The organism is Luteococcus sp. H91, assembly GCF_038433135.1.
Classification (GTDB): domain Bacteria; phylum Actinomycetota; class Actinomycetes; order Propionibacteriales; family Propionibacteriaceae; genus Luteococcus.
In genome coordinates this window covers 56,899-111,956 of record NZ_JBCDMV010000004.1, presented here as the reverse complement: position 1 = coordinate 111,956, position 55,058 = coordinate 56,899, and the positions used below count along the sequence as shown (strand labels likewise).

Genomic DNA, 55,058 nt, shown 5'->3' with positions numbered 1-55,058 from the left:
TCGTGGTCTGGGACGAGGCCTGGGGCAAGCAGGCGGGCATCGCCGATCCGCTGGGCGGCGGGATCTGGCTCGACGAGGTGCAGACCGATCTCTACGGCTACGTCGCGCACCACGGGACACCGCACGACGGGCTGGTGGTCGATGCGATCCGCTTCAGCACCGACTTCGCCGCGGACCAGGCCTTCTTCGCCCACTTCGGGCTGGTCCCGGTCGGCCATCACGACGAGTACTGGACGCCGCTGCAGGCCAGCAGCAGCTCCGGCACGCTCGCGCTGCACCGCAATACCGGCGAGGCCGTGACCCGGCCCGCCCCCGGCAACCCGGTTGGGGATCACAGTCTGTGCATCCTCGGTTTCGAGACCACCGAGGCGCTGGAGGACGTGTGTGACCGGCTGGTGGCTGCCGGCCACCCCGCCGAACTCATCGAGGGCGAGCGGCGCGCCGTGCACGTCGTGGACCCGGACGGCCAGGAGATCCAGATCCACGAGCTCGGCGGATGCTGATCGCCACGCACCTGCTGGTGCTGCTGGTGCTGGCCGCCTTCGTTGCCGGCTGGGTGGATGCCGTCGTCGGCGGGGGAGGGCTGATCCAGCTGCCGGCCCTGCTGATCGGGCTGCCGTCGGATACTCCCGTCGCCACCATCGCCGGCACCAACAAGGTGCCCGCCGCGGCGGGGACGCTGATGGCCACCGCCACCTACCTGCGCAATGTCCGGGTGGACTGGCGAAGTGCCCTGCCTCTGATGGCCACCGCCTGGCTGGGCTCCACGGCGGGCGCCAACCTGGCCCACCACATGCCGCGCGAATGGTTCACCCCGCTGGTGCTGGTGGTGATCCTGGTGGTGGGCGGCTACACAGTGCGCCGCCCGCAGCTGGGTCTGCAGCAGAAACTGCGTCACGACGGCCGCTCGCACCTGGGGCGGCTGCTGGGGATCGGCGGGGGAGTCGGGCTCTACGACGGGCTGGTCGGGCCCGGCACCGGCACCTTCTTCGTGATCGCCCTGGTCTCGGTGATGGGCTACGGCTTCCTGGAGGCCTCCGCGCTGACCAAGCTGGCCAACCTGACCACCAATCTGGCCGCGATCAGCGTCTTCGTGCTGCACGGCAGCATCCTGTGGCGGGTGGCCCTGTGCATGGCCGTGGCCAACCTGACCGGCGGTCTGCTCGGCGCCCGGACGGCGGTTCGCCGCGGCAATGCCTTTGTCCGCAAGGTCTTCCTGGTGGTGATCTTCGCCCTGGCCGTGAAACTGGCCTGGGACACCCTGCAGTTGGTGCTCTGACTCAAACCCAGCCCGGCCAGTGGCTGACCGGCGATCCCGCGGGATGGGCGACGACGGCCTGCGCGGCCATCGCATCCAGTGCTGCGGCGCGCTCCTTGCCCGTCGAGGCGGCAGTCAGCCGAGCCCACGCGGCGAAGACCGCCGATTCCAGGGCGCGCCAGGTGGTGGCGATCTGCGCCGGTGAGCCAAAGCCCCCCGGCATCTGGTAGTTCAGCTCCGCCGGCGGCACCTCGCCCTTGGCCGCGCGCAAGGCCTGCTCGGTCTGGTCCCGCTGGGTCCACACCGCCGCCAGCCGCAGCTTGCCCGGGGCAATCGCCTTGTCCTGATTGGGCAGCTGGCCGATCCCGATCTCCAAACCCTCCGCCAGGGCGCGCAGTCGGCTGAGCAGCACCTGCAGTGCCTCGGGCCGGCTGCCCACCTCCACCCGGGCGGGGGTGGTCTTCCCGGCGGAGATTGCCCTGCCCGGGGTGGTGTTCAGCCCGGCAAAGGTGGCCAGCGACGCGTAGAGCAGGGCCATCGGGCCATCGGTGGCGGCCAGGGCGGCGGCGCGATGGTGCTGCTGGGCGGTTTTCTCCAGCGCAGCGATCTGGGCGGCCAGCGCCGCCCAGTCAGCGGATTTCGCCGTGGCCGGGGAGGTTGCGGCCGTGGGCTCCGGGGTGGCGCCGGCCTGCAGAGGGTCGGTGCGGCCCAGAACCACCAGGTGCGCGGTGTGGGCGGCCAGCAGTTGCTTCACGGTGGTGACCTGGGCCGGTGTCAGTGTGCCCGTTGCGGCGACTGCAGCGCCCAGCAGCGCCACCAGGCCGCCCTCATCGGTCCGGGCCTGCACCAGCGCGGTATCCGGGGTGGGGGGCGCCACCGGGGTTGCGCCGTCATGCGGGCCCCGCACCGTCGGTGAGGTACAGCTCACCAGGGCCAGACTTCCAACCGAGCCCAGCAGCAGTCCGCGTCGAGTCAGGGCAGAGGAAGGCATGCAGCGATTCTAGGGAATCGTGGATCGGCCGAGCCCGGAGAGGGCGTGTCGCGGCGAGCAACCGCGCGTGGTGCCACCACCATCGGGAGTTCGGTAGGCTTGTCCGGATCTCGACGCCCACCGGCGTCGGGTGGACAATTGATCACACAACTGGATCACAACTGAAAGGGGGCAGCGATCATGCAGGAACGCATCGTGAAGCCCATCATCATGCCGATCCTCGAGGCGCACGGCCTCGAACTGGACAAGCTGGACATCATTCCCGCCGGCAAGCGCAAGGTGCTGCGGATCACCGTGGACGGTGACGGCCCCAAGGGGCGCGGCCCGCTGCTGGACGACATCGCCTCCGCCACCCGTGACATCTCCGACGCCCTGGACGAGGCCCCTGAGCTGGGCCAGGCCCCCTTCACCCTTGAAGTGAGTTCCCGCGGCGTCGGCAAGCCGTTGGAGGAGCCCAAGCACTTCCGGCGCAATACCGGCCGGCTGGTGCTGGCCATCCTGCTGGATGGCGGCCAGCTGCGCGGCCGGATCACCGAGGCCAACGACCAGAGCGTCACCATCACCGTCGAGCCCGAGCCGGGCAAGAAGCTGCCCAAGGGCACCGATCCGGTGCACGTGCTGGGCTACGACGAGATCACCAAGGCCACCATCCAGGTGGAGATGAACCGCAAGCACGATCCGGAACTCGACGAGATCGGTGACGACTCCGAGGACGAGGACGACGACTTCGAGGCCGACGACGAGTCGGGCCATGGGAATGAGGAGAACTGATGGACATCGACATGGCTGCACTGCGGGCAATCGAGCGGGAGAAGGAAATTCCGCTGGACTACCTGATCGAGTCGCTCGAGGTGGCGATGCTGAACGCCTACGACAAGACCGAGCACCCCATCCGCGGTGCCCGGGTTGAGCTGGATCGCAAGACCGGCAAGTTCGCCGTGATGGTGCCCGAGCGCGACGAGGAGAACCAGGTTGTCGGCTGGTACGACGACACCCCCGCGGACTTCGGCCGGGTTGCCGCCTCCACCGCCCGCCAGGTGATCTTCCAGCGGCTGCGGGAGGCCGAGGACGAGCAGAAGTTCGGCCACTTCGCCGCCAGCGAGGGCGACATCATCCTGGGCACCGTGCAGCAGGATCGCGATTCACGAACCATCCGGCTGGACATCGGCAACAAGATGGAAGCCATCATGCCGCTGGCCGAGCAGGCCCCCGGTGAGCAGTACACCCACGGCAAGCGGCTGCGGGTCTTCGTCGTCAGCGTCCGCAAGGAGGCCAAGGGCCCGCAGGTGATCGTCTCCCGCACCCACCCCGGTCTGGTGAAGAAGATGTTCGCACTTGAGGTGCCGGAGATCGAGCAGGGCATTGTGGAGATCAAGGAGATCGCCCGCGAGGCCGGCCACCGCACCAAGATCGCCATCGTCAGCCACAATCCCGACGTCTCCGCCAAGGGCGCCTGCATCGGCCCGATGGGGCAGCGGGTGCGCGCCGTGATGCGCGAGCTGAATGAGGAGAAGATCGACATCATCGACTGGTCCGAGGATCCGGCCGAATTCGTCGCCCAGGCCCTCAGCCCGGCCAAGGTCAGCAAGGTCACCGTCGTCGACGCCGCGGCCCGCGCCGCCCGCGTCGTGGTGCCCGACTACCAGCTAAGCCTGGCGATCGGCCGCGAGGGCCAGAATGCTCGGCTGGCGGCCCGGCTCACCGGTTGGCGGATCGACATCCGTTCCGACGCGGCGGAATAGGCAGCTCGCGCGCTTCGCTCCTCGCAGGCTCGGAGCTGCGCTCGTGTCAGGAAGTAGGTGGCAGTGAGTTCTCCCTTGAGGACGTGTCAGGGGTGCCGCCTGGTTGATGACCAGGCGGCGCTGCTGCGCTACGTGCTGGTGGCCGGCGTGGTCACCGCCGATCCCGCGCGACGGCTGCCCGGCCGGGGCGTCTGGGTGCATCCCGACGCCGACTGCCAACAGTTGGTGCTGCGCCGCGGTGGCTTCGCCCGCGGATTCCGTCGCTCCGTGAAGGTGCCCGACGGGGTCTTCGGGGCGGCCTCCTCGACTCGTCGGTTCGACCACAACGGGGCTTAACCGTTAAGGTAGAACTTGCGCGTCCGTCCGGAATCCCCGCGACGGATCTACCAACCGGCCCTGCCAGCTCTGGCGGGGCGAACCAGAAAGTGGGCTAACGCTCATGACCACTCGATGAGTAATCACCAATGAGCATCAACACCAACTAACTGGTCCGGTAGCCGCGAATAGGCCCGGACCTGAAGGAGAGTAGTGGCCAAGGTCCGTGTCTACGAGCTCGCAAAAGAGCTTGGACTCGAAAGCAAAGACGTCCTCAAGACGCTGAACGACATGGGCGAATTCGTTCGCTCCGCGTCGTCCACCATCGAAGCGCCGGTCGTTCGCCGACTGCGCGACAAGCTGAGCAGTGATGCCGGCGGCAGCAAGCCCGCCGCCAAGCCGTCCGCGGCCCCGCGTCCCGCCAGCCCCAGCCCGCGCCCCGCCGGCAACGGGCCCAAGCCCGGTGCCCCGCGCCCGGCCAGCCCCGCCCCCCGCCCAGCCGCGGCCCCGGCGCCCGCCGCGCCCGTTTCCGAGGCCCCTGCGGCTCCGAAGACTCCGGAAGCGCCCAAGGCTCCCGCGGCCCCGGCCGCCAGCCAGCAGGCGCCCGCCGCGCCGAGCGCGCCGGCCGTGCCCAGCCAGCCGACCGCGCCGTCCGCGACGCCCGGCCAGAAGCCCGGTCCGCAGGCCACCCCCGGCGCCCGTCCCGGCGCGCCCCGGCCCGGCCAGCAGGCCCGTCCGGGCGCCCCGCGCCCGAACACGCCGAACACCCCGGCCTCGTCGGGGCCGATCACCAGCAGCACCCCGCCCGCCCGCGGCCCGCGCCCCGGTGGCGCCCCGCGTCCGGGTGGCGCGCCGCGCCCCGGTGGTACCGGTGGTCTGCCCAGCAGCACACCCGGCGGTGCCCCCGGCCAGCGTCGCCCCGGCGGCGCCCCGCGGCCCAGCAACAACCCCTACGGCCCGCAGGGCATGGGCGCGCGTCGCCCGCGCCCCGAGGGCCAGGGTGGCGGTGCGCCGCGTCCCGGTGCTCCCGCCGGCGCGCGTCCCGGTGCGCCCCGTCCGGGTGCCCCGGCCGGTGGCGACAGCCGGATGCCGCGTCCGGGTGGCACGGGCGGACTGCCCGGCATGCCGCGCCCGAACCCGGCGATGATGCCCAAGCAGCAGAATGCCGCCGTCGGCAGCGCCCCCGCTCGTGGCGGACGCCCCGGTGGTCCCGGTCGGGGACGCCCCGGTGGCGGCCCCGGTGCCGGTGGCGGCCGTCCCGGAATGGGTGGCGGCCCCGGCGGCCCGCCCACCGGTGGCGGTCGCGGCGGCCGTGGTGGTCGCGGTGGCTCCGGCACCCAGGGTGCCTTCGGTCGCGGCGGTCAGTCGCGTCGTGGACGCAAGAGCAAGAAGCAGCGCAGGCAAGAGTTCAATGAGATGGAGGCGCCGTCGATTGGTGGCGTGCGCATCCGTCAGGGCGACGGCCAGACCGTTCGCCTGCGTCGCGGTGCGTCGCTGACCGACCTGGCCGAGAAGATCAATGTCGAGCCGGCACAGTTGGTGCAGGTGCTGTTCAACCTCGGTGAGATGGTCACCGCCACCCAGTCTGTGGCGGACGACACCCTCGAGGTGCTGGGCGCCGAGCTGAACTACAAGATCGAGGTTGTCTCCCCGGAGGACGAGGACCGCGAGCTGCTGGCCGGCTTCGACCTGGAGTTCGGTGAGGACGATGGCGACGACGAGGACCTGTTCCCGCGTTCCCCGGCCGTCACCGTGATGGGTCACGTCGACCACGGCAAGACCAAGCTGCTGGATGCGCTGCGCCACGCCAATGTGCAGGGCGGCGAGGCCGGTGGCATCACCCAGGCGATCGGTGCCTACCAGGTGGAGACCACCGTCGACGAGGAGGATCGCAAGATCACCTTCATCGACACCCCGGGTCACGAGGCCTTCACGGCCATGCGTGCCCGTGGCGCCAAGGCCACCGACATCGCGGTGCTCGTCGTGGCCGCCGATGACGGTGTGATGCCGCAGACCATCGAGGCGCTCAACCACGCCAAGGCGGCCGAGCTGCCTGTCGTGGTGGCGGTCAACAAGGTGGACAAGCCGGATGCGGACCCGACCAAGGTTCGCGGCCAGCTCACCGAGTACGGCCTGGTGCCGGAGGAGTACGGCGGCGACACGATGTTCGTCGACGTCTCCGCCACCGCCAAGACCGGCCTGGACGACCTGCTGGAGGCGATCGTGCTGACCGCCGACGCCGAGCTGGACCTGCGCGCCAATCCGGACATGCCCGCTCAGGGCGTGGCCATCGAGGCGCACCTCGACCAGGGCCGCGGCCCCGTCGCCACCGTGCTGATCCAGCGCGGCACCCTGAAGAAGGGCGACTCGATCGTCGCCGGATCGGCCCACGGCCGCGTCCGCGCCATGATCAATGACAAGGGCGAGAACGTCACCGAGGCACCGCCCTCGATGCCGGTCCAGGTGCTCGGTCTGACCTCGGTGCCCGGCGCCGGTGACAACTTCCTGGTCGTCGAGGACGACCGGATGGCTCGCCAGATCGCCGACAAGCGCGAGGCCCGGATGCGTGCCGCCGCCCAGGCCAAGGGTTCACGTCGCAAGACGCTGGATCAGCTCTTCGAGCAGTTGGAGAAGGGCGAGACCCAGGAGCTGCTGCTCATCCTCAAGGGCGACGGTGCTGGTTCCGTCGAGGCCCTCGAGGATGCCCTGTCCAAGATCGACGTGGGCGACGAAGTGGATCTGCGCGTCATCGACCGCGGTGTCGGTGCCATCACCGAGACCAATGTCTCGCTGGCCGCCGCCTCGAAGGCTGTCATCATCGGCTTCAATGTGCGGCCCACACCGCACGCCGCCAAGATGGCCGACAACGAGAACGTCGACCTGCGCTACTACTCGGTCATCTACGACGCAATCGACGAGATCGAGGCCGCGCTCAAGGGCATGCTCAAGCCGATCTACGAGGAGAAGGCGATGGGTTCCGCGGAGATCCGCGAGATCTTCCGCAGCTCCAAGTTCGGCAACATCGCAGGCTGCATGGTCATGTCCGGCACCATGAAGCGCAATGCCAAGGCGCGCCTGGTGCGCGACGGTGTCGTGATTCGGGAGACCTCCATCGCCTCGCTGCGACGGGAGAAGGACGACGCCACCGAGGTGCGTGAGGGTTACGAGTGCGGTATGACGCTCGCCAACTACAACGACATCCAGGTGGGCGACATGGTTGAGACCTTCGAGATGGTCGAAAAGCCGCGCGACTGATCAAACGCAACGCAGTACCGTGGGCGGTGACCCCCTGCAGAGGGGGTGCCGCCCACGGCGCTGTTCCAACACAACTGAAGGGAGCCACCATGACCAACCCTCGTGTGGCAAAACTGGCCGACCAGATCAAGATGATCACGGCCGAAATGCTGGAACGCCGAATCAAGGATCCCCGCCTGGGCTTCGTCACCGTCACCGACGTGCGGCTCACCGGTGACTCGCGGGAGGCGACGGTCTTCTACACCGTGCTCAGCGAGGAGGAGACCGGTGGCACCGCCGCGGCGCTGGAATCCGCCAAGGGGCTGATCCGCTCCACCATCGGCAAGAAGCTGGGCCTGCGCTTCGCCCCCAGCATCGCCTTCATCCCCGACGCCACGCCGGAGGCCGCTGCCGCCATCGACGACCTGCTGGCCCGGGCCCAGGCCGCCGACGCCGAGGTGGCCAAGCAGCGCGAGGGCAAGACCTTCGCCGGCGAGGCCGACCCGTACAAGCACGACGACGAGGACCAGACCGACGAGGACTGACCCTCCCACACGGACCGTGCCCGGTCATCGGATATCTCCGATGGCCGGGCACGTGCTTTTGGGGGCCAGGTTTGGGTGGGTGGGTCAGCTCCACAGGCCGCCGGGGGCGAAGGTTTCCTCGACGATCTCGTCGAACCAGCCAGCCTCGCGGGCGACGTCCAGCACGGTGTAGCGGGAGCGGTAGTACATCGCCTTGGGGAAGGTCGCCTTGACCTCGGCCGCGGTCAGGCCGATGTCCTCGGGCTTCGACGGGGCGCCGGCGCGGGCCAGCATCTCCTGCAGCGAGGCCGCGGGAACCAGCTGCTCCTCCAACCGACGCCGGGTGGTGGGCCAGCTGTCGACCAGCCGCTGCAGCCGCTGGCGCAGGCCGTCGGCGTCGACATACTTCTCCTTGGTCTGCTCGATTCCGCGCTGCACCAAGGCGCCGGTCGAGACCCGTTCGATGTCGGCCACCACCTCATCCCAACTGGGCCAGGCGGCGACAGCGGCGTCGATGTCCAGGCTGCCGAGGTCCCGGGCCATGAAGCGCTCGTAGAAGCCCAGCATCGCCAGGGTGCCGATCGCCACCTTGGCCCCGTGGGAGAGCGGCGGCTGCAGGTCGGCGCCCAGATGGGCCAGCTCCCACAGGTGGCTGAAGTAGTGCTCGGCGCCCGACGCGGGCCGGGTTCCCCCGTTGACCTGCATCGCCAGACCGGAGAGCACCAGCCCGTCCACCAGGCCCTGGTACGCGTCCGGCGAACCCGCGGCCAGTCGCTGCGGCTGGGACAGGGCATCGCGCACCCCGGTCTGGACCAGCCGCCAGGCCTCCTGGTCGATCGGGTCGACGCCCGCGGCATCGGCCAGGATCCAGTCCGCGCCGGCCGGGATCTTGGCCGAAAGATCGCCATAGCCGCTGGCGGTCATCGACGATGGTGCGCTGGCCGCCACCTCTAGGTCGAAGATCACCACGGCGGGTGCGGGGCAGGGCATGGTGATCTTGACCCCGTCGGTCTCCATCGGGGCGCCGAAACCGGTGTAGCCGTCCATGCTGGCAGCGGTTCCGACCACGGCATAGGGCTGCTCCAGCTCGCCGGAGGCCAACTTCACCAGGTCATTCAGGGTGCCCGAGCCGATGGCCACCCCCAAGGCCTCGTGTGCGGCCAGGGACTCGCGAATCTCCTGACAGTGGTCATAGGAGGCGTACAGGTAGGGCATGGCGGGGTAGACGAGCGGGCGGATCACGTCGGCACCGGCGGCGGAGAGTTGATCCTGCACCTGCTGACCTGCGACGGCCCAGGTGCGCTCGTCGGCGATCAGCTGGAAGGGCTGGTCCATGCCCAGGGCATCGGCGATGATCTGGCCGCTGTGCTGCAGCACGCCACGGCCCACCTCCACCACCCGGGTGTCGTGGGCCTGGGCCACCGCGTCGGTGATCATCTGCTGGCTGGTCTCGGTCATGGACCCGACGCTAACAGCCACCCGGGGCGGCGGGGAGGTGGCAAGGGGCCGTCGCTTTTCCGTGTCGGCGCAAACGTCAGCGACAATGGAGCCCATGACCTCTCCGAGCGACTCCGGCCTGCTGATCTGCGACAAGCCCCAGGGCTGGACCTCCCACCAGGTGGTGGGCCGGGTGCGACGGCTGATGGGCACCCGCAAGGTGGGGCACGCCGGCACCCTGGATCCGATGGCCACCGGGGTGCTGATCGTCGGGGTGAATCGGGCCACCCGCTTGCTGGGGCACCTGGCCCTGCACGACAAGCGCTATGAGGCCACCATCCGGCTGGGCCAGTCCACCACCACCGACGACGCCGAGGGCGAGCCCAGCGGCGGAGCGGACGCCTCGCAGCTCACTCGCGAGCTGGTGGAGGCCCAACTGCCCGCCTTCCGCGGCGTGATCCAGCAGGTACCGAGCTCCGTCAGCGCGATCAAGGTCAACGGGCAGCGGGCCTACAAGCTGGTCCGCGACGGTGAACAGGTGGAACTCGCGGCCCGTGAGGTGACCATCACCCGCTACCAGATCCTTGCCCTACGGCAGGTTGATCATGGCCCCGGCCAGCGCTTCTGCGATGTTGATGTGGAAGTGGAAAGCAGCTCGGGCACCTACATCCGCGCCCTCGCTCGTGATCTTGGAAAGGCCCTGGGGGTGGGTGGCCACCTGACGTCGCTGCGCCGCACCCGGATCGGCGGCTACAACCTGACCGACCTGCGCGTCGTTGATCTTGAATCCGACGACCGACCGGAACTGCTGGGCATGGCCGATGCCGCCCGGCTCAGCTTCCCCGTCGTCCAGCTGGACGAGGAGCAGACCAGCGACGTCGGTTACGGCCGCAGCCTCAAGGGCCTGACCGTCCCCGGCAATCCCACCGGCGTGCTCTCGCCCGACGGTGACCTGCTGGCGCTCTACCGCCCCGACGAGGACGACCCGGGCATCGCCCGGCCGATCGCCGTCCTGGCCTGAGTCTCAAGCCTCCGGACAGAGCACCGCGACCACCGCGGCGAGCGCCGCAACCTCGTCCCGGCCGTCGGTGACGACGGTCACCTCGCTGCCCTCGGTGAGCCCCAGCGCGAGCAGGTCGATGGTTCGCGCCAGACTGACGGCGCGGGGAGCGAGCAGAAAGACCGAACTGACATGCGCCGCAGCAATCCGGGCCAGCTGGGTCGCGATCCGGGCGTGCACCCCGCCCGGCACCGTCACCGTCACACGTCGCTGCTGCATCGCGGCGTCCCTTCGCTCGTCGAGGCCGACGTCCCATCGTGTCACGCCCGGGGCCACGGTGTCGGAGTGTTGCGCACGCTGCGCAGAGCAGTGGTCGATTCCGACAGGACGCGGCCCCAATGCCTGATCTACCGTTCCAGAGACCACCAACGAAGGGGGAATGATGCAGCGGCCCGCCGTCATCCTGCACCAGCTCGAGACCAGCCTGTCGGTTGCTCCCGAACAGCTGGCGCGGTTGTTGGGCGTCGGCCAGCGCACCGTCGCCAACGAGATCACCAGCCTGAACCAGCTGCTGGAGGGCGCCGCCCAGGTGCGGCTGGTCAACGGCCGCTATCGGCTGCGGGTGCTGGACACCCTCTCCTTCGAGGAGAGCCGGCGTCAGATCACCGGCATCCGGGATTCCTTCAATGACCCCGAACACCGGGTGGCGCACATCCTGGCCCAGCTGGTGCTGAGCCCCGTTCCGGTACGGATCGAGACCTTGGCCCGCGGGATGAATGTGGGCCGGACCACGGTGAACGCCGACGTGGCCGTGCTGCGTCGCCTGCTGGTGCCGCTGCAGGTGCAGGTGGAGGGTCGTCCACACGTCGGGCTGCGGCTGGTGGGCGAGGAACTCGCCATTCGGCTGGCGGTCCTGCGGCATGCCTACCGGCAGGCCTACGGCAGCTACCCGCTGGGTTCCGCCCTGCTGGACGTGCTGGACGAAACCTGCGTGCAGTACGACTTCGACGAGGCGGTGGCGATGGAGGTCTCCCGCTGGCTGACCGTCGCCCTGGACCGTCGGCTGGCCGGCAACGAACTGGTCGAGCTGACCGGAAATCTGGCCCAGTTGGAGGGCACCGAGGCGCACGTCTTCGCGCAGCGCCTGGCCGAGCGAGTGGAGGCGGTCACCGGTGAGCGGTTGGCGCCGGGGGAGGTCTGCTACCTGGCCATTCCCGCGTCGGGCCGGCGCACCCCGGTGAACCTGGGCCTGCCGAGTGCGCAGGGAGTGGGGGAGCAGACCCGGCTGCTGGTGGCCGCCATGTTCGCCCGGATCTCGGAGACGCTGGAGATCGAGGTGCAGCCGGGCGACCTGCTGCCGGAATTCAGCCAGCATGTCGGTTTCATGGTCAACCGAATCCGCTTTGGACTGGGCGTCGACACCGAGGCCGACATCCCCGAGTTGCGGGAGAGCTTCCCGCTGGCGGTGCGGATGGCCGAGGTGGCCGCCGACGTCGTGGCGGAACACACCGGGCTGCGGATGGATGACTCCGAACTGTCGTTGACCGCCACCTACTTCCAGGTCTTCCTGAACAACAGTGAACAGCTGCGGCGCCGCCCCTTCCGGATCGGCATCCACACCCGTCGCGGGCCGGCGGCCGCCAGCCTGCTCAAGGGCCAGCTGGACCGGGCCCTGTCCGTGCCCACCGAATACCTGCCGGTGTCCAGCGCCGCCGATGCCGTGGAGAAGAGGGTCGACCTGGTGGTGACCTCGCCGGGCAGCAGCCTGGAGAGCACCCTGCCCACCATCGAGCTCTCCCCGCTCTTCGACCGCGGCGAGCTGATCAACCGGCTCTCCCGGATGCACTTCCCGGATTTCGGCCCGCTGCTGGGCGACGCCAATGGTGGCTCCATGCTGGTGCTGCTGCTGGCCGCCGACCGCGTCGTGTCCCTGCCCGCCGGCTGCGGGCATGACGAGGCCGCCACCCGGCTGGCCTCGCACCTGGCCGATCTGGGTGAGGTGGACGCCGCCTTCGTCGAGACCATGCGGGAACGACTGGCGGTGACCGAACCCGTCCTGATCGGGGACCGGCTGGCCTTTCCGCACGCCAGTTCCCCGGGCATCCAGGCCGTCAGCTGTGCGCTGGGCCTGGTTCCCGCCGCCGGAGACCGGCCGTCGTCGGCCGTCTTCCTGATGGCCGTGCCGGAGAAGGACAACTACGACGACCAGATCCTCATCCGCACCTATGAGGAGCTCATTCGGGTGGGGACCACGCCCCACCTGATCAACCAGCTGTGCACCATCACGTCCTATGCCGATCTGCTCGGTCTGCTGGACGACCTTCGAGATCAGGGGAACTGACATGTTCTGGCCCATCATCATCGCCTTCGGCATCTTCTACGTCGTGCAGACCTTCCTGGCGCTGCGCCAGGCCAATGCCTACGCCCGCACCTTCGGCGCCCTGCGACGCCGTGGCCGGGTGGCCATCGGCAAGCAGAAGAACCTGGTGGTCAGCGGTGCCATCGTGATGTTCCTGTTGGACGACGACGACGTGATCGTCGAGGCCAGTCGGCTGAGCGGCGTCACCGTTTTCTCCCGCTTCCGCGCGCTGGAGGGCTTCACCGGGCAGCGGATGGCCGACGTCGATCCCGACGGCCACCGGGAGCTCAGCAAGAGCCTGCGCGCCGCCATCGGGAATGCCCGGGACAACTTCCTGCTGGTCTCCGAGGGCCGGATCCCGCCGGAACCGCCGGGCCCCATCACCAAACTCTTCTCCCGTCGCGCGGAGCAGGCAGTCGCCTGATTCCTGGCCCCACCAGGGCCTTGTCCGCACCACCCCGGTTCTTGACATTCACCAGAACCTTTCACGAAAGGAATCACCATGCAGTTCTTTGCCGATGCAGCCACCTGGTTCATCGGGCTGTTCCGGGCCGGAGGCGAGACCTTCATCAGCTGGATGACCGGCATTGTGCCGCTCGTGCTGATGCTGCTGATCGCCATGAACTCGCTGATCCAGATGATCGGCGAGGACCGGATCAATGCCGTCGCGCGTCGTACCGCCGGCAACCCCGTCAGCCGCTACCTGATCCTGCCCTTCCTGGGCTTCTTCATGCTCGCCAACCCGATGGGCTTCACCCTGGGGCGTTTCCTGCCCGAGAAGTACAAGCCCAGCTACTACGCCAGTGGCGCACAGTTCTGCCACACCTCCAGCGGCATCTTCCCGCACATCAACGCCGGGGAGCTGTTCATCTGGCTGGGCATCGCCAAGGGCATCGAGCAGCTGGGGCTGAACAGCGCCGAGCTGGCCGTGCGCTACCTGGTGCTGGGCGTCGTGCTCAACTTCATCGGTGGTTGGACCACCGACTTCATCACCCCCTGGGTCGCCAAGCAGCAGGGTGTCACCCTCAGCTCCGAAGTGAAGGTGTCGGCATGAGCGAGTACAAGAGTGTCGTCGTGGAGAAGGGACAGGGTGGCTGGGGCGGCCCGCTGACGATCACCCCGACGCCTGAGAAGAACAAGATCGTCTACATCGTCGGTGGTGGCAGCAAGCCAGACGTCGTCGACAAGCTGGTGGAGCTGACCGGCTGTGAGGCCGTCAACGGCTTCCAGACCTCGGTTCCGGACGACCAGATCGCCATGGTGGTCATCGACTGCGGCGGCACCCTGCGCTGCGGCATCTACCCCAAGAAGAACATCCCGACGATCAACATCATCAACACCGGCAAGACCGGCCCCTTGGCCCAGTTCATCCACGAGGGCATCTACGTCTCCGCCGTCAGCCCCGCCCAGGTGCGCCTGGCCGATGGCGCTGAGACCCAGGCCAAGGCCGTCGCCGTCGGAGCCGCCGCCGACGAGGCCGCCAAGGTGAAGTTCACCGCCGACAAGAAGGTCTCCGAGACCCTGGCGGCGCAGAAGAAGCAGACCCTGATGATGAAGATCGGTCTGGGCGCCGGCAAGGTGGTCGCCATCTTCTACCAGGCGGGTCGTGACGCCATCCAGACCATGATCAACACGATCCTGCCCTTCATGGCCTTCATCTCCATGCTGATCGGCATCATCAACGCCTCGGGCTTCGGCAAGTGGTTCACCCACTTCCTCACCCCGCTGGCCGGCTCCGGTTGGGGCCTGATGGTGCTGGGCTTCATCTGCTCCATCCCGTTCCTGTCGCCGTTGCTCGGCCCGGGAGCCGTGATCGGCCAGATCATCGGTACCCTGATCGGTGTCGAGATCGGCAAGGGCAATGTGGCTCCGCACCTCGCGCTGCCCGCGCTGTTCGCGATCAACACGCAGAATGCCTGTGACTTCATTCCCGTCGGTCTCGGTCTGGCCGAGGCGGATCCGGAGACCGTCGAGGTGGGCGTGCCGGCAGTGCTGTACTCCCGCTTCCTGAACGGCGTTCCCCGCGTGGCGATCGCCTGGCTGGCCAGCATTGGCCTCTATTCCTGATTGGAGCTGTCATGACCGAGATCTTCCGCACCACCGTCCGCGACGCCGGCAGCATGGCCGGAGCCTTCATCTCCGACGGACTGTTCGTGACCTTCGGGGAGAATGCGCCCGAAGCCCTGAAGGACTACTGCTTCATCATCGAGATGGGCCAGACCACCGCCGATCTGGCGGTGGGGCAGACCTTCCTCGTGGACGGCAAGCCCTTCCCGATCACCGCGGTGGGGGAGGCCGCCCAGAAGAACCTCAACGGGCTGGGGCACCTCACCGTGAATGTCGACGGCGGTTCGCAGGCGAGCCTGTCCGGCGCCATCCACATCCTCTGCGAGGACGGCTCCCCGCAGGTTGAGGTGGGCAGCGTCCTGACGATCGAGGCGTGAGCCCGGTCATGACCGACGTCGCAGCGGCCCGCGCATGGGCTCCGTACCTGCGCGGGCTGCTGGCCGACGACCGGGGGCTGCCGCGCCTCAGCCTGCTCTGCGACCAGGAGGAGGGCGCGGCCACCCACCGGCTGACGCTTGCCGTCAGCCCCGACGATGAACTGCCCCGGGCCCGCGATCAGCTGGCCCGGCTGGGGGACTGCCCCGACGGTGCGGTGCTGGAACTGTCCGGCATCGCCCGTTTTCGGGTCGAGCGGCCGGTTTCCAGCATCGGGGGCGGGCGACTGACCGGCCGGGTGGCGCTGGTCACCGGCGCCGCCCAGGGATTCGGCCGGGAGATCGCCCGGGAACTGGCGGAGCTGGGCTGTTGGGTGGTGCTGGCCGATCTGAACGACGACGGGGCGCGCGAGGCCGCCCGACAGATTGACGCGGCCCACGGTGCCGGACGCGCTCTGGCCGTGCGGCTGGACGTGGCCGATGTCGACTCCTTCGCCGACGCCGTCGGCCGGGTGCTGGATGGTTTCGGGGGCATCGACCTGCTGGTCAGCAATGCCGGGATCGCCCGCGCCGGTTCCCTGAGCAGTCTTGGCCCTGACGACTTCGACCTGGTCACCCGGGTCAACTACCGCGGCTACTACGTGGCGGTGCGCAGCGTCGCGCCGGTGATGGCCGCGCAGCACGCCGCCGCACCCGAGCACTGGTTCGACATCGTCGAGATCAACTCCAAGTCCGGCCTGGCCGGCTCCAAACGCAACTTTGCCTATGCCGGCAGCAAGTTCGGCGGGATCGGGCTCACCCAGAGCTTCGCGCTGGAACTGGTTGAGCAGGGCATCAAGGTGAACGCGGTCTGCCCGGGCAACTACCTGGACGGGCCGCTGTGGACCGATCCGGAGCGCGGCCTGCTGCGGCAGTACCTCGACGCGGGCAAGGTGCCCGGCGCCACCACCACCGACGATGTTCGCCGGCACTACGAGGCGCAGGTACCGATGGGCCGCGGCTGCCTGCCCGTCGACGTCATGCGCGCCGTCCGCTACTGCGTCGAGCAGGGCTACGAGACCGGTCAGGCCATCCCTGTGACCGGCGGCCAGACCATGCTGAACTGAACCTCACAGGAAGGAACCCACATGCCCAGCGACACCCTTGCGGGCCAGCCGGTGCCGATCCGGATCCTGGTGGATTCGGCCATCCGCGCCGAGGCCGAGCCATGGCTGGCCACGGGAATCGCCCACGGCGTCACCACCAACCCCACCCTGCTCAAGCGCGCCGGTCTTGGCCTGGCCGACCTGCCCGAGGTGGCCCGCTGGGCAGGCGGTGACGGTGAGCGTGAGGTCTGCTTCCAGACCTGGGGCGAGACCGTCGAGGAACAGTATGCGTCGGCCATGCGCCTTCGGGAACTGGCTCCGACGGCCACCATGAAGGTTCCGGTGACCCCGGTGGGGGCCACGGTGATCAGCAGGCTGCACGCCCAGGGTGTGCCCGTGCTGATGACCGCCGTGTATTCCGCCAAGCAGGTGAGCGTCGCCTCCGCCCTGGGAGTGCGCTACCTGGCGCCCTATTTCAACCGGATGAACCTGGCCGGTCGCGATGCGTTGGCCGAGATCCGGGCGATGACTCAGGCCGTGCCGCAGGACGGCGGCGGCCCGCTGGTGATGGCGGCCTCGGTGAAGAGCGCCGAGCAGGTGATGCAGCTGGTCGGGGTCGGGGTGCGGGTCTTCACGCTGCCGCCGTCGGTGATCGCCGAGCTGTTCGACGACGAGCTGACCTGTCGGGCCGTGCTGGACTTCGAGGCGGACATGGCCGAGGTGCGGCGGGCCTGACGACGGGTGGACACCCCACCCTGCGCGCCGAAGGTGCGGCCTGCGGCTCGAGCCGTCGCCTTGCGGGCCCAACCGTCGGCTTGCGAGGGAAATAACCATCGGAGGGCGACCGTCCATTGAGCAGGGCAACTGTCCAATAAGCAGGGCGACCGGCCGACGAGCAGGGCGACCGGCCGACGAGCAGGGTGGGTGGCTCAGGCCATGCCCGCCAGCCGGGCCAGGGCGGCGGCGACGGCACCCAACAGCACCACCACCAGGTAGGGAGCCCCACGCCACAGCGCGGCGGCGGCCACCGCCAGGGCCACCAGCCGGGCGTCGAGCACCAGCTGCTGCCCGGAACCCACCGCGTTCAGCATCACCAGCGAGCTCAGCAGGCCGATGGTCATCGCGGACGTGAGCTGCATCACCCGCGGCCGCTCCACCCACTCGGTGGGCAGCAGGTAGCCCACCAACTTGGTGGCAAAGGCGATCAGGCTGGCCGCCAGCACCCATCCCCACAGGCTCATCGCGCGCCCCGTCGTCCCAGCCACACCGACGTCCCGGCGGCGACGGCGGCCGCTACCAGCAACGGCAGACCGGGGACCAGCACCGGCACCAGCAGCAGGGTCACGAAGGCGGCCGCCACCCCGATCGCCACCGTGTCCCGGTTGTGCAGCCGAGGCCACAGCAAACCCAGGAAGGCGGCCACGGCGGCGCCGTCCAGCCCCCACGCCTTCGGGTCGCCCAGCGCATTGCCCAGTAGTGCACCCACCAGGGTGAACAGGTTCCACAGGGCGAAGACGCCCAGCCCGGCGGTCCAGAAACCGCGGTGCTGTTCCTCGTAGGAATCCTGACCGACGGCGGTGGCCACCGACTCGTCGATGGTGACGTGCGCGTGCAGCAGCTTCAGCGGCCCGGTGGGGTGGAAGACGGCATTCATCTGCGCACCGTAGATCAAGTTGCGCAGGCCCAGCAGGCTGGCGGAGACCAGCGCCGCCGCCCCACCGCCGGCAATCGCGCCGACGAAGGCGAATTGCGACCCACCGGTGAACATCACCGCGCTGAGCGCCTGGCTCTGCAGCACCGAGAGCCCCGCGGCCGTGCTCAGCGCGCCGAAGGAGATTCCGTACAGGCCGGTGGCCACCGAGACCGACAGGCCCATCCGGATTGCTGGTGTGATCTGCATGGTGCGCTCGATGCTAGGGCCGCGGGGTGCGCGGACATGACCGAGTCCGGTGCGCGAACTAGACTCACGTCCCGGTGCCACCGAGTGCGTGGCGCAGACAGTCGTGCAGGGACAGGGGCAGTGACCGGTGAGCAAGTCCGTAGTGGTGATCGGCAATTTCGACGGCGTGCATTCCGGTCACGTGGAGGTGCTGCGGCACGCCCAGTCGCTGGCGCCAGACCAGCCCGTCGTCGTGGTCACCTTCTGGCCGCATCCGATGCAGGTCCTGCGGCCGGAGAAGGCACCCCAGCTGTTGACCGGGCTGAATGACCGGATCCGACTGCTGAAGCAGGCCGGCGCGGCGGAGGTGCGGGTGGTGCAGTTCACCCGCGACGTCTCCACCTGGAGCCCCGAGGAATTCGTCGCCCGGGTGGTTGCGCCGCTGGATCCGTCGCACGTGGTGGTGGGGGAGAACTTCCGCTTCGGCTACCGCGCCAGCGGCACCGTCGCAACCCTGCGGCAGTTGGGGGAGGGCAGCTTCGTCGTCGACGCGATGCCGCTGGTGCAGGTGGACGGCGAATCCACCTGTTCGACGCTGGTGCGCACCGCACTGGACAGCGGCGACGTGGAACTGGCCGCCAAGCACCTGGGCCGGATGTTCCGGGTGCAGGGCGTGGTGGTGATGGGCGACCAGCGCGGCCGTGACCTGGGATTCCCGACGGCCAACCTGCCCGTGCCGCCGGGGATGGCGGTGCCCGCCGACGGCGTCTATGCCGGTTGGCTCACTCGGCTGGACGACGGCTCCCAGCCGATGCCGGCCGCGATCTCCGTCGGATCCAATCCCACCTTCCAGGGCCTGGAGCGACGGGTGGAAACCTATGTGCTGGACCGGACCGATCTGGAGCTCTACGGCGTGGAGATCGCCGTCGACTTCGTCGCCCGGCTGCGCGGCCAGATCACCTTCACCGGCATTGAGGGCCTGGTGGTGCAGATGAATGCCGACGTGCAACGCACCCGCGAAGTCCTGGGCCTCGTCCCTTGAGCCGAGCCTGTTGAGGGGGTCTTTGAGGGGGTCGTCCCCCTCAACTCAGGAATACGCCTGCAGGCTCTTGCTGTAGATGGCGTAGTGGTTGCTGACCTGGTCGGGGTCCGCGACGACGTGCGTCGACGGGTTCTCGATGAACAGGTGGTCACCGGTGGGGGCGTAGCCCAGCTGCAGGAAGAGCGAGATGGCCTTGGCATTGTCCGGGGCCACCGAGAGGAAGACCTCCTTGTAGCCGGCTTCGCGGGCCTGACCCTCCAGCCAGGTCCACAGGGTCTGGCCGGCGCCCAGGCGACGGTGCTCGGGGTAGATCCAGAGGTTCTTCACCTCGGGCTGCAGATCCTCGTCGATGAAGTCCAGGAAGCCACTGCCAACGATCTGGCCCTCGTACTCGGCCACGGCAAGCACCCCGGTGCCATCCTGCATCTCCTGGAAGCGCTGACCCACCAGATCGACCTCCGGGCGGGGCTGGTGCTGACGCAGGTTCTCCAGGTCGCGCTCCTCGGCGCGACGGGCGGTGACGTTGCTCATGGCTGACTCCTCTTGGTGCAGTCGTAGACAGGCCCAACCCTAGTCGGCAGCGGGCTCCGTGGGCATCAGTCCACGGTCTGGTACATCCGTGCCCGCAGGTGCCTGGGCGCGGGGCGGGTCTGCGTCGTGCTGCTGGTCGATTGGGTGGTCCAGGGCGTCGGCTGTTATCGTTGACCGTTGCCGTTTGATCGGCCGCGGCCCACAAAGAGCTCCCACTGCACCGGCACGGGGGCGCCGCGCAACGGGAAACCGAGAGGAGAGCATCGTCATGGACGCTGCCACCAAGAAGAAGATCATCGAAGAGTACGCGACCGCCCCCGGCGACACCGGCTCTCCCGACGTGCAGATCGCGCTGCTCAGCAAGCGGATCTCCCACCTGACCGAGCACCTCAAGGAGCACAAGGGCGACCACCACAGCCGTCGTGGCCTGATGCTGATGGTCGGCCAGCGCCGCCGTCTGCTCAACTACGTCATGAAGAATGACGTCGAGCACTACCGTGAGCTCATCAAGCGTCTGGGTCTGCGTCGCTGATCGCAGCCCAGGACTGAGGGGGAGTGGCCTTCGTGGCCGCTCCCCTTCGTCACATCCGGCGCCGGACGGTGCGGGACTCCTCGACAGGCTCGGGGATCGTGGTTCCGTGGGCATTCCCGGCTAGGCTGGGCCACAGCACAACTGAACAACCAAGCACCACGTATTTCGCGGAACACCCAGACCGTCGGTCATCGTCGTCTGGTCCTCGGTAGTGGTTCTCGGGTCGGGCGTCCATGTCGACGCCGTCGCCCCGCGAGCCTCGATCGAAGACCGGCAACAGCCGGCCGGCAGCACGAGGCTGCCACTGGTGTGGGTGCGTCCGCGCCAAGAGAAAGGAGTCCCCATGGAGGGACCCGATGTGAAGTTCACCGAAGCCGTCATTGACAACGGCACCTATGGCAAGCACACCGTTCGTTTCGAGGCCGGGCTGCTGGCCCAGCAGGCCGACGGCGCCGCCGCGGTCTACCTCAACGGCGACACCATGCTGCTGAGCGCCACGACCGCCCAGAAGACCCCCCGCGACTCGATCGACTTCTTCCCGTTGACGGTGGACGTCGAGGAGCGGATGTACGCCGCCGGCCGCATTCCCGGCAGCTTCTTCCGTCGCGAGGGGCGCCCGAGCGAGGGCGCCATCCTGGCCGCCCGCCTGACCGACCGCCCGCTGCGCCCGTCCTTCGTGAAGGGCCTGCGCAATGAGGTCCAGGTCGTCGTGACCGTCATGGCCCTCAACCCCGAGGTCTTCTACGACGTGCTGACGATCAACGCCGCGTCGATGAGCACCCAGATCGCCGGCCTGCCGTTCAGCGGCCCGATCGGTGGCGTGCGGATCGCCCTGATCGACGACCAGTGGGTCTGCTTCCCGACCGTCGCGCAGATGCAGGACGCCACCTTCGCCATGGCCGTTGCCGGCCGGGTGCTGGAGGACGGCGACGTCGCCATCATGATGGTGGAGGCCGGCGGCACCGAGGCCACCTGGGAACTGGTGCGCTCCGGCAAGACCGCTCCCACCGAGGAGGTTGTCGCCCAGGGCCTGGAGGCCGCCAAGCCCTTCATCAAGGCGCTGTGCGATGCCCAGGCCGAGCTGGCCAGCCAGCTGCCCAAGGAGACCTTCGACTTCCCGGTCTTCGCCGAGTACACCGACGCCGCCTGGGAGGCCGTGCAGTCCGTCAAGGACGAGCTGGCCCAAGCCATGACCATCGCCGGCAAGCAGGAGCGCGACGACGCCACCCACGGTCTGCGCCAGCGGGTGACCGAGGAGCACGAGGAGCTCGAGCCCACCGACGTCTCGGCCGCCTTCAAGGCCCTGACCAAGAAGATCGTGCGGCACCGCACCCTCACCGAGCAGGTCCGGATCGACGGCCGTGGCGTGCGGGACATCCGCACCCTGTCCGCCGAGGTCGGCGTGATCCCGCGCGTGCACGGTTCCGCACTCTTCCAGCGTGGCGAGACCCAGATCCTGGGCGTCTCCACCCTGAACATGTTGGACATGGAGCAGAAGCTGGACACTCTGAATCCGGAGACCACCAAGCGCTACATGCACAACTACAACTTCCCGCCCTACTCCACCGGTGAGACCGGCCGGGTGGGTTCCCCCAAGCGTCGTGAGATCGGCCACGGAGCGCTCGCCGAGCGCGCCCTGGTGCCGGTGATCCCGCCGCGCGAGGAATTCCCCTACGCCATCCGCCAGGTGAGCGAGGCGCTGGGCTCCAACGGCTCCACGTCGATGGGCTCCGTCTGCGCCTCCACCATGAGCCTGCTGAACGCCGGTGTGCCGCTGAAGGCCCCCGTCGCCGGCATCGCCATGGGCCTGATGAGCGAGGAGATCGACGGCGAGACCAAGTACGTCGCGCTGACCGACATCCTGGGTGCGGAGGACGCGCTGGGTGACATGGACTTCAAGGTCACCGGCACCAGCGAGTTCGTCACCGCCCTGCAGCTGGACACCAAGCTGAAGGGCATCCCGGCCGACGTGCTGGCCGGTGCCCTGCTGCAGGCCCGCGAGGCCCGCCACACCCTGCTGGAGGTCATGGGCGAGGCCATCGACGGCCCCGACGAGATGAACCCCTACGCCCCGCGGATCATCACGGTGAAGATCCCCGTCGACAAGATCGGCGAGGTCATCGGCCCGAAGGGCAAGATGATCAACCAGATGCAGGACGAGACCGGCGCCAACATCTCGATCGAGGACGACGGCACCATCTACATCGGTGCCGACAATGGCGAGGCCGCCGAGGCCGCGCGCAGCATGATCAACTCGATCGCGAACCCGACCATGCCGGAGAAGGGCGAGCGGTACCTGGGTACCGTCGTCAAGCTCACCGCCTTCGGTGCCTTCGTCAGCCTGCTGCCCGGCAAGGACGGCCTGCTGCACATCTCCAAGCTGAAGCCGCTGAACAACAACCAGCGTGTCGAGGCCGTCGAGGACGTGCTGAGCGTCGGCCAGAAGCTGCAGGTGGAGATCAACGAGGTGGACGAGCGCGGCAAGCTCTCGCTGATCCCCGTCGTCGAGGAGCAGGCCACCGAGGCTCCCGCCGAGGACGCCCCGGCCGCCGAGTGACCTCACCCGTCGTCTGACACGGACACACGGCCACGCCACCCACCGGGGTGGCGTGGCCGTGATCCTTTCCCGTCAGCGACCACCACGGGGGTCAAACGGCCCAACAGCATCCAGAGGAAACCCCATGAACCCGATTCGTCGCAGCACCCTGGCCAACGGCCTGCGGGTGGTCACCGAGCATGTCCCCGGGGCCAAGGCCTTCAACGTCGGTATCTTCGTCGGCGTCGGCTCGCGCGACGAAGAGCCCGGCGAACACGGGTGCAGCCACTTCCTGGAGCACGTGTTGTTCAAGGGCACGCCCACCCGCGACGCTGAACAGATCTCCGCAGAGATCGAGCGCTTCGGCGGTGACCTGAATGCCTACACCACCCGCGAGTACACCTGCTTCCATGCCCGGGTGTTGCAGAGCCAGGCGTCGGTCGCGGTGGACGTGCTGACCGACATCCTGGCCAACTCCCTGATCCGCCCCGGTGACGTCGGCACCGAACGTGATGTGATCCTGGATGAGATCGCCATGCACGACGACGACCCGGGTGAGGTGGCGATCGAGGGCGCCATCGCGGCCCTCTTTGCCGGCACCAGGCTGGGGCCGACGGTGATCGGGTCAGCCACCTCGATTCGTCGGATGCCCACGGCGCGGATCGTCGACTACTGGCGTCGGCACTACACCAGTGACCGAATGGTGGTCTCGGCCGTGGGGGACCTGGATCATGACGAGTTGTGTACCCGGCTGGCGGCCTTCGACGCCGACCTGGCGCCGCGGGGTACCGGCGCCGTCTCCCGACCGGCTTCCAGCCCCGGCAGCACGGCGGGGGTTCGGCGGCGCACCACCGAGCTGGCCCAGACGTCGTTCGTGCTGGCCTTCCCCGCCTTCGGGGTGCTGGACCCGCGACGGGAAGCCTTGGCCCTGCTGGCCGTGGCGCTGGGCGGAGGGATGAGTTCGCGGCTCTTCCAGGAGGTGCGGGAGCGGCGTGCGCTGGCCTACACAATCGACTGCAGCGAGGCGGCCTGGCAGGACACCGGGCTGCTGACCATCGACTGGCAGGCGCTTCCCGAACGCACCGGCGAGATCCTGGACGTGGTCCGGCGGATAGTCCGCGACGTTCGGGAGCACGGGATCACCGCCGATGAGCTGGACGCGGCCAAGGGGCAGTTGGTGGGGCAGAGCATCCTGCACTACGAGAACCCCAGCTCCCGAATGAGCCGGCTGGGCAGTGCGGAGTTGGCCGGGGACCTGCGTCCGGTGGATGCGGTGCTGGCGACCTACCGTGCGGCAACGCTGGATGCGGTCAATTCCGTGGCTCGTGAGGTGCTGAACCGGGTGCCCACTGCCAGCATGGCGGGCGCGCCAGGGCCACGGACTGCGGTCTTGCGGATGCAGCGCGGCTGGTGAGTGGTGGCGGCCATTGGCCGTTGTCCCGATGCTTGGCATGTCGCCCGGCATCGTTCACCTTGACTGGGCATACTCCGCTTGGTGAGCCTTGCAGAACCCGCACCATCCGTCCCCTCGTCACTGACCCGTGGTGCCCAGGCGCCCAGCGCCCGAACCCTGGTGGACGTCTTCCTCCAGATCGTCGACGAGTGCGGTGACCAGCCCGCGCTGGATGCCGGCGGACAGCAGCTCACCTACGACGAATTCCACGAGACCGCCAGTGACCTGGCCGCACAGCTGGCCGGGCTCGGCATCGGTCGGGGTGACAAGGTGGGGGTCCGGGTGCCGTCGGGCACCGCCGACCTGTACGTCGCCATCATGGGGATCCTGCTGGCTGGCGCCGCCTACGTGCCCGTCGACGCCGATGACCCGGACGAGCGGGCCCGCACCGTCTTCGAGGAGTCCGCGGCCGCCGCGGTGATCGGCACCGACCTGGTGGTCAGCAGCCGGCTGGGCACCCCGCGGGAGCCGATGGATGCCGAGACGCCCCGGTTGGGCGACGACTGCTGGGTGATCTTCACCTCCGGCTCCACCGGCAAGCCCAAGGGGGTGGCGGTCAGCCATCGCAGCGCCGCCGCCTTCGTCGACGCCGAATCCCGGCTCTTCCTGCAGGGTCAGGAGATCGGCCCGGGGGATCGGGTGATGGCCGGGCTGAGCGTCGCCTTCGACGCCAGCTGCGAAGAGATGTGGCTGGCCTGGGCGCATGGCGCCTGCCTGGTGCCCGCCCCGCGCAGCCTGGTCAAGTCGGGGGTGGATCTGGGGCCCTGGCTGATTGCCAACCAGATCAGCGTCGTCTCCACCGTGCCGACGCTGGTCAGCCTGTGGCCCGCCGACGCACTCGACCGGGTACGGCTGCTGATCGTCGGCGGCGAGGCCTGTCCGCCCGAGCTGGGCGCCCGTTTCGCCACCCCCACCCGGGAGGTGTGGAACACCTACGGCCCCACCGAGGCCACCGTCGTCGCCTGCGCCGCGCAGCTGGACGGCACGCCGCCGGTGCGGATTGGCCTGCCGCTGGACGGTTGGGACCTGGCCGTGGTGGATGCCGACGGCAACCCGGTGCCCGAGGGCGAACAGGGGGAATTGATCATCGGCGGCGTCGGTCTGGCCCGCTACCTGGACCCGGCCAAGGACGCCGAGAAGTACGCCCCGATGCCCACCCTGGGCTGGGAACGCGCCTACCGCTCCGGTGACGTGGTGGTCAACGACCCCACCGGGCTGCTCTTCCGTGGCCGCGCCGATGACCAGGTGAAGGTGGGCGGCCGTCGGATCGAGCTGGGGGAGATCGACTCCGCCCTGCTGCAACTGCCCGGCGTGCGAGGTGCCGCCGCCGCGGTCCGCAAGACCGCCAGCGGCAATGCGTTGATCGTCGGCTACCTCACCGTCGACGAGGGTTTCGACCAGGCGGCCAGCCTGGCCCGCCTGCGCGCCGACATGCCCGCCGCGCTGGTGCCCCGGTTGGCCGTCGTCGATGACCTGCCCACCCGCACCAGCGGCAAGATCGACCGCGACGCCCTGCCCTGGCCGCTGCCGGAGAGCGACACCGACGACTCGGCCCTGACCGAGACCGGCCGCTGGGTGGCCGAGATCTGGCGCGATGTGCTGGGCAGTCGCCCCACCGCCCCGGACGAGGACTTCTTCGCGCTCGGTGGCGGATCGCTGACCGCGGCGCAGATTGTCGCCCGGGTGCGCCAGCAGCACCCCACCGCCACCGTCGCCGATGTCTACGAGCACCCCACCGTCGGCGGCTTCGCGGACTGGCTGGAGACGCTGACCGCCCCGTCCGGACGGCTGAACGAGCCGGTCCACCCGGTACCGCACAAGACCCAGACCGGGCAGCTGCTGGCCCTGCTGGGGCTGCGCACCATCAGCGCGCTGCGCTGGCTCTTCTGGCTGGCGCTCGGGTGCCGGGTGGCCGGCCTGTTGGGCTGGGAGCTGCCGGTGACCGCCCTGCCCGTGGCCCCGTGGTGGGTGCTGGGGCTGGCCTGGGTGCTGCTGGTCTTCCCGGCCGGCCGACTGGCGCTGAGCGCCCTGGCCTCGCGGATCATCCTGGCCGGTGTGCAGCCCGGCAGCTACCCGCGCGGCGGCAAGGTGCACCTGCGGCTGTGGCTGGCCGAACGGGTGGCCGACGAGTTGGGCGCCGGGATGATCGCCGGTGCCGGGCTGGTGCGCTGGTATGCCCGGATGCTGGGCTGCCGGGTGGGCCGCTATGTGGACCTGCACGCCATGCCGCCGGTCACCGGCCACCTCAACCTGGGCGACGGCTGCGCAATCGAGCCCGAGGTGGACCTGACCGGCCACTGGATCGACGGCGGCACCCTGCACCTGGGGCACGTCGAGGTGGGTGCCGACGCCCGGGTGGGCGCCCGCTCCACGCTGCTGGCCGGTGCGCGGATCGGCGTCGGGGCGGAGATCGCGCCCGGCTCGGCCGTCTTCGGCCAGGTGCCGGCGGGGGAGCGCTGGTCGGGCTCGCCCGCGGTGCGGATCGGTGAGGCCCGCGGCCCGTGGGAGGAACGTCCCCCGGCCCGGCCACTGTGGACCGGCCTGTACGCCCTGACCGCGGTCGGCATCTCCCTGCTGCCGATTGCCGCGGTGCTGGTGGGCGCCGCCGTGGCCTGGCCCGCGATGTCCGCCACCACCAGCCTGGCCGACGCGCTGCGCACCGCCGCCCGGTGGCTGCCGCTGGCCGGCCTGGCCGGTTACGCCAGCCTGATCGTGCTGGTCTGGGCCTGGGTGCGGCTCCTGGGTATCGGCCTGCGTGCCGGGCACCACGCCGTGCAGGGTCGTCAGGCGCTGCAGGCCTGGGCCACCATGCGGCTGATGGACGAGGCCCGCACCTGGCTCTTCCCGCTCTACGCCGGCGCCGCCACCACCTGGTGGCTGCGGGCGCTGGGGGCCGAGATCGGCAAGGACGCGGAGGCCTCCACGGTGCTGATGATCCCGTCGCTGACCAGCGTCGGGGCCGGGGCCTTCCTGGCCGACGACACCCTGATCGGTGGCTACGAGCTGGTGGGCGGCTGGCTGCGGGTGGATCGGGTGAAGATCGGCAAGGGCGCCTTCGTCGGCAATTCCGGCATGACCGCGCCCGGCCGCAAGGTGCCCAAGCGATCCCTGGTGGCGGTGCTCTCGGCCGCCCCGCGACGCAAGAAGGCCAAGGCCGGTTCCTCCTGGGTGGGTTCCCCGCCGGAGAAGCTGCGTCGGGTGAGCAACGACGTCGACGACTCCCGCACCTACGCCCCGCCGCGCAGCCTGCGGATCGCCCGCGGCCTGGTGGAGACCTGCCGGGTGTTGGCGCTGCTGGCCCATCTGGTGCTGCACCTGGCGGGCGCCGCGGTGATCTTCTGGCTGGCCCAGCGCTTCGGCTGGTGGCTGGCGGCGCTGGTCTCCGGCCTGGTGCTGCTGGCCGTCGGTGCCGTCGCGGTCGGGGTGGCGGTCGCGGCCAAATGGCTGCTGGTTGGGCGCTGGAAGCGTTCCGAACACCCGCTGTGGTCCGGCTTCGTCTGGCGCGGTGAGCTGGCCGACGCCTTCGTCGAGTCCGTGGCCGTGCCATGGCTGCTGCGTCACGTGCCGGGCACGCCCCTGCTGAACAGCTACTTCCGCTCGATGGGCGCCCGGATCGGCAAGGGCGTGTGGTGCGAGACCTACTGGCTGCCCGAACACGACCTGATCACCCTGGCCGACGGTGCCACCGTCAACCAGGGCTGCGTGGTGCAGACCCACCTCTTCCATGACCGGGTGCTGGCGATGGACTCGGTCACGCTGAATGCCGGCGCCACGCTGGGCCCCAATTCGGTGATCCTGCCCGCCTCCACCCTGGGGCGGCACGCCACCGTCGGGCCGGTCTCGCTGGTGATGCGCGGCGAGTCGGTGCCGGACAAGACCCGCTGGATCGGCAACCCGATCGGGCCGTGGGAGGACGAGGACGACGGCCACGTGTGACTAGTCTGGTCCCTGCCCCTCAACAGATCTAGGAGATTCCCCGCATGGCGACGCCCGATCCGTACCTGCCCGGGCACGGTGACACCCGCTACCGGGTGCGCCACTACGACCTGCGGTTGGACTACAAGGTGACCACCAACCGGCTGGACGAGGTGGCCCGACTGGAGCTGGTGATCACGGAGGCCACCGAGCGGATCGAGCTGGACCTCAGTGGCCTGCAGGTCTCCAAGCTGAGCGTCGACGGACGCAAGGCGCGCTTTCGGCAGCGCAACCGCAAGGTCGTCGTCGATCTGCCCGGGGCCCAGCCCGGCGACGAGCACAGCCTGCGGATCACCTGCGGCGGCAAGCCCCGTCCGGTTCCCGGAATCCACGGCGCGGCCGGCTGGGAGGAGCTCACGGACGGCGTGCTGGTGGGATCGCAACCCAATGGCGCGCCCAGCTGGTTCCCGTGCAATGACGACGCTGCCAACAAGGCCAGCTACCGGATCCAGCTGGATGTGGCCGCCAGCTACCACGTCGTCGCCAATGGCACCCTGACCGAGCACAGCCAGCACGGTGGCCAGACCCGCTGGGTCTACGAGATGGACCAGCCGATGGCGCCCTACCTGGCCACCGTGCAGATCGGCCGTTATGTGGCCGACCGGCGGGCCAGCGTGGTGCCGGTGGAGCTGGTGCACCCGGCCAACCTGGGCGTCGGGGCGGGCACCGCCTTTGAATTCCAGGCGGAGATGGTCAGCCATTTCTCCGAGCTCTTCGGGCCCTACCCCTTTGCCGAATACCGCGCGGTGGTGGCCGACGACGTGTTGGAGATCCCGCTGGAAGCCCAGGGGCTGAGCTCCTTTGGCCGCAACTTTGCCCAGCCCACCTGGGACAATGAGCGGCTGGTGGCGCACGAACTCTCCCACCAGTGGTTCGGCAACAGCGTCACCGCCCAGCAGCTGTGTGACATCTGGCTGCACGAGGGTTTTGCTTGTTATGCCGAATGGCTCTGGTCGGATCACTGCGCGGCCTCGGGGCGCACCCCCACCGTGCAGGAGCAGGCCCGGCGCCACCACGAGCAGCTGGCCCGCAAGAAGCAGGATCTGGTGCTCAGCGCCCCCGGCATGCCGGACATGTTCGACGACCGGGTCTACAAGCGCGGCGCGCTGACCCTGCACGCCGTGCGCTGCGTGCTGGGGGAGCGGGCCTTCTTCCAGATGCTGCGCTCCTGGGCCACCGAGAATGCGGGGGCCGTGGTCACCAGTCGGCAGTTCGTGACGCACTGCATGCAGTTCACCTCCGACGACGGATTCGACGTCGCCGCCACCCTGGACACCTGGCTCAACCAGCCGAGGCTGCCCGCCCTCCCCGTGCTCCGCTGAGGAAGCCCGCGCCGACGCCCCTACTGACGGCGACGGTGCACTGCCAGGCCGGGCCAAGATCCACGTCGCGCCACGCGACGTCGGGCAGGTCGGCCAGCGTGATGGTGCGCGGATCGGTGGCCAGGCCGGTCCCGCGCGCCTTGAGGACCGCTTCCTTGCGCACCCACACTGCAGTTCGCGCGACGGGCGTCCAGGGGCCGGTGGCACGCTCGTCGGGGTGCAGCACCAGCTCGTCGAAGCCGCCGAAGTCCGCGGCGCCCGCCGCCTCCACGTCGACGCCAACCGGGGCGTCGCGGCACAGGGCCACCACCGCCAGCTCGCCCGACCGATCCCGGCCGAGCGAGACGTGTACCGGCCCCGAGCCCACCAGTACGGGGCAGCCCAGCAGCACTGGCCGACCATGATCGCCACTGCCACACTGCGGGCAGGCATGGCCCAGCCGCAGCCGCCGGGCCTCTTCCGGCAGGAGTTCCAGCACCCGGGCGGCCAGGGCCAGCAGCAGGGCGTGGGCGTCGTCGGCCGGTCCGCTGCTCAGCCAGACCGGCACCGCGTCCAGCCGAATCGGCCGGCTCACGGCAGATGGTTGAAGACGGCCACGGTGCGGGCCGGCACCTCGAAGGCCTCCCCGTCGAAGTGGGCGCGCTGGATCACCGGGTAGACATCCTGCGGCTGCAGCGGGGAGACGACGAAGCGCTCCCCGGCCAGGGCGGGGATCTCCTGCCGGACGTCCTCGCCGCGGGAATTGAAGACCACCACCAGACCCTGCAGGTCCGGATCCACCCGGACCCCTTCCCGGTCGTCGATGTGCATGGTGACCACGCCCGGGCGCGCCGCATCGGTGCCGGACAAGGGGAAGTGCACCTTGGTGATGATCTGCTCGGTATTGCCCAGCCGGAACAGCCGCGACGAGCGGCGCACCTTGAGCAGCATGTGCGCCTGGTGCGCGGCGGCGGCCACCTGCGCCGCCGAGGGCTTGAGCGAACGGTCGCCCAGCAGCGGCTTGAGCCAGTGCCAGCGGGTCATGTTGTCGTCGGCGCTGGGCAGGCCGTGGCCAAAACCATTGTCCGTGCCGGTCCAGTCCAGCCGGTTGAACCAGTCACCGGAATTGAAGGAATTGCGATCCAGCGACTTGCTGCGCAGCAGGTCGGCGCCCGCATGCCAGAGGAAGGGGGCCTGCCCGAAGGTCACCGTCGCCAGGCAGAGCGTGTTCATCAGGATCCGCTGGTCCATCGGCAGGTCCTGCGGCAGCTTCATGGTCAGCGCATCCCACAGGGTCTCGTTGTCGTGCGCATCGACGTAGTTGATCACCTCGAAGGGCTCGGTGGCATAACCGGCCGGCCACCCGTTGTAGTCGATCTCGTCACCGCGGCGTCGCCGGCCATCGGTGCAGGGCAGTTCGTAGTCCCGCAGGTTGCCCACCAGCCCCAGCATCAGTAGGTCGGTGTCGTGCGCCAACTGGCGCTCCGGCTCCCGGTTGCCGGGGGCATGGTTCAGGTCGGTGGCCAGGCCGGAGCCGAAGCCCTGTCGCCGCGGATCCTCGTCAAAGGGACGCCCACCGCGCACCGCATCGCGCAGCCGGTCATTGAAGGTGCTGATCCGGGTGCCCTCCAGCTGGCCCTGGATGGCCTGGCGGAAGAGCGCATTGTCGGCCACCTCGCCGAAGTTCCAGCCCTCGCCGTAGAGGTAGACGCCGTGCCCGTCGATCCCGTCCTCGGCCAGGGTCAGCTCGTCCAGGGCGTCGCGTACCCGGGCCATGTTCTGCGCGCTGGAATGGCCCATCAGGTCAAAGCGGAAGCCGTCGACGTGGTAGTGCCGGGCCCAGCGCACCACCATGTCCACCATGATCTTCTCCGCCATCAATCGCTCGGTGGCCACATTGTTGCCGGCGGCCGAGCCCTGCGGATCACCGTTGCGGTCCAGCCGGTGGTGGTAGCCGGGCACGATCCGGTCCAGCACGCTGAACGGGCTCTGGCCCGACGCGCCGGTGTGGGTGAAGACCTGGTCCAGCACCACCCGTAGGCCCAGATTGTGCAGGGCGTGGACCATCTGGCGGAACTCGAAGACCCGGTGCACCCCGTCGGCGGCCTGGGGGGTGGAGGTGTACGAGCCCTCCGGGACACCCCAGTGGAAGGGGTCATAGCCCCAGTTGAAGGCGTCGTGGGCGGCCCCCCGGGCCACCAGTCGCTGCTGTTCGTGGCTGTCCGGCGGGTAGCTGGCCAGCTCGGCCCGCGACGGCTGGGGCTGCGGGTGCTTCTCCGGAATGCTGGTCACGTCGAAGCAGGGCAGCAGGTGCACGGTGTTCAGCCCGGCCCGGGCCAGCCGTCGCAGGTGCTGCGCCCCGTGGCCATCGACGCCGAAGGCCAGGTAGCTGCCGCGCAGCGGCTGCGGCACCAGCTGGTCACTCATGGAGAAGTCCCGCACGTGCAACTCGTAGACGGCGGCATCCACCAGGGTCACCAGCCGGGGCCCGAAGGAGCTGCTCCAGCCCTCGGGCAGCCACTGCGGATCGGCCAGGTCCACCAGCACCGAACGCTGCGAGTCGACGGTCAGGCCGGTGGAATAGGGATCGGTAACCACATTGGTCTCCAGCCGACGTGTGCTGGGGGAGTAGACCTGAACCTCGTACAGGTAGCGACCCCCGGTCATCTCCCGCCCCAGCCGGGCCTTCCACGTGCCATTGGCATTGCGCAGCATGGTGCGTCGCCGGGCGGTCTCCAGCGGGGGCGCCTCGCCCGCGTCGGGCGGCCAGCTCAGCAGCGTGACGCGCTGGGCGGTGGGCGCCCACACCCGCAGCGTGATCCGCTCGTCCTCGAAAACCGGGCCGAGCTGTTCGGTCTGGGCATTGCGGCCGTGCACCGCGTCCAGCACCGGGCCGATCTGCAGGCCGGTCAGGTCGGCCAGCGTTCCCTGGGAGCGACGGGCCACCAGCAGTTGACCGGTGAGCATCTCGGGCACGCTGCGGCGCCAGGGCACCGGCACCCGCAGCACGGTGTGGCCGGTGGCAAGGTCGGGGTGCAGCTCCTGTTGGCTCTCGTCGAGCCCTTCGTCGCGCATCGGAAGCTCGATGGTGACCAGATCGGGCGCGTGCAGGTGGCCATCGTGCAGGCGGATCTGCGCGGAGGAGGACCAGAGCAGCACCCACTGGGAGACGTCCTGCCCGCGCCAGGTGCGCCGGCCCCGGGAGGCGTCGTCCATGCTGCGCGGCACCACGATGGTGCGCTGGTCCACCCAGATGGCGCGGGCCCCCTGGATCTGCAGATTCGACAGGGTCGGCTGACTGACGTCGTCGCGCGCTTCGAAGAGGGGGGCCACGCCACGAGGATAGTGCCCAATGTTCATCTGGGTTTGCCACAATGACGGTGCACCGGGCTGGAACCACCGGCTCATTGACGACAGGGAGTGGACGTGACGCGAGTCGCAGTGTTTGGAGCCAATGGGCGAATGGGCGGCGAGGTGTGCCGCGCGGTGCAACTGACGCCCGGTCTTGAGCTGGTTGCCGCGGTCGATGTCGGTGATCCGCACGTCGAGGCGGAGAAGGCGGACGTGGTGGTGGACTTCACCCACCCCGATGCCGTGATGGACAACCTCAAGTGGTGCATCGACCACGACAAGCACGCCGTGGTGGGCACCACCGGCTTCACCCCCGAGCGACTGGAGACGCTGCGCGGGTGGCTCGCCGACAAGCCGGGGGTGGGCATCACCATCGCCTCCAACTTCTCGATCGGCGCCGTGCTGCTCATGCACTTCGCGAAGAAGGCGGCCGAGTACTACCCGAGCGTGGAGATCATCGAGCTGCACCACCCGCAGAAGGCCGACGCCCCCTCCGGCACCGCCGCCACCACGGCGCAGATGATCGCCGAGGGGCGGGCCGCCGCCGGGCTGGGCGAGGTGCCGGATGCCACCGAGATCGATCCAGACGGTGCCCGCGGCGCGACGGTGGACGGCATCCACGTGCACGCCGTGCGGCTGCAGGGCCTGATCGCCCACCAGGAGGTGCTCTTCGGCCAGGACGGCGAGACCCTCACCCTGCGGCACGACTCCATGAACCGCGCCTCCTACATGCCCGGCGTGATGATGGCCGTGCAGGCCGTCGAGGAGCATCCCGGCCTGACGATGGGCATCGAGGCGCTGCTGGGCCTGGAGTGATCCGGGCCCTGCGACGCCTGTTGGTCACGCTGCTGGTGCTCGGCGCCTGCCTGGCCGGGGTGGATGCCCTGGCCAGGTTCGTCGTACAGGATCAGGCGGCGTCCCGGCTGCAGCCCCATCTGGGCGCCAAGCCACAGGTCCGTGTTCACGGCTGGCCCTTCCTGCTGGTGCTGGCGACGCAGCGGCTGGACGGCGTCGAGCTGAGCCTGCCGCAGGCCCGGGTGGAGCTGGCGGGAAAACCCACCACCATCGACGAGCTGGTGGTGCGCGGTGACGATGTCTCCGGCGTCTTCGATCCCGGGACGGCGCGCGTCTCCAGCCTGGTGGCCAGCGCCCGGTTGAGCCATGCCCAGGCCTCCCGGATCTTTGGGGCGCGGGTCTCATCGGCGGGGCAGGGGCGGATCACCATCCGCTCCTCCACCCTGCCCGGGGCCCATGGCGACGTCACCGTCACCGGCCGCCCCGAGGTGGTTGCCGGGCGACTGGTGATCGGTGACCCGTCGGCCAGCGTCGACGGACAGACGGTCTCCGACCAGCAGGCCGTCGCCTACGCGGGGCAGGTCTCCGACCTGGTGGCCCTGCCCAACCACGTCGGGCTGAAGGTCAGCTCGTTGACCGTCGACGAGGCCGGGGTCCGGCTCGGGGTGAGCGGAACCGACCTCTCGGTGGCCAGACTGCGGTGAGACGCGCTCGTGCTCAGTCGACGGAGATGTCGGTGTGCAGCCGGATCTGCTTCACCCGGAGCACGCCGTCGGGGGTGCCCACCTCGCGGTGCGCACCGTCCGGGGCCCAACCGACCTCGGTCAGCCACTGGCGCAGCTCGTCGTCGGTGCTGCGCAGCCACCAGGTGGCGCGCTGGTAGCCGTCGGCCTGCATGGTGTTCACTGCGGCGTGCATCAGCCGGTCCTCGTGACCCTGGCCGGTCAACAGCGGATCCACACAGAATTCCGCGACCAGGGAGTCGGTCGGATCGGCGTCGGGATCATCGCTGGGGCCGATCGCGACGAAGCCGCACACCTTGGTGCGCTGCCGGGTGCTGCCCTGTTCGCTGCCCGGCTCGGCCTGGCCATAGGCCTGGGTGGCCACCAGCACCCGGAAGTGCGCCAGCGGCGGGCGGGTGATCGCCTGGTGCCAGACCTCGGCCATCTGGTCGGCGTCGATCTCGTCCAGGGCGCGCCGCTCCATCTCGTCGGCTGCCCAGACGCGACGCTGGATCTCGGCGATCTGCAGGGCCTCGGCCGGCATGGCGAGTCGGACGCTGGGGGCGGTGGGCGGTGTGGGGTCGGCCATGCCGACATCCTAGGTGGCATTCCCTTGGTGAAGTGAAAAAGCGCCCGCCGATGTGACTATCCAACTTGCGTCGTGGTGTGTGACAATGGGCTCAGGTTTGGGTTGCCCGATCCCCCGGCGGGCGGCTCAAACCCTTTTCTGTCTCCGCTCCGGGTTCTGTCGGCAGCGACGACTAGGGTGGCGGTGTGACAGCGCAGCTGATGACGCCCCCCAGCCTGGCCCCCGGGACCCTGCGGATCATCCCGTTGGGCGGTCTGGGCGACGTGGGGCGCAACATGACCTGCTTCGAGATCGACGGCGAGATCCTGCTGGTGGATTGTGGGGTGCTCTTCCCCGAGGACGACCATCCCGGCGTCGACCTGATCCTGCCGGGCCTGGACCATCTCACCGACCGGCTGGACGACATCATCGGCATGGTGCTCACCCACGGCCACGAGGACCACATTGGCGCCGTGCCCTACCTGCTGCGCCGCCGCAGCGACATCCCGATCTGGGGTTCAAAGCTGACCCTTGCCCTGGTGGAGGGCAAGCTGCGCGAACACCGGATCCGCAATACCGACCTGCAGGAGGTGGCGGAGGGGGATCGCGCCAAGGTCAGCGAGCACTTCGACCTGGAATTCCTGGCGGTCAACCACTCCATCCCCGACGCGCTGGCGGTCTGCATCCGCACTGCTGGCGGCACGGTGCTGGCCACCGGCGACTTCAAGATGGACCAGTTGCCGCTGGATGGCCGGATCACCGACCTGCGCGGCTTCGCCCGGCTGGGAGAGGAGGGCGTCGACCTGTTCATGGCCGACTCCACCAATGCCGAGGTGCCCGGCTTCACCACCCCGGAGAAGGACATCGTGCCCGCGCTGGAGCGGGTCTTCGAGCGCGCCGAGAACAAGTTGATCGTCGCCTGCTTCGCCTCCCACGTCCACCGCGTGCAGCAGGTGCTCAACCTGGCCGTCAAGCACCAGCGCAAGGTGCTCTACGTCGGCCGCTCGATGGTGCGCAACATGAGCGTTGCAAGGGATCTGGGCTTCCTGAAGGTGCCGGGTGACACCCTGATCGAGCTCAAGGACATCGACGACTACCGCGATGACCAGGTGGTGGTCATCTCCACCGGATCACAGGGTGAGCCGCTCAGCGCGTTGAGCCGGATCGCCAACCGGGAGCACCCGGTGATCGAGGTGGGGGAGCACGACACGGTGCTGCTGGCCTCCAGTCTGATCCCGGGCAATGAGAATGCCGTCCACCGCGTCATCAACGGCCTGTCCCGACTGGGTGCCACGGTGGTGCACAAGGGCAATGCGCTGGTGCACGTCTCCGGCCACGCGTCGGCCGGCGAACTGCTCTACTGCTACAACGTGATCCGGCCGCGCAATGTGATGCCGATCCACGGCGAGATCCGGCATCTGATTGCCAACGCCAAGCTGGCCGAGGCCACCGGCGTACCCGCCGAGAACTGCCTGGTGGTGGAGGATGGCGCGGTGGTGGACCTGGCCGACGGCCAGGCCAGCGTGGTGGGCCAGATCGACGCCGGCTACATCTTCGTCGACGGCTCCACGGTGGGCGACATCACCACCAGCGAGCTCACCGACCGCAAGATCCTGGGGGAGGAGGGCTTCATCTCCGTCGTCGCCGCCGTCAACCTGCACACGCAGAGCCTGGTCAGCGGGCCCGACATCCACGCCCGGGGCTTCAGCGAGAATGACGAGGCCTTCGCCCAGATCCGGGAGCAGATCGCCGCCGAGCTCACCAAGGCGCTCGAGGACGGGGTGGACGACACCCACCGCTTGCAGCAGGTGATCCGACGCACCATTGGCCGCTGGGTCTCCAACACCTATCGTCGACGCCCAATGATCGTGCCCGTGGTGGTCGCCACCTAGATTCGGAGGCCTCGACAGGCTCGGCCATCGTGGTTGCGCCGGCGGGGTCGTGGGCAACGGCCCTCGAGCATCAGCGCAACCCCGGTCCCCGAGCTTGTCGAGGGGTGGGGAAGGGGTTTCCCGCCTCGCGGTTTGGCCACGACGGCCCCGGCGGGCTATCATTCTCGGGTTGCCCATTCTGGGCTGACCGACCGGGGACTCGTCCCCACACCTGATCCATCTATTCGAGGAGTACTCCAATGGCTGCCGTGTGCGATGTCTGCGCCAAGCGCCCGGGCTTCGGCCACAACGTGCCGTGGTCGAAGAAGAAGACCAACCGTCGTTGGAACCCGAACATCCAGCGTGTTCGTGCCCTGATCAACGGCACCCCGAAGCGCGTCAACGTGTGCACCTCCTGCCTGAAGGCCGGCAAGGTCACCCGCTGACCCCCTCCGGCCCCGGCCGGACACTTGCAGGCCATCGTCCCTTGTGGGCGGTGGCCTTCTTGCGTTCGACCACGTCCCACTACGACGCCCAGGGCGCACTGTGACCCCTTCCGGGGCACTCGGACCCCCGCCCGCCGGGGTCGCAGCATCCCGGCTGGGGTCAGACTGCTCCCTGGGGGGGGCACGAGTCACCTGACCCGACGCCCGAGGAAGTGTCAGAGCCCACTAGTAGGCTCGCGAGCGTGGCAGTGAGCAATGCGTGGCAACCCCAGTGGCGAACCGAGACCTTTGCCGAGCTGAACCGCCCCCTGAAGCAGGTGGTCGGGGACAAGTCGGCGAAGATCCTGGCCAGCAAGCTGCGCCTGAACACCGTCGGGGATCTGCTGCGTCACCTGCCGCGACGCTATCTCTCCGGCACCGAGAACAGTTCCCTGGCCGAGCTCGTCGTCGGCGAGGAGGCCGCGGTGCTGGCCACCGTGGCCGGCGTCCGGGTGGGCGGGGCGCCGCCGCGTCAACGGCTGGAGGTCACCCTCACCGACGGGCAGGGCACTCTGGCCTGCACCTTCTTCGGCAAGCCCCACCTGATCAAGTACTGGGAGAGTCACCTGGTCAAGGGGGCGCGGGGGATCTTCGTCGGCAAGGTGGGCTCCTTCATGGATCGCCCGCAGCTGACCCATCCCAACTATGTGGTCTTCGACGCCTCCGGGAAGGTTGTGGGCAAGAAGGACAAGGAGACGATGGTGCAGCAGGTCACCCGCTCCGGGTTGGTGGGGATCTACCCCGCCACCAGCCAGATGCCCACCTGGGAGATCGGTGAGACCGTGCAGCTGGTGCAGACCCAGCTGGGGACCCTGGCCGAGCCGCTGCCGGAATGGCTGGTCACCGAGGAGGGGCTGATGACGCTGGACGAGGCCCTGGTGCAGGCCCACCAGCCGGTCACCCGGGAACATGCCGAGGCCGCCGCCGATCGGCTGCTCTTCGACGAGGCGCTGCAGATGCAACTCACCATGGCCTACCGCCGGCACGACAATGCGCACTTCCGGGCCGCGCCGCTGCCCGGCGTCGAGGGCGGGCTGCTGGACCTCTTCGACGAACAGCTGCCCTTCACCCTGACCGATGGGCAGCGCAGCGTGGGGGAGGAGATCTTCACCGACATCGCCGGGACCTCCCCGATGCAGCGGCTGCTGCAGGGCGAGGTGGGTTCGGGCAAGACGCTGGTCGCGCTGCGGGCGATGCTGCGGGCCGTCGACTCGGGCAAGCAGGCGGTGCTGCTGGCGCCGACGGAAGTGCTGGCCGGGCAGCACTTCGACTCCATCCGGGAACAGTTGGGGGAGCTGGCCGCCGGCCGGACCCTGGGTGCCCCGGAGAATGCCACCGAGGTGGCGCTGCTCACCGGATCCATGGCGGCGGTGGCCCGGCGCAATGCCATGCTCAAGATCGCCTCCGGCGAGGCCGGGATCATCATCGGCACCCATGCCCTGCTGGGGGACAAGGTCAGTTTTGCCGATCTGGGGCTGGTGGTGGTGGACGAGCAGCACCGCTTCGGCGTCGAGCAGCGTGCGGTGCTGAACGAGAAGGCAGAGCTACGCCCGCACGTACTGGTGATGACCGCCACCCCGATTCCCCGCTCGGTGGCGATGACCGTCTTCGGTGACCTGGTGGTCTCGACGCTGACCGAGGTGCCCGCCGGGCGGCAGGAGGTGCAGACCTCGCTGGTGAACTCGTTGCAGCACCCCGGTTGGGTGGATCGGGCCTGGCAGCGGATCCGGGAGGAGGTGGCGCAGGGGCGGCAGGCCTTCGTCGTGTGCCCCCGGATCGATCCGGCGGACAAGGAGGAGCTGGAGGCCGGGGCCACGCCGTCGGCCACCGTCAACGACGTCTTCGACGAACTGCGCACCGGCCCGCTGCACGGACTGCGGCTGGAGATGCTGCACGGGCGGCTCAGCCCGGAACAGAAGGATGCGGCGATGGCACGTTTTGCCCGCGGGGAGGTGGACGTGCTGGTGGCGACGACGGTGATCGAGGTGGGCGTGGATGTGCCCAATGCCACCGTGATGGTGGTGATGGACTCCGACCGTTTCGGCGTCAGCCAGCTGCACCAGTTGCGTGGCCGGATCGGCCGTGGTGGCCATGCCGGGTTGTGCCTGCTGATGACCAGCGTGCCGCCGGACTCGTCGTCGCTGGAGCGGCTGCGGGCAGTGGAGAAGACCCGGGACGGCTTCCAGCTGGCCGAACTGGATCTGGCCCAACGCCGCGAAGGCAATGTGCTGGGCGCCACCCAGTCGGGCGGGCGCAGCAACCTGCGCCTGTTGAAGGTGATCGAGCACGCCGAGCTGATCGCCCATTGCCGCGGGCTGGCCGAACGGCTCGTCGCCGAGGACCCGGACCGGGTGAATCCCTATCTGGCGGACATGGTGACCCAGACCGAGCTGCTCGCCGCGGGGGACTGGCTGGAGAGGTCCTGACTAGCATGGGATACGTGACCACGCCCTCCGAGCAGCTCGCCCACCTGCGAGCCGACGCCGAATCCGGTGCGCTGGCAGGGCTGTGCGAACGGCTGGGCATCGGGCTCCTGGTGGTCTTCGGCAGCGTCCTGGCGCGTCCGGAATCCGCCGGGGACCTCGACTTGGCCTGTGCCGCGGCCGATGGCTCGCGCCTCGACCGGATGCGCGTCCTCGACGCGCTGGAGCAGCGCTATGGCATCGGGCTCGACCTGATGCCGCTCGACCAGGCCGGGCCAGTCGCCCGCTATGCCGCGCTGGGGCCGGGAGAACTGCTGTACGAGAGCGAACCCGGTCGGTTCGCGCGCGCCCAGATGGCGGCCTTCGGGATCTACCGGGACACGCAGAAGATGCGGGACCTCCAGCTGGAGGTGCTGCTCGGATGAGTCCGCGATCCCTGTCTCCCCAGGTGGTGCTGCAGAAGCTCACCCAGATGGCCAAGCTCCTTGACGCCCTGGACGACATCGGCCCTGTCGATCGTCAGCGGCTCGATGCCGATCCGATCCTGCGCCTGGCGCTGGAGCGCGTGGTGACGCAGCTCGTGGATCTCGCCATCGACGTGAACATGCACGTCGTCACCTCCGCAGGCCACGGCAGCGTGGTGCCGGCCGACGGCAAGGAGTCCTTCGCTGCAGCCGCGCGCGTCGGCCTGCTGGACGAGCCACTGGCAAGCCAGCTGTCCCTCAGCGTCGGCCTGCGCAATGTCGTCGTGCACGACTACCTCGCGCTGGACGAGCAGCTCTTCCTCACCGGTGTCCATCTCGCGCGGGAGCAGTACCGCGACTACGTGCGGCAGGTGTCCACCTGGATCCAGCGGGCCTGATCAGCCCAGCAACTCCACCGGGCGGCGGCGCAGGACGGGCCAGGCCGCGACGAGCGTGATCAGCGTCGCGCACAGGACCAGCAGGCCGACGAGCGAGCACACCAGCCCCACCGAGGTGGTCACGTCGAAGCGGGAGATGCCCAGGGAGGCCAGCGCACTGGTCAACAGCTCGGGCACCAGCACGATCCCCAGACCGGTGCCGAGCGCCGATCCCAGCAGCACCAGGGGCAGGTGGGAGGCCAGCACCTGGGCCAACAGCTGGCGTCGGGAATGACCCATGGCGGACAGCACCCCGAGCCCGGAGCGCTGCCGACGCAGCATCGTGGTGGTCATCAGGGCCAGTACCAGGGCTGTCACCACGACGCTCAGCACCAGCACGCCGTGGGCCAGCTGCCCGATCATCCGCATGTAGACGCCGAGCTGGGAGTCGATGGACTCGCGTTGGTTCTGCACGCTGGTGAAGGGCTTCCCGTCGAGCTCGCGGATGGACTGCGCGAGGGTGTCCAGGTTCGCCTCCGGTGTGCCGAGGGCCTCCAGGTCGGTGAGCTGGTGGCCCGGAACCAGGCGACGGTAGCCGTCGGTGGTCAGGTCCACCCGGAAGCCGCCGTACTGGATGGTGGACAGCTCGCCCACCACCAGGTATCGCGCGCTGCGGGCGCCGAAGTCCAGCGTGATCTCCTGCCCGACGGCCAGGCCGGTGGCCTGCAGCACCTGGCTGCCGACCGCCACCTCGTTGGGATGGCGCGGTTCGCGGCCGGTGTGCACGCTGCTGTGCGCCTGCTGCCCGAAGTCGTCGGTCACCACGAAGGCGCTCTGCCGGCCCGCCACACTGCCCTGCAGGTAGTCCATGTAGTAGGCGCGCTCGACGCCGGGCAGCCGGGAGACCTCGTCCCGGACGGCTTCCCGGTCCACGCCGGGGCGCAGCTGGCTGGTGATGTCACCGACCTCGCCGATCAGGTTGCGGGCGAAGGCCTGCCGGTTGTCCAGCACATTGGTGGTCAGGGTGGCGGAGAAGATCGCCGACAGGCACACGACCGCCATGGTGACGCTCACCATCAGTGACGGGCCGGGGTGGGCGAGGGCAGACTTCACCCCGAGCAGGTGGGGCAGGGGGCCGCGGCTGGTGGCCAGCGGCCACCAGGAGCGACGGAAACTGTGCGCCGCCTGGCCGCCGGACAGTGCCTCGACGGGGCGCAGCCTGGGCACGCGATGTGTCGCGATCATCCCGAGCAGGGCAGTCACCACCAGCGCGACAGCCAGCACCAGCGCGCAGGCAACCGGATCGAGCCCGGGCTGCCAGTGCAGGCCGGTCTGGCTGGCCAGCGAGTCGGCCACCCGCGGCGCCAGCAGCGCGCTGGCGGCGAGCCCCAGCAGGGCACCGGCACCGACGGCGACCACGGGAGCCAGCACCAGGGCGGTGCGGACGGTGCGGTGCCCGACGCCGGAGGCCGACAGCACACCGAGGCTGGCCAGGTCCTGGTCGATCGCGGAGCGGATCCAGAACCAGATGATCATGATGACCACCAGCACGACATTGCCGGAGAAGGCCACCAGGCTGGCGGCGTAGGTGCTCGGGCCGGGCAGGACGGCCTCGCGCAGCAGCGGCAGGTTGCCGATCCAGGTGGACATCAGGTTGTCTCCCGGCCGGTGGAGTGCCTCACCGAGGGCGCCGGACACGTCGGCGGCCTCGTCGGCCGGCGTGACGGTGGCCTGGACCAGGACGTCCTTCTGCGGCGCGGTGGGGGAGGCCGCCAGGGCACGGTAGTCGTCGGACGGCAGGCCCAGGGCGATCGAGCCCATCGTGGTGGTGCCGAGCGACAGGTTCTCGAAGAAGCCGGCCACGGTGTAGTAGCGGGTGACCTGCCCGCTGGTCAGGGTGATCCGGTCTCCCACGGCGGCAGCGCCCGCGGAACGCAAGATCTGCGGCAGGTAGACGGGGTTGGGGTACTGGTCATCGCGCCGCTCCTCGAGGATGGTGCGGCCCAGCGCGGTGGGCCGATCCAGGTCCAGGTAGACGATGACGGTGTCCATGGAGAAGTCGGTCAACGGCAGGTTCGCGAACTCCACCATCACCTCGCTGGACTCGATCGTCCCGACCCTCGGGTCGGCGCGAAGGGCCTTCTCCGCGGCGGCTCGACGGTCCGCGACGGTGATGGCCTGCACGTCGGGGGCATTGAGGCGCTCCACCGACTCGTCGAACATCTGCGGGTAGCGCAGGGCGCACATCAGCCCCACGGTTGCGAGGGCGCAGGCGATGGCGCTGAGCAGGGCGATCACGGCCAACGGGAGGCGTCCGCGGCGCAGGTTGCGGCGCACCAGGAGGGTGAGGGGGTCCATGTCACCAGCCCATCTCGTCGAGGAAACCGGTGAGCCGGGCCAGTCGTCGCCCGTCCGGGTCCTCGGGGTCACGGGCGGGGTCCCAGCGGCCGAGCACGCACTCGCCGCGGATGGCGCCGTCGCGCAGGTAGACCACCCGGTCCCCGCGCAGGGCGGAGCGCAGGTCGTGGGTGACCATCATGATGGTCTGGCCGTCCCGGTTGACCCGTCCCATCAGGTCCAGCACGGACTGCGACGAGGTGGAGTTGAGCTGGCCGGTGGGTTCGTCGGCGAAGAGCACGGCGGGGGAGTTGGCCAGGGCGCGCACCAGGCCGACCCGTTGGGCCTCGCCCCCGGACAGCATGGTCGGGAACTTGCCCCACCCGTCGGCGGGGATGCCGACCTCGGCGAGCAGTTCCCGGGTCCGGGCGGCGGCCCGGCGACGCGGCTGGGTGAGCAGCGCGACGGCCAGCACATTGTCCAGCACGCTCAGGGCGTCCAGCAGGTGGATCTGCTGGAAGACGAATCCGCAGTGCCCGCGCCGGAAGGCGGTGAGCCGGGCCGGGGACATCCCGTCGACCTGGGTGCCGTCGAAGGTGATCGAGCCCATCGACGGGGAGTCCATGCCGCTGAGCACGTGCATCAGGGTGGACTTGCCGGCACCGCTGGGTCCCATCACGACGATGAACTCGCCGCGCTGCACGTCGAGGTCCAGGTTGGTCAGCACGTGTTGCTGGATGCCGTCGTGGGAGAAGGTCCGGGACACCCGTCGAGCACTGATCACGGCTTCCCCTGCTGTCTGCGTCATGGCATCGACGCTAGTCAAGCGGCTGCGGGGAGTCCTTTCGAGATTCCTAAATGGTCCTGAATGCTCCCCGACGAGGATCATGCGGGCCCTCGGCCAGCGCGAGGGTGAGCGTGGCGACGAAGCCGGTGCCCTCGGCGCCATTGGCCAGGTCCAGGCTGCCGCCCATCGCCTCCATCAGGACCGCGGCGGTGAACAGCCCCAGTCCCTGGCCGGGACGGCCCGCCGCATTGCTGGCCCGGTAGTGCGGTTGGCTCAGCAGGGCCAGTTCGTCGGCGGGGACACCGGGGCCGGCATCGGTCAGGGTCACCTCCAACAGCCCGTCGGACAGGTGGGAGCCGAGCCGCAGCGGGGGAGCGCCGTACTTGGCCGCATTGGCGACGACATTGTCCACCACCTGCTGCAGCCGTTGCGGGTCGGCCACCACCATCGCCCGCTCGACGACGCCTGGTTCCGGCCAGCCGGAGGGCTGGGCCTCGGTGACCATCCGCACCAGGTCCGTCGAGGCGAGTGCGGTCAGGTGCACCGGCATCTGGTCCAGCTCGTCGGTGCTGGCCAGCGTCAGGTCGCCCAGCAGGGCGTCGATCTGGGCAGTCTTGGCAGCGATCACGTCCAGCCGCGGGTCGGGGCCGTTCAGCTGCAGCACCTCGGTGCTGGCGCTGATGCTCGCCAGCGGCGTGCGGATGTCGTGGCTGAGCTGGCCCACCAAGCGCTTGTGGGCCTGGCGTTGGGCCAGTTCCCGGGCCCGCGAGCGGGCCAGTTCGGTGCGCAGCACGTCGAAGCTCTGGGTGAAGGCGCCGAAGACCTGGCCGCGGTCCACGCGCAGCGGCTCGTCCAGGTTGCCATGGGCGACGCGGTCCGCGAAGTCACGCAGTTCCCGGAAGGGGCGCAGGATGCGACGGTCCAGCCACACCAGGTAGGCCGTGGCGGACAGGCCCACGACGAGCAGGGCACCCCAGCACCAGCGCAGCAGCCGTCGGTCCCGGTCCTCGAGGACGGGTCCGCGGGCGTCGGGCAGCAGGACGGTGGCCACCCGGGTGCCGTCGGCGGCGCGCACCGCCAGGCCCGTGGCGTGCTCCCGCACGGCCTCGTGCTCGTCGGCCAACGGTGTGCCCTTCGCCACCACCAGGCGGCCGTCCTCGGCCAGGACCGTGAAGTCGGGGGCGTCCGGTGCGTAGTCGGAGGGGGCCGGGGTGGGCCAGTGGGCGGCCGTCACCTGCGCGACGTCATTGGCGGCGGCCACGTCCCCCGCAGGGAGCGTGCCGGACCCCACTCGTTGGACGGCCAGGCCGGCAGCGGCCAAGGCCGTCCAGAGCAGCAACAGCGGAAGCCAGCGCCTCACGGCCGCAGGTCCCGGAAGAGGTATCCGCGTCCCCACAGGGTCTGGATGTAGCGCGGGTTGTCCAGGTCCGGTTCGATCCTGGTCCGCAGGCGACGGATGTGCACGCTCAGGGTCCCGTCGCCGGTGATCGCATCGCCCCAGACCTTGTCGAAGAGTTCCTGCTTGGGCAGCACCCGTTCCGGATTGGTGACCAGGTGCCGCAGCAAGCGGTGCTCCATGGCGGTCAGCTCCAGCGGGTTGTCGTCGACGAAGAAGCGGTCCGCCGCCTCGTCGAAGCGCAGGTGCCCGTCGTCGTAGCCTCCGCTGCCCGGGGTGTCACGTTCGAGGGTGCGGCGGACCTTGGCCAGCAGAACCCCCAGTGAGTAGGGCTTTCGCAGGTAGTCGTCGCCGCCGAGCATCAGCGCCATGATCTCGTCGTCCTCGCTGCTGCGGGCGCTGATGAAGATGATCGGCGTCTGGCCGTCGGCGCGCAGGGTCCGGCACAGCTCGAAGCCGCTGGCGCCGGGCAGGTTCACGTCCAGCAGCAGCAGACGGGCCCGGTCCTTCCGGAGCCAGGCCAGCGCCTCCTCGGCACTGCCCACGCCGTGGCCCGTGACGCCGAAGGCGGCCAGGTACTCCAGCGTGCTGTCGACGAGCTCTTCCTCGTCGTCGATCATCAGCACATCGGTAGCCATGGCTTCAGCCTAGGGACCTGATCACTGCTGCACCGAGCGAGGATGGGCCGGGTCGGTCTCGGTGGCCGGGCGCCGGAACATCAACGCGGCCATCACCCCCACGAAACCGGCCAGCAGGAGCACCGCCAGCAGCGGGTGCTGCCGCCAGGCCAGAGCCAGTGCCTTGAGGCCGACGAAGCCGACCGAGGCGTAGACCAGCGCCCACATCACCGCGCCGATCGCCATCGACGGCAGGTAGCGCCACAAGGGCATTCGCAGGAAGCCGGCGGAGAAGTTGACCATGGTCTGCACGCCGATGGTCAGGAAGGACATGGCGACCACCGGGGCGCCAACCCGATGGATCCGTTCGGCGCTGCGCACGAAGCCGGGGCGTTCCATGATGGCGCCCACCCGGGTGCGTCGTCCGCCGCTGGCGGCAAAACGACCCAGGGCATAGGTGGCGCCGGCGCGCAGGCAGACGATCACGAAGAGCGCGGCGGTCACCACCGGGAAGGGAGCCTCCCAGGCCATCGGATTCCACCATGCTCCGGACAGGTTCACGGGGCGAGCCTAGCCAGCCGGTGCAAAGACGCAGCGATGCGTCCACCCGATGCACGATGCGCGACGGAGGTCCGCCAGGAAGGCGGACCCCCGTCGCGGGAGATTGCAGGGATCAGTTGGTGGGCTCGGGGCCGAAGTAGAAGGAGCGGCCGCTCAGCTGGCTGGGGGTGACCCGGACGTAGTGTCGCTTGATGGTGGGCACCCAGGGGCGCAGCGGCATCTTGTCGGCCATCGCCAGCTCGTCCTCGTCGGTGATCTCCGCGGCGTCACCCTTGATCAGGATGCTCCAGCCGCCGTCGACCGTCCAGCCGTCCACCTCGAAGGCGACGTGCGCGTTCTCGGTGAGCTCCTTCAGCTTGGATCCCGACGCGGTGCGGAAGACGATCGACTGCCCGTCGACGTGGTAGTTCACGGGGAAGATCTCGGGCTGGCCATCCTTGGCGGTGGCCAGGCGACCCACCTCCTGGCTGGCGAGGTAACCCCAGCAGGTGTCTTCTTGGATTTCGGTCATCGGGTTCTCCATGTCAGCCATGGCTACATTCTTGCCTACCCGACGCGGTCACCGCACCCGGGCTGTCACGAAAGTGCTCGTCGGCGCATAGGACAGGGTGATGGGGCAGTCAAAGCTCCGACAAGGGGAGGGGAGCCATGCACGGCGAGCAGGACTTCGAGCAGTTCGCCCGGGACATCACCCCGGGTCTGTTCCGGCGTGCTCGGCTGTTGCTGCATGACCGGCAGCTGGCGGAGGATCTGGTGCAGGACTGCCTGGCCCGGGTCTACCGCTCCCGGGCCACGCTGGACGAGCAGTCCAATCCAGAGGGCTATGCCCACAAGGTGCTCTTCAATCTCTTCCTGGAGTCCCGGCGGCGGCGTTCCAACACCGAGGTTGTCACCGCACAGGTGGATGACCATCAGGTGCCCGACCCGGCCGACGCCGTCACCCGGCGCGTCGCATTGGACCGCGCCCTGGCCGCGCTGGGCGACGAGGAGCGGGTGGCCGTCGTCGCCCGCTATCTGGACGATCGGCCTGCGCGCGAGGTGGCGGCCATGTTGGGCCGCTCCGAGCCGTGGTCCGCACCACCTGTCACCGAGCCCTCACCAAACTTCGCCCCGTCGCCGATGACCAGCAGGAGGTACTGCGATGAACACCATTGACCTGGCAGCAGAGCTGCGCGACCTCGGTCGGATGCCCGAGGCGTCGGAGTTGGACGACGACACCTTGGACGCCTTGGTCGCTGGGGGGATCCGGCGCGGGCGAGCCCTGCAGCGACGCGCAACACTGCGCGCCCTGGCCGTCGCGGCGGGAGTGGTGGCCATGGCCGGTACCACGCTCTACGCCAGCACCAGCCTGCGGCCGCAACCCGCCCAGTCGCCGGCCAGCGCCACGCCCACCGACCCGGGGCGGCTGGGCGACGTGTCGTTGGATGCCCTGCGGGCCGTTGTCCCCGCTGGCGCCCGGATCGAGGACGCCGGGGGTGGGGCGGACACCTCGATCCACGTGGTACGTCATTTCACCTGGGCCACCGACAAGGGCCTGACCAGCGGTGAGATCAGCCTGACCTACCGCCCGGACATCGACTGCGGCACGGGCGATGACGTTGCCTGCCTTACCGGCGACGCCGGAAAGCTGTCCTCCCGGGCAGCCGACGACGGCCGCGGCGGCCGACAGATGGTCACCATGGTGCAACTCTTCAACGGGTATCTGCTCATCATCACCCAGTGGAACCGTGCCGCGGGAGCGGCCAGCCCGGTCACCCCCGCCAGCCTGCCCTGGACGCCGACGGCTGCACTGACCGCCCTGGACCACACAATCCTGGATGACCGGATCCAGCCCGTGATCGACGGGCTCAGCCAGACCCTGGCGGCCCAGGATTCCGTGACTCTGGGGGAGCCCAATGCTCCTGCGGTTGACAGCAACTCCCAGCAGCGGGCGGTCGCACGAGCCCTGGCACCCGCCCGGCTGTCCTTCGACGGTGGCCGTGGGGACAGCTTCCAGACCTTTGAGGTCGGCTCCGGCGCCGGGCGCACCACCGGCTCGCTGATGATCCAGCCCGAGTGGGAAACCGGCACCAGCTGCGCCCAGAGGAGCTGGCGGACGCTGGCCTGCCGGGAGGTGACCACCGGTCTGGGTCGGGGCATCGCGGTCGACGAGATCCTGCCCACGACCGACATGTCGTGGCGGCGCACGGCCAGGTTCGTGCACCGAGAACCGGTGAAACAGACCCCGGCCGGCACCTTGGTGCGGGAGACCCGGCTGGACCTGCTGGGTCCCCGCACCGTGGCCGACCAGCCTCCGGCCGCCACCTTCACTCCGGCCGTCTCGTTGCAGCAGGCGCTGGACGCGGTGCAGGCGCCGGAACTGCAGGCAATGGTGGACCAGCAGGCGCAGGCCCTGCGCTGACCTGCCGGGGCGCTGCCGGTCTGTGCCACAAACCACATCCTGATTCGGACCCGATGCCCTGGAGGCACTGGGTGGCATTCAGAATGCAGTTTGTGGCGCAGACCGGGCGGGCCTGGCACCCGCCGCGGCGCGGGTGGCCCCGCTAGGGTGGGGCGACATGAGCAGGATCATTGCCGGCAGCGCCGGCGGCATGCGGCTGCAGACCCCGCCGGGGGAGAAGACCCGCCCCACCACCGACCGGGTTCGGGAGGCCCTGTTCAGCACCTTGGCCACCTGGAATGGCGGCTCCGACGCGGGCGCCGACGGCCAACTGGCGGGGATCGCCTTCTGCGACCTCTACGCCGGATCCGGCGGGGTGGGGCTGGAGGCCGCCAGCCGGGGCGCGGGGCCGGTGGTACTCGTCGAGCACGACCAGCCCACCGCCCGGCTGATCAAGGCCAATGCCGCCAAGACCAAACTGCCGGTGGAGGTGGTGGGGGCAGGCGTCGACGCCTTCCTGCCCCGCGAGGGCCAGCTCTTCGACGTGATCTGGCTGGATCCGCCCTACCCCTTCACCAATGAGCAGATCGGCCACACACTGGAGTTGGCGCTGCCACGGCTGGTGCACAACGGGCTGATCGTGCTGGAGCGCAGCGCCCGCAGCGGCGATCCGGTCTTCCCGAACGGCACGGAACACTGGAGCCGCGGCTACGGTGAAACCGTCCTGCACTTCTGTCAGCGAGAGGCTCCCGATGAGCAGTGAAAGCAGCGGCCGGCACGTCAAGGCGATCGTCCCCGGCTCCTTCGACCCGATCACCAAGGGCCACCTGGACGTGATCGAACGCGCCCACAAGGTCTTCGACGAGGTCCTGGTGGCGGTGGGCAAGAACTCGCAGAAGGCCAGCCACATGTTTGACCAGGACGAACGGGTGGCTCTGGTGCGCGAGGCCACCGCACACATCCCCGGGGTACAGGTGGGGCTGATCGAGGGCCTGCTGGTGGACTACGCCAAGACCGAGGGCTGTAGCGTGATCGTGAAGGGCCTGCGTTTCGCCAGCGACTTCGACTACGAGCTGCAGATGGCCCACATCAACACCCACGTCTCCGGGATCGAGACTGTCTTCCTGCCGGCGGGTGGGCCCTATGCCACCATCTCGTCGACGATGATGCGGGAGATCGCCAGCTACGGCGGCGACGTGAGCGAATTCGTCACCGCGAATGTGGCCCAGGCCATTCAGCGCAAGGTTGGCGAGCGCCAGCGGGGCTGATGGGGCGCCCTCTGCCCGTCAGGCCTGCTCAAGTTGGCAACAAAATGCGGTTTGGAACGTGCCATTTGATTTCTGTGTCCGCCTGGCTGCCATTTTGGGTAGGGGTCTGGACGATCTCGGTGATCGGGGCGAGCGTCAGGCCAGATCCACCCAGCGTTCGCCCACTCGTTCGGGGGCGACGCTGCCATGGGTGAGTTCGGCGAGGCTGGCCTCCAGCAGCTCCCACCGGGCCTCGGGAACCCCCAGCCGGAGCGTCACCCGCTGGGCGTAGTCCACGTCCAGCACGGCAAAGCCCTTGGCCCGCAGCTCGGATTCGGCGCGGGCGGCCAGGGCGTGGTCCAGGCCGACCTCCACCTCGGTCACCAGCTCGCGTTCCAGCACCCCGGCGGCGGCCAGGCCCTCGGCGACGGCGTCGGAATAGGCCCGCACCAGACCGCCCGCACCCAGCAGGGTGCCGCCGAACCAGCGGGTCACCACGGCGACCACCTCGGTCAGCCCGGCCCCGCGCAGCACCTCCAACATCGGAGCCCCGGCCGTGCCGGAGGGCTCCCCGTCGTCGGAGGAGCGGGACATGGAAGCGGTCGGGGTCCAGATGAAGGCGGAGCAGTGGTGGCGGGCATCGCGATGGCTCGTCCGGGCCCGTTCCACCACGGCGCGGGCCTCGGCCTCGTCGGTGATCCTGGCGACGTCACACAGGAAGACCGAGCGCTTGACCTCGATCCGGGCGCTCGCGTCGCGGGCGACGGTACGGTAGCGATTCACCGGCCCATCCCATCACGTTTTTGTCCCGGCGATGATCTCGGATAGAGTTGGCCCTCGGTCATGACGCTGTCATGTCTGCTGTGCGTTGAAGGGAACTCGTGATGAACTCGCATCACCACCTCGACCATCGCTCGTCTCTCGTCCTCGAGATCCACGAGCTGGCGCGTCGGGCTGGAACGATGAAGGAGATCCATCGGGTTGCCGAGGCGCCCGCGGATCTGGGCATCGACATGATCGCAGTGCCCCAGGGCTCCGACATCACCCTCGATCTTCGGCTCGAGAGCGTGGTGGAGGGCGTTCTGGTCACCGGCACCGCCGACGCCACCCTCAAGGGCGAATGTGCACGCTGCCTGGTCGACTTCTCCACCGAGGAGACCTACGACCTGCAGGAGCTGTACTTCTACCCGGAGAAGGATGCGGAGGAGGACGCCAGCCGGATCGAGGACGAGATGATCGACCTCGACCCCGCGCTGCGTGACGCCGTGGTGCTGGAACTGCCCTTCACGCCCCTGTGTCGGGATGATTGTTTGGGACTCTGCCCGGAATGCGGCTTCGTCCTGAACGATGATCCGGACCACAGCCACGGTGAGGAGATCGACCCCCGCTGGGGCAAGCTCTCCGAGCTGGACGTGCACGGCACCGACGAAGACAACTGATCCCGTCGCCCCACCCGGGGAAGACGGATAGCTCAAGGAGAAGATCGTGGCAGTCCCGAAGCGGAAGATGTCCCGGAGCAACACCCGCAGCCGTCGCGCGCAGTGGAAGGCGACTGCCGTGAACCTGGTCACCTGCGTGAACCCGGCGTGCCGTGAGGCCCACCTGCAGCACACCGCGTGCCCCGCGTGCGGCCAGTACGGCCCCCGCAACGCGCGTCGCCAGGTTCTCGACGCCTGACATGGCGGCTCAACCGAGCCGTTTCCAGCAGCTTCTTGACGAGCTGGGTGTCCCCTTGGACGCCCAGCTCTTCGAGCTTGCGCTGACGCATCGCTCGTTCGCCTACGAGAACGGCGGCATCCCCACCAACGAACGCCTGGAATTCCTGGGCGACGCGGTGCTGGGGATCGTCGTCACCGAACACCTCTACGGCACCTTCCCGGACTATCCGGAGGGGCGGCTGGCCAAGCTGCGCGCCGCCGTGGTCAATGCGGTGACGCTGGCCGAGGTGGCCCGTGGGCTGGAGATCGGCCCGCTGGTCAAGCTGGGCCGCGGCGAGATCACCACTGGTGGGCACGACAAGACGTCGATCCTGGCCGACACGACGGAGGCGTTGATCGGCGCCATCTTCCTGACCGGCGGGATGGGCATGGCGGAGCGCTTCGTGCACCACCTGTTTGATCCGCTGGTGGACGAGGCCGATCACCTGGGTGCCGGGCTGGACTGGAAGACCTCCCTGCAGGAGGTCTGCGCCAATGCCGGCTATGCCATGCCGAGCTATCGGATCGAGGATTTCGGCCCGGACCACGACAAGCACTTCACGGCGCGCGCCGTGGTGAACGGCGTCGAGTACGGTACCGGTGAGGGCCGCAACAAGAAGCAGGCCGAGCAGGAAGCCGCTGGCAAGGCCTTTGCGGCGATCCAGGCGGCGCAGGCTGCCGAGGCGGCGGCCCGTGAGGACGTCGTCCCCGTGGACGACGCCGCAGAGCAGTCACCACCCGCGCGTTCCTGACGTACCCAGCCTGACTCACCCCAGCCGCAAGAAAGCGACGCCATGCCCGAGTTGCCCGAGGTCGAAACCGTTCGTGCCGGCCTTGGGCCGATGTTGGCTCGCAGCCGGATTGACCGGGTGCAGGTGCTGCACCCCCGGCCCGTCCGGGGGCACGCCCTGGGCGCGGCCGACTTCGAGCAGTGCCTGCTGGGCAGAATTTTCGACATCCCACGTCGGCGCGGCAAGTACCTGTGGTTCCCCTTCCAGGACGAGGACGCGCTGCTGGCCCATCTGGGAATGAGCGGCCAGTTCCGGATCAACCGTCCCGGCGACGTGCTGCTGCCACACACCCGGGTGGTCTTCACCCTGACCGGTCTGGGCGACGTGGAGCGTGAGCTGCGCTTCGTCGACCAGCGGATGTTCGGTGGCCTGTCGGTCAGCTTTGGCGGCGCCATGTTGCCGATGGAGATCGGGCACATCGCGCTGGACCCCTTTGACGACGCCTTCGACCTGCCCGCCGTCGCCGAGCGGATGCGCGCCCGACGGACCACCGTGAAGCGGGCGCTGCTGGACCAGAAGCTGGTCAGCGGCATCGGCAACATCTACGCCGACGAGGCACTCTGGCAGGCGAAGGTGCACCCTGAGACGCCCACCGAGAAGCTCACCAAGACCCAGGCGCGCGCGGTGCTGGAGGCGGCGCAGCAGGTGATGCGCGAGGCGCTGGAACAGGGCGGCACCAGCTTCGACTCGCTCTATGTGCACGTCAACGGCGAATCCGGCTACTTCGACCGGTCGCTGAATGCCTACGGCCAGGCCGACCTGCCCTGTCCCAGGTGTGGGCAGCTGATCGTGCGAGAGCGCTTCATGAACCGCAGTTCCTTCCGCTGCCCCAAGTGCCAACGGCTGCGCTGACAGCTTCTTGGTTCAGCCCAGAAGCGAGCGGAAGGACTTTCGAGCCTTCATGGCATGGATGATCACTTGGTTCCCACTGTCGAAGGTGTGATGGCAAGCTCCAGAAGCCGTCCGTTGGTATCCCAGCCCATGATGAACTGCTTGGCGGGCATCGCGTCGTCGGGCTCGCTTTCGTAAGCGCGATGCTCCCTGCGCGAAGAATGCCGTCTTCGCTGATGCCGTGCTTCAACGTCGAGGGGATTGACCTTCATGCCACGTGGGCGCGGAGGATCTCGCGGATGACGGAGGAGCGGTTGGTGCCCTCCCGCTCGGCGCGATCGTCGATTGCGGCGAGCAGAGTGTCATCCAGTCGGACGGGGACGACGCGGGCGGGGCCGTCACCGTTGGGCTTGCGGCCGCGCTTGCGCACTTTCTCGATGTCGTACCCACGCTCGGCCTCATCGGCCCAGGCCTGGATCATCTCCGGGGTGACGGGCTCGCCGTTGATGGTCTCCATGGGTTGAGTGTAATACGAATTGTTTTGGTGTGGGCAGACTTGCCGTTCCTTCTACTGCCCCAAGTGCCAGCGGCTGCGCTGAGGGGCTTCCGCTGGCCCTGCCACAACTGGAAGCTGGGAACCAGCTCGGTGCCTCGGTGGGCTAGGAGTGTAGATCGCTCAAGAAAGATCTAATATCAAAAAATGTCGTATTCATGCGATGTTGTCTTATGGTGGTGGCATGGCAACCCGACCCACACCGTTCGGCACGATCCGTGCGGGGCAGTCCATTGGCGCCCACCTCGCCACCTGGCGCAAGTTGTTGAACCTGCCCGCCGCTGTGGTCGCCGATCGTGCCGCGATCTCTCGCAGTACGCTCAGTCGGCTGGAGAATGGCGACGTCAAGGTCGGCTTCGACACCGTCCTGAATGTTGCGGCAGCTCTGGGGATACGGGACCAGATCGTGACCGCCTTCGATCCCTTCGAGACCGATCTGGGGCGTGCCCGTTCAGACCAGGCGCTGCCCAAACGGGTCCGCCGATGAGCACTGCGACCCGGGTCCACGTCGACCTCGACGGGCACTCGGTGGAGGCGGGGACCTTGTATGTCCAGCTGGGGCGGACGGTGACCACCACCTTCGTCTACAGCCCCGCATACCTCGTCGATCCGCGTGCCTACCCGATCGAACCGGCATTCCCGCTCGTCGCGGGCCCGCATCCCTCAGCCGGGCTGCCCCATTGCGTCGCGGACACCGCCCCGGACCGCTGGGGGCGCAACTTGATCCGCAAACGGCTGCGGGCCACCGGAGAACTGGGTGCGCGGGGGATCACGGACCTCGACTATCTCCTGGGGGTCAGCGACGCCACCAGACAGGGGGCGCTGCGTTTCAGCCGGGCCGACGGGCCATTCCTGGCTACACATGTGGACGTGCCCAAGACCATCGCCCTACCCAGGCTGCTGCGAGCCGCCGAGAAGGTTGCCGGCGACGAGGATGATGCAGCCGAGATCAAGGTGCTGCTGGACGCGGGGACTGCCAGCCTGGGGGGAGCCCGGCCGAAGGCTTCTGTCGCCGACGGAGACGTGCTGCACATCGCCAAGTTCCCGCATCCCGGTGACAGCTGGGATGTGATGGCGTGGGAGACGACCGCGCTGGATCTGGCGGAGCGAGCCGGTGTGGACGTGCCCGCGCATCGCCTCACCCGCGTCGAAGGGCGCTCGGTTCTCCTG

The 55,058-nt window shown here is 69.2% G+C and carries 56 protein-coding genes (2 of these 56 only partly in view); 38 read left to right on the top strand and 18 right to left on the bottom strand.

Going from position 1 to position 55,058, the window contains the following annotated elements; all coding sequences use genetic code 11:
• Positions 1-503: the 3' portion of a VOC family protein gene (locus AAEX57_RS03690; protein WP_342091104.1), read on the top strand. 235 nt of this gene lie to the left of the window's left edge; 503 of the gene's 738 nt are visible here — the last part of the coding sequence; its start codon lies off the left edge, out of view; the stop codon is at positions 501-503.
• Positions 497-1,279: a sulfite exporter TauE/SafE family protein gene (locus AAEX57_RS03685; RefSeq protein ID WP_342091105.1), complete on the top strand. Its 783-nt coding sequence runs from the start codon at positions 497-499 to the stop codon at positions 1,277-1,279. The genes AAEX57_RS03690 and AAEX57_RS03685 overlap by 7 nt, the downstream gene beginning before the upstream one ends.
• A 1-nt stretch (position 1,280) precedes the next feature.
• On the opposite strand, the gene AAEX57_RS03680 is transcribed toward AAEX57_RS03685, so the two are convergent.
• A complete protein-coding gene (locus AAEX57_RS03680) occupies positions 1,281-2,249 on the bottom strand; it encodes a DUF4439 domain-containing protein (RefSeq protein WP_342091106.1) in 969 nt (322 codons plus the stop codon).
• A gap of 180 nt (positions 2,250-2,429) precedes the next feature.
• Between AAEX57_RS03680 and rimP the strand changes: the two genes are divergently transcribed.
• From rimP to rbfA, 5 genes are all read left to right on the top strand, one after another.
• A complete protein-coding gene (gene rimP / locus AAEX57_RS03675; RefSeq protein WP_342091107.1) occupies positions 2,430-3,020 on the top strand; it encodes a ribosome maturation factor RimP in 591 nt (196 codons plus the stop codon).
• Positions 3,020-3,991 carry a transcription termination factor NusA gene (gene nusA, locus AAEX57_RS03670; protein ID WP_342091108.1) on the top strand — a complete coding sequence of 324 codons (972 nt, stop codon included), beginning with the start codon at positions 3,020-3,022 and terminating at the stop codon, positions 3,989-3,991. Before rimP ends, nusA begins: the two co-directional genes overlap by 1 nt.
• A 63-nt stretch (positions 3,992-4,054) precedes the next feature.
• Entirely contained in the window at positions 4,055-4,327 is a 273-nt protein-coding gene (locus AAEX57_RS03665; RefSeq protein WP_342091109.1) for a YlxR family protein, read from the top strand.
• Positions 4,328-4,519: 192 nt separating this feature from the next.
• Positions 4,520-7,561, top strand: a complete 3,042-nt coding sequence (gene infB, locus AAEX57_RS03660) for a translation initiation factor IF-2 (RefSeq protein WP_342091110.1) — start codon at positions 4,520-4,522, stop codon at positions 7,559-7,561.
• Positions 7,562-7,650: 89 nt separating this feature from the next.
• Positions 7,651-8,085: a 30S ribosome-binding factor RbfA gene (gene rbfA, locus AAEX57_RS03655; protein WP_342091111.1), complete on the top strand. Its 435-nt coding sequence runs from the start codon at positions 7,651-7,653 to the stop codon at positions 8,083-8,085.
• An 84-nt stretch (positions 8,086-8,169) separates the two neighbouring features.
• On the opposite strand, the gene AAEX57_RS03650 is transcribed toward rbfA, so the two are convergent.
• Entirely contained in the window at positions 8,170-9,522 is a 1,353-nt protein-coding gene (locus AAEX57_RS03650) for a sn-glycerol-1-phosphate dehydrogenase (protein WP_342091112.1), read from the bottom strand.
• Between the two features lie 94 nt (positions 9,523-9,616).
• On the opposite strand from AAEX57_RS03650, the gene truB reads away from it, so the two are divergent.
• A complete protein-coding gene (truB, locus tag AAEX57_RS03645; RefSeq protein WP_342091113.1) occupies positions 9,617-10,522 on the top strand; it encodes a tRNA pseudouridine(55) synthase TruB in 906 nt (301 codons plus the stop codon).
• A 3-nt stretch (positions 10,523-10,525) separates the two neighbouring features.
• Here the strand turns inward: truB and AAEX57_RS03640 are convergent, their stop codons facing one another.
• Positions 10,526-10,780 (bottom strand): HPr family phosphocarrier protein, encoded by a 255-nt coding sequence (locus AAEX57_RS03640; RefSeq protein WP_342091114.1) that lies wholly within the window; start codon positions 10,778-10,780, stop codon positions 10,526-10,528.
• Positions 10,781-10,940: 160 nt separating this feature from the next.
• On the opposite strand from AAEX57_RS03640, the gene AAEX57_RS03635 reads away from it, so the two are divergent.
• The 7 genes from AAEX57_RS03635 (at position 10,941) to AAEX57_RS03605 (ending at position 17,121) form a co-directional block, all read left to right on the top strand.
• A complete protein-coding gene (locus tag AAEX57_RS03635; protein WP_342097749.1) occupies positions 10,941-12,842 on the top strand; it encodes a BglG family transcription antiterminator in 1,902 nt (633 codons plus the stop codon).
• 1 nt (position 12,843) lies between these two features.
• Positions 12,844-13,284: a transcriptional regulator GutM gene (locus AAEX57_RS03630; RefSeq protein ID WP_342091116.1), complete on the top strand. Its 441-nt coding sequence runs from the start codon at positions 12,844-12,846 to the stop codon at positions 13,282-13,284.
• 78 nt (positions 13,285-13,362) lie between these two features.
• Positions 13,363-13,914 carry a PTS glucitol/sorbitol transporter subunit IIC gene (gene srlA, locus AAEX57_RS03625; RefSeq protein ID WP_342091117.1) on the top strand — a complete coding sequence of 184 codons (552 nt, stop codon included), beginning with the start codon at positions 13,363-13,365 and terminating at the stop codon, positions 13,912-13,914.
• Positions 13,911-14,927: a PTS glucitol/sorbitol transporter subunit IIB gene (srlE, locus tag AAEX57_RS03620; protein ID WP_342091118.1), complete on the top strand. Its 1,017-nt coding sequence runs from the start codon at positions 13,911-13,913 to the stop codon at positions 14,925-14,927. Before srlA ends, srlE begins: the two co-directional genes overlap by 4 nt.
• Before the next feature lie 11 nt (positions 14,928-14,938).
• Positions 14,939-15,304, top strand: coding sequence for a PTS glucitol/sorbitol transporter subunit IIA (locus AAEX57_RS03615; RefSeq protein WP_342091119.1), 366 nt, complete (start codon positions 14,939-14,941; stop codon positions 15,302-15,304).
• On the top strand, positions 15,301-16,407 hold the full coding sequence (locus AAEX57_RS03610) for an SDR family NAD(P)-dependent oxidoreductase (RefSeq protein ID WP_342091120.1): 1,107 nt from the start codon (positions 15,301-15,303) through the stop codon (positions 16,405-16,407). The genes AAEX57_RS03615 and AAEX57_RS03610 overlap by 4 nt, the downstream gene beginning before the upstream one ends.
• A 21-nt stretch (positions 16,408-16,428) precedes the next feature.
• Entirely contained in the window at positions 16,429-17,121 is a 693-nt protein-coding gene (locus tag AAEX57_RS03605; RefSeq protein WP_342091121.1) for a transaldolase family protein, read from the top strand.
• A 194-nt stretch (positions 17,122-17,315) separates the two neighbouring features.
• Here the strand turns inward: AAEX57_RS03605 and AAEX57_RS03600 are convergent, their stop codons facing one another.
• Together AAEX57_RS03600 and AAEX57_RS03595 are read right to left on the bottom strand one after the other, a co-directional pair.
• Positions 17,316-17,627, bottom strand: a complete 312-nt coding sequence (locus AAEX57_RS03600) for an AzlD domain-containing protein (RefSeq protein WP_342091122.1) — start codon at positions 17,625-17,627, stop codon at positions 17,316-17,318.
• Positions 17,624-18,286, bottom strand: coding sequence for an AzlC family ABC transporter permease (locus AAEX57_RS03595; RefSeq protein WP_342091123.1), 663 nt, complete (start codon positions 18,284-18,286; stop codon positions 17,624-17,626). Before AAEX57_RS03595 ends, AAEX57_RS03600 begins: the two co-directional genes overlap by 4 nt.
• Before the next feature lie 127 nt (positions 18,287-18,413).
• Between AAEX57_RS03595 and AAEX57_RS03590 the strand changes: the two genes are divergently transcribed.
• The gene (locus tag AAEX57_RS03590; protein ID WP_342091124.1) at positions 18,414-19,307 is read left to right on the top strand and encodes a bifunctional riboflavin kinase/FAD synthetase; all 894 of its coding nucleotides are present in this window, start codon (positions 18,414-18,416) and stop codon (positions 19,305-19,307) included.
• 45 nt (positions 19,308-19,352) lie between these two features.
• Here AAEX57_RS03590 and AAEX57_RS03585 read toward each other — a convergent pair whose 3' ends face one another.
• Positions 19,353-19,838 carry a GNAT family N-acetyltransferase gene (locus tag AAEX57_RS03585; protein WP_342091125.1) on the bottom strand — a complete coding sequence of 162 codons (486 nt, stop codon included), beginning with the start codon at positions 19,836-19,838 and terminating at the stop codon, positions 19,353-19,355.
• A gap of 268 nt (positions 19,839-20,106) precedes the next feature.
• Here AAEX57_RS03585 and rpsO point away from each other — a divergent pair, with 268 nt between their 5' ends.
• The 5 genes from rpsO to AAEX57_RS03560 all read left to right on the top strand — a co-directional run bounded on the left by rpsO (position 20,107) and on the right by AAEX57_RS03560 (position 29,656).
• Positions 20,107-20,370: a 30S ribosomal protein S15 gene (gene rpsO, locus AAEX57_RS03580; RefSeq protein ID WP_342091126.1), complete on the top strand. Its 264-nt coding sequence runs from the start codon at positions 20,107-20,109 to the stop codon at positions 20,368-20,370.
• Between the two features lie 343 nt (positions 20,371-20,713).
• A complete protein-coding gene (locus AAEX57_RS03575) occupies positions 20,714-22,927 on the top strand; it encodes a polyribonucleotide nucleotidyltransferase (RefSeq protein WP_342091127.1) in 2,214 nt (737 codons plus the stop codon).
• A gap of 124 nt (positions 22,928-23,051) precedes the next feature.
• The gene (locus AAEX57_RS03570; protein ID WP_342091128.1) at positions 23,052-24,320 is read left to right on the top strand and encodes a M16 family metallopeptidase; all 1,269 of its coding nucleotides are present in this window, start codon (positions 23,052-23,054) and stop codon (positions 24,318-24,320) included.
• Between the two features lie 81 nt (positions 24,321-24,401).
• Complete coding sequence (locus AAEX57_RS03565) at positions 24,402-28,295, top strand: Pls/PosA family non-ribosomal peptide synthetase (RefSeq protein WP_342091129.1); 3,894 nt, start codon at positions 24,402-24,404, stop codon at positions 28,293-28,295.
• A 44-nt stretch (positions 28,296-28,339) separates the two neighbouring features.
• On the top strand, positions 28,340-29,656 hold the full coding sequence (locus tag AAEX57_RS03560; protein WP_342091130.1) for a M1 family metallopeptidase: 1,317 nt from the start codon (positions 28,340-28,342) through the stop codon (positions 29,654-29,656).
• On the opposite strand, the gene AAEX57_RS03555 is transcribed toward AAEX57_RS03560, so the two are convergent.
• Positions 29,616-30,230, bottom strand: coding sequence for a 4'-phosphopantetheinyl transferase family protein (locus AAEX57_RS03555; protein ID WP_342091131.1), 615 nt, complete (start codon positions 30,228-30,230; stop codon positions 29,616-29,618). The genes AAEX57_RS03560 and AAEX57_RS03555 overlap by 41 nt on opposite strands.
• Entirely contained in the window at positions 30,227-32,968 is a 2,742-nt protein-coding gene (gene pulA / locus AAEX57_RS03550; RefSeq protein ID WP_342091132.1) for a pullulanase-type alpha-1,6-glucosidase, read from the bottom strand. Before pulA ends, AAEX57_RS03555 begins: the two co-directional genes overlap by 4 nt.
• A 93-nt stretch (positions 32,969-33,061) precedes the next feature.
• Here pulA and dapB point away from each other — a divergent pair, with 93 nt between their 5' ends.
• Positions 33,062-33,802: a 4-hydroxy-tetrahydrodipicolinate reductase gene (gene dapB / locus AAEX57_RS03545; protein WP_342091133.1), complete on the top strand. Its 741-nt coding sequence runs from the start codon at positions 33,062-33,064 to the stop codon at positions 33,800-33,802.
• A complete protein-coding gene (locus AAEX57_RS03540; RefSeq protein ID WP_342091134.1) occupies positions 33,799-34,485 on the top strand; it encodes an LmeA family phospholipid-binding protein in 687 nt (228 codons plus the stop codon). Before dapB ends, AAEX57_RS03540 begins: the two co-directional genes overlap by 4 nt.
• Positions 34,486-34,498: 13 nt before the next feature.
• On the opposite strand, the gene AAEX57_RS03535 is transcribed toward AAEX57_RS03540, so the two are convergent.
• Positions 34,499-35,092 (bottom strand): GNAT family N-acetyltransferase, encoded by a 594-nt coding sequence (locus tag AAEX57_RS03535; protein WP_342091135.1) that lies wholly within the window; start codon positions 35,090-35,092, stop codon positions 34,499-34,501.
• A gap of 200 nt (positions 35,093-35,292) precedes the next feature.
• Here AAEX57_RS03535 and AAEX57_RS03530 point away from each other — a divergent pair, with 200 nt between their 5' ends.
• The 5 genes from AAEX57_RS03530 (at position 35,293) to hepT (ending at position 40,712) form a co-directional block, all read left to right on the top strand.
• Positions 35,293-36,963 (top strand): ribonuclease J, encoded by a 1,671-nt coding sequence (locus tag AAEX57_RS03530; protein WP_342097751.1) that lies wholly within the window; start codon positions 35,293-35,295, stop codon positions 36,961-36,963.
• Positions 36,964-37,202: 239 nt separating this feature from the next.
• On the top strand, positions 37,203-37,388 hold the full coding sequence (gene rpmB / locus AAEX57_RS03525) for a 50S ribosomal protein L28 (protein WP_342091136.1): 186 nt from the start codon (positions 37,203-37,205) through the stop codon (positions 37,386-37,388).
• 242 nt (positions 37,389-37,630) lie between these two features.
• Complete coding sequence (locus tag AAEX57_RS03520) at positions 37,631-39,853, top strand: ATP-dependent DNA helicase RecG (protein ID WP_446721078.1); 2,223 nt, start codon at positions 37,631-37,633, stop codon at positions 39,851-39,853.
• Between the two features lie 14 nt (positions 39,854-39,867).
• Positions 39,868-40,275 carry a nucleotidyltransferase family protein gene (locus AAEX57_RS03515; protein ID WP_342091137.1) on the top strand — a complete coding sequence of 136 codons (408 nt, stop codon included), beginning with the start codon at positions 39,868-39,870 and terminating at the stop codon, positions 40,273-40,275.
• Positions 40,272-40,712 (top strand): type VII toxin-antitoxin system HepT family RNase toxin, encoded by a 441-nt coding sequence (gene hepT / locus AAEX57_RS03510; protein WP_342091138.1) that lies wholly within the window; start codon positions 40,272-40,274, stop codon positions 40,710-40,712. The genes AAEX57_RS03515 and hepT overlap by 4 nt, the downstream gene beginning before the upstream one ends.
• On the opposite strand, the gene AAEX57_RS03505 is transcribed toward hepT, so the two are convergent.
• The 6 genes from AAEX57_RS03505 to AAEX57_RS03480 all read right to left on the bottom strand — a co-directional run bounded on the left by AAEX57_RS03505 (position 40,713) and on the right by AAEX57_RS03480 (position 46,921).
• Positions 40,713-43,049 carry an ABC transporter permease gene (locus AAEX57_RS03505; protein WP_342091139.1) on the bottom strand — a complete coding sequence of 779 codons (2,337 nt, stop codon included), beginning with the start codon at positions 43,047-43,049 and terminating at the stop codon, positions 40,713-40,715.
• A gap of 1 nt (position 43,050) precedes the next feature.
• Positions 43,051-43,836 (bottom strand): ABC transporter ATP-binding protein, encoded by a 786-nt coding sequence (locus AAEX57_RS03500; RefSeq protein WP_342091140.1) that lies wholly within the window; start codon positions 43,834-43,836, stop codon positions 43,051-43,053.
• A gap of 46 nt (positions 43,837-43,882) precedes the next feature.
• Positions 43,883-45,175 (bottom strand): HAMP domain-containing sensor histidine kinase, encoded by a 1,293-nt coding sequence (locus AAEX57_RS03495; RefSeq protein ID WP_342091141.1) that lies wholly within the window; start codon positions 45,173-45,175, stop codon positions 43,883-43,885.
• A complete protein-coding gene (locus tag AAEX57_RS03490; RefSeq protein WP_342091142.1) occupies positions 45,172-45,849 on the bottom strand; it encodes a response regulator transcription factor in 678 nt (225 codons plus the stop codon). Before AAEX57_RS03490 ends, AAEX57_RS03495 begins: the two co-directional genes overlap by 4 nt.
• Before the next feature lie 21 nt (positions 45,850-45,870).
• Positions 45,871-46,389 carry a DedA family protein gene (locus AAEX57_RS03485; RefSeq protein WP_342091143.1) on the bottom strand — a complete coding sequence of 173 codons (519 nt, stop codon included), beginning with the start codon at positions 46,387-46,389 and terminating at the stop codon, positions 45,871-45,873.
• A 112-nt stretch (positions 46,390-46,501) separates the two neighbouring features.
• Positions 46,502-46,921, bottom strand: coding sequence for a pyridoxamine 5'-phosphate oxidase family protein (locus AAEX57_RS03480; protein WP_342091144.1), 420 nt, complete (start codon positions 46,919-46,921; stop codon positions 46,502-46,504).
• 116 nt (positions 46,922-47,037) lie between these two features.
• On the opposite strand from AAEX57_RS03480, the gene AAEX57_RS03475 reads away from it, so the two are divergent.
• From AAEX57_RS03475 to coaD, 4 genes are all read left to right on the top strand, one after another.
• Positions 47,038-47,544, top strand: coding sequence for an RNA polymerase sigma factor (locus AAEX57_RS03475; RefSeq protein WP_342091145.1), 507 nt, complete (start codon positions 47,038-47,040; stop codon positions 47,542-47,544).
• Positions 47,531-48,790 (top strand): hypothetical protein, encoded by a 1,260-nt coding sequence (locus AAEX57_RS03470; RefSeq protein ID WP_342091146.1) that lies wholly within the window; start codon positions 47,531-47,533, stop codon positions 48,788-48,790. The genes AAEX57_RS03475 and AAEX57_RS03470 overlap by 14 nt, the downstream gene beginning before the upstream one ends.
• A 157-nt stretch (positions 48,791-48,947) precedes the next feature.
• On the top strand, positions 48,948-49,532 hold the full coding sequence (locus AAEX57_RS03465) for an RsmD family RNA methyltransferase (RefSeq protein ID WP_342091147.1): 585 nt from the start codon (positions 48,948-48,950) through the stop codon (positions 49,530-49,532).
• Positions 49,522-50,037, top strand: coding sequence for a pantetheine-phosphate adenylyltransferase (gene coaD, locus AAEX57_RS03460; protein ID WP_342091148.1), 516 nt, complete (start codon positions 49,522-49,524; stop codon positions 50,035-50,037). Before AAEX57_RS03465 ends, coaD begins: the two co-directional genes overlap by 11 nt.
• A gap of 135 nt (positions 50,038-50,172) precedes the next feature.
• On the opposite strand, the gene AAEX57_RS03455 is transcribed toward coaD, so the two are convergent.
• Positions 50,173-50,799, bottom strand: a complete 627-nt coding sequence (locus AAEX57_RS03455) for an IMPACT family protein (RefSeq protein WP_342091149.1) — start codon at positions 50,797-50,799, stop codon at positions 50,173-50,175.
• A gap of 101 nt (positions 50,800-50,900) precedes the next feature.
• Here AAEX57_RS03455 and AAEX57_RS03450 point away from each other — a divergent pair, with 101 nt between their 5' ends.
• Genes AAEX57_RS03450 through mutM form a run of 4 tightly spaced genes read left to right on the top strand, consistent with a single transcriptional unit; the run spans position 50,901 to position 53,356 of the window.
• A complete protein-coding gene (locus AAEX57_RS03450) occupies positions 50,901-51,455 on the top strand; it encodes a YceD family protein (protein ID WP_342091150.1) in 555 nt (184 codons plus the stop codon).
• Between the two features lie 46 nt (positions 51,456-51,501).
• Complete coding sequence (rpmF, locus tag AAEX57_RS03445) at positions 51,502-51,693, top strand: 50S ribosomal protein L32 (protein ID WP_342091151.1); 192 nt, start codon at positions 51,502-51,504, stop codon at positions 51,691-51,693.
• A gap of 1 nt (position 51,694) precedes the next feature.
• Positions 51,695-52,465: a ribonuclease III gene (rnc, locus tag AAEX57_RS03440; protein WP_342091152.1), complete on the top strand. Its 771-nt coding sequence runs from the start codon at positions 51,695-51,697 to the stop codon at positions 52,463-52,465.
• Between the two features lie 42 nt (positions 52,466-52,507).
• Entirely contained in the window at positions 52,508-53,356 is an 849-nt protein-coding gene (mutM, locus tag AAEX57_RS03435) for a bifunctional DNA-formamidopyrimidine glycosylase/DNA-(apurinic or apyrimidinic site) lyase (protein ID WP_342091153.1), read from the top strand.
• Positions 53,357-53,418: 62 nt separating this feature from the next.
• On the opposite strand, the gene AAEX57_RS03430 is transcribed toward mutM, so the two are convergent.
• Positions 53,419-53,607 (bottom strand): hypothetical protein, encoded by a 189-nt coding sequence (locus AAEX57_RS03430; protein ID WP_342091154.1) that lies wholly within the window; start codon positions 53,605-53,607, stop codon positions 53,419-53,421.
• Entirely contained in the window at positions 53,604-53,852 is a 249-nt protein-coding gene (locus AAEX57_RS03425) for a CopG family ribbon-helix-helix protein (protein WP_342091155.1), read from the bottom strand. Before AAEX57_RS03425 ends, AAEX57_RS03430 begins: the two co-directional genes overlap by 4 nt.
• Positions 53,853-54,072: 220 nt before the next feature.
• On the opposite strand from AAEX57_RS03425, the gene AAEX57_RS03420 reads away from it, so the two are divergent.
• Both AAEX57_RS03420 and AAEX57_RS03415 read left to right on the top strand, forming a co-directional pair.
• Positions 54,073-54,375, top strand: a complete 303-nt coding sequence (locus AAEX57_RS03420) for a helix-turn-helix domain-containing protein (RefSeq protein WP_342091156.1) — start codon at positions 54,073-54,075, stop codon at positions 54,373-54,375.
• Positions 54,372-55,058, top strand: the 5' portion of a protein-coding gene (locus AAEX57_RS03415; RefSeq protein WP_342091157.1) for a type II toxin-antitoxin system HipA family toxin. Its footprint extends 501 nt past the window's final position; the window shows 687 of its 1,188 coding nt (coding positions 1-687); it begins with the start codon at positions 54,372-54,374; its stop codon lies off the right edge, out of view. Before AAEX57_RS03420 ends, AAEX57_RS03415 begins: the two co-directional genes overlap by 4 nt.

Excerpts from the sequence above, each read along its gene's own strand:
- AAEX57_RS03685 (WP_342091105.1), top strand. The coding sequence starts at position 497 with ATGCTGATCGCCACGCACCTGCTGGTGCTGCTGGTGCTGGCCGCCTTC.
- AAEX57_RS03680 (WP_342091106.1), bottom strand. The coding sequence starts at position 2,249 with ATGCCTTCCTCTGCCCTGACTCGACGCGGACTGCTGCTGGGCTCGGTT.
- rimP (WP_342091107.1), top strand. The coding sequence starts at position 2,430 with ATGCAGGAACGCATCGTGAAGCCCATCATCATGCCGATCCTCGAGGCG.
- nusA (WP_342091108.1), top strand. The coding sequence starts at position 3,020 with ATGGACATCGACATGGCTGCACTGCGGGCAATCGAGCGGGAGAAGGAA.
- rbfA (WP_342091111.1), top strand. The coding sequence starts at position 7,651 with ATGACCAACCCTCGTGTGGCAAAACTGGCCGACCAGATCAAGATGATC.
- AAEX57_RS03650 (WP_342091112.1), bottom strand. The coding sequence starts at position 9,522 with ATGACCGAGACCAGCCAGCAGATGATCACCGACGCGGTGGCCCAGGCC.
- truB (WP_342091113.1), top strand. The coding sequence starts at position 9,617 with ATGACCTCTCCGAGCGACTCCGGCCTGCTGATCTGCGACAAGCCCCAG.
- AAEX57_RS03640 (WP_342091114.1), bottom strand. The coding sequence starts at position 10,780 with ATGCAGCAGCGACGTGTGACGGTGACGGTGCCGGGCGGGGTGCACGCC.
- AAEX57_RS03635 (WP_342097749.1), top strand. The coding sequence starts at position 10,941 with ATGATGCAGCGGCCCGCCGTCATCCTGCACCAGCTCGAGACCAGCCTG.
- AAEX57_RS03630 (WP_342091116.1), top strand. The coding sequence starts at position 12,844 with ATGTTCTGGCCCATCATCATCGCCTTCGGCATCTTCTACGTCGTGCAG.
- srlA (WP_342091117.1), top strand. The coding sequence starts at position 13,363 with ATGCAGTTCTTTGCCGATGCAGCCACCTGGTTCATCGGGCTGTTCCGG.
- srlE (WP_342091118.1), top strand. The coding sequence starts at position 13,911 with ATGAGCGAGTACAAGAGTGTCGTCGTGGAGAAGGGACAGGGTGGCTGG.
- AAEX57_RS03615 (WP_342091119.1), top strand. The coding sequence starts at position 14,939 with ATGACCGAGATCTTCCGCACCACCGTCCGCGACGCCGGCAGCATGGCC.
- AAEX57_RS03605 (WP_342091121.1), top strand. The coding sequence starts at position 16,429 with ATGCCCAGCGACACCCTTGCGGGCCAGCCGGTGCCGATCCGGATCCTG.
- AAEX57_RS03600 (WP_342091122.1), bottom strand. The coding sequence starts at position 17,627 with ATGAGCCTGTGGGGATGGGTGCTGGCGGCCAGCCTGATCGCCTTTGCC.
- AAEX57_RS03595 (WP_342091123.1), bottom strand. The coding sequence starts at position 18,286 with ATGCAGATCACACCAGCAATCCGGATGGGCCTGTCGGTCTCGGTGGCC.
- AAEX57_RS03585 (WP_342091125.1), bottom strand. The coding sequence starts at position 19,838 with ATGAGCAACGTCACCGCCCGTCGCGCCGAGGAGCGCGACCTGGAGAAC.
- rpsO (WP_342091126.1), top strand. The coding sequence starts at position 20,107 with ATGGACGCTGCCACCAAGAAGAAGATCATCGAAGAGTACGCGACCGCC.
- AAEX57_RS03575 (WP_342091127.1), top strand. The coding sequence starts at position 20,714 with ATGGAGGGACCCGATGTGAAGTTCACCGAAGCCGTCATTGACAACGGC.
- AAEX57_RS03570 (WP_342091128.1), top strand. The coding sequence starts at position 23,052 with ATGAACCCGATTCGTCGCAGCACCCTGGCCAACGGCCTGCGGGTGGTC.
- AAEX57_RS03560 (WP_342091130.1), top strand. The coding sequence starts at position 28,340 with ATGGCGACGCCCGATCCGTACCTGCCCGGGCACGGTGACACCCGCTAC.
- AAEX57_RS03535 (WP_342091135.1), bottom strand. The coding sequence starts at position 35,092 with ATGGCCGACCCCACACCGCCCACCGCCCCCAGCGTCCGACTCGCCATG.
- AAEX57_RS03530 (WP_342097751.1), top strand. The coding sequence starts at position 35,293 with ATGACGCCCCCCAGCCTGGCCCCCGGGACCCTGCGGATCATCCCGTTG.
- rpmB (WP_342091136.1), top strand. The coding sequence starts at position 37,203 with ATGGCTGCCGTGTGCGATGTCTGCGCCAAGCGCCCGGGCTTCGGCCAC.
- hepT (WP_342091138.1), top strand. The coding sequence starts at position 40,272 with ATGAGTCCGCGATCCCTGTCTCCCCAGGTGGTGCTGCAGAAGCTCACC.
- AAEX57_RS03505 (WP_342091139.1), bottom strand. The coding sequence starts at position 43,049 with ATGGACCCCCTCACCCTCCTGGTGCGCCGCAACCTGCGCCGCGGACGC.
- AAEX57_RS03500 (WP_342091140.1), bottom strand. The coding sequence starts at position 43,836 with ATGACGCAGACAGCAGGGGAAGCCGTGATCAGTGCTCGACGGGTGTCC.
- AAEX57_RS03490 (WP_342091142.1), bottom strand. The coding sequence starts at position 45,849 with ATGGCTACCGATGTGCTGATGATCGACGACGAGGAAGAGCTCGTCGAC.
- AAEX57_RS03480 (WP_342091144.1), bottom strand. The coding sequence starts at position 46,921 with ATGGCTGACATGGAGAACCCGATGACCGAAATCCAAGAAGACACCTGC.
- AAEX57_RS03475 (WP_342091145.1), top strand. The coding sequence starts at position 47,038 with ATGCACGGCGAGCAGGACTTCGAGCAGTTCGCCCGGGACATCACCCCG.
- AAEX57_RS03470 (WP_342091146.1), top strand. The coding sequence starts at position 47,531 with ATGAACACCATTGACCTGGCAGCAGAGCTGCGCGACCTCGGTCGGATG.
- AAEX57_RS03465 (WP_342091147.1), top strand. The coding sequence starts at position 48,948 with ATGAGCAGGATCATTGCCGGCAGCGCCGGCGGCATGCGGCTGCAGACC.
- coaD (WP_342091148.1), top strand. The coding sequence starts at position 49,522 with ATGAGCAGTGAAAGCAGCGGCCGGCACGTCAAGGCGATCGTCCCCGGC.
- AAEX57_RS03450 (WP_342091150.1), top strand. The coding sequence starts at position 50,901 with ATGAACTCGCATCACCACCTCGACCATCGCTCGTCTCTCGTCCTCGAG.
- rnc (WP_342091152.1), top strand. The coding sequence starts at position 51,695 with ATGGCGGCTCAACCGAGCCGTTTCCAGCAGCTTCTTGACGAGCTGGGT.
- mutM (WP_342091153.1), top strand. The coding sequence starts at position 52,508 with ATGCCCGAGTTGCCCGAGGTCGAAACCGTTCGTGCCGGCCTTGGGCCG.
- AAEX57_RS03430 (WP_342091154.1), bottom strand. The coding sequence starts at position 53,607 with ATGAAGGTCAATCCCCTCGACGTTGAAGCACGGCATCAGCGAAGACGG.
- AAEX57_RS03425 (WP_342091155.1), bottom strand. The coding sequence starts at position 53,852 with ATGGAGACCATCAACGGCGAGCCCGTCACCCCGGAGATGATCCAGGCC.
- AAEX57_RS03420 (WP_342091156.1), top strand. The coding sequence starts at position 54,073 with ATGGCAACCCGACCCACACCGTTCGGCACGATCCGTGCGGGGCAGTCC.